Below are 57,671 nucleotides of genomic sequence, written 5' to 3' on the forward strand. Positions count from 1 at the left end.
CGAGCGGACACACTTTTTGCTACTTAACCCAGCCGTGCTGTATCGCAACATCAATCAGCGCTGTATGGCAACACCGAACGCACTAGAATAGATAGTGTTAATAAGAGTCTAAAAGCTTCAGGCGAAGGAGAACCCAGGCACATGGCCGATGAAGAATTCCACATGGTTGATCTGGCCGCTACCGAGGGCTACTTGGTGGACGATTCGGACGAAGACGATCCGGTACTGATCACTCCCGACGGCCACCGGGTAGATACCTGGCGCGACCAGTACCCCTACGACGAGCGCATGAGCCGCGAGGAGTACGAGACCACCAAGCGTGCCCTGCAGATCGAGCTGCTGAAGTTCCAGAACTGGACCAAGGACACTGGCCAGAAGCACATCATCATTTTCGAGGGGCGCGACGCTGCCGGTAAGGGTGGCACCATCAAGCGCTTCAACGAGCACCTGAACCCCCGTGGTGCCCGCACCGTGGCCCTGGAGAAGCCCTCCGAGCGCGAGTCGACCTCCTGGTACTTCCAGCGCTACGTCCAGCACTTCCCGTGCGGCGGCGAGATCGTATTCTTCGACCGCTCCTGGTATAACCGCTCCGGCGTGGAGCGCGTAATGGGCTTCTGCACCAACGACCAGCACGCAGAGTTCCTGCGTGAGGTCCCGATGCTGGAGAACATGATCATGGGCTCCGGCATCTCCCTGACGAAGCTGTGGTTCTCCGTCACCCAGAAGGAGCAGCGCACCCGCTTCGCTATCCGCCAGGTGGATCCGGTCCGCCAGTGGAAGCTTTCTCCGATGGACCTGGCCTCCCTGGACAAGTGGGATGACTACACCCGCGCCAAGGAGGAGCAGTTCCGCTACACGGACACCAACGAGTCCCCGTGGATCACTATCAAGTCCAACGACAAGAAGCGCGCCCGCATCAACGCGATGCGCTATGTCCTGTCGAAGTTCGAGTACGCCGACAAGGACCACGAGGTCGTCGGCGAGCCGGATCCGAAGATCGTTAAGCGCGGCCGCGACCAGATCGGCGACTAATCGACGATCTCGATCGGGTTGCCCTGCCACCGCGTGGCGGCGGGCACGTGGTCGCCACGCATAACTAGGGACGCCGGGCCGACCGTCGCCGCCTGTTCGATCGCTGCGGCGGGCAGAGCCACGCTGTGTGGTCCCATCGTCGCACCGTCACCCAGGGTGACGGTATCCAAACTCATCACACGGTCCTGGAACAAGTGAGTCTGCACCACACAACCCGGGCCCACGCTGGCACCCCGGCCGATGGTGACCAGATCAGCCTCCGGCAGCCAATAAGAATCCAACCAGGCGCCCCGGCCGATCTTCGCACCCAGGGCACGCAGGAACATGTTCAGGCTGCCAGTGCCCATCGTGTGCGCCAGGAACCACGGACCAGCAACAGTTTCCACGAACTGATCCTGCAGCTCGTTCAGCCACACGAATGCTGACCACAGCTCGTGCTCGCCGGCCTTGATGCGCTGCACGCACAGCCACTTCATCAGCACCGTCACCACCGCGGCCACGAAGCCCGCGCCGACCAGTACCAGGCCGGAGACCACAAAGGTCTGCCAGATGCCCTGGTTCAGCAGCACCCACTGCAGCGCCAGAACAACGCCCGCCGCAATCACGGCGGAGGTCATCGGCGCCAGCAGACGCAGGGTCTCCACGAAGCCACGGGCCACCTTCAGGCCGAAGCCCGGGTTGTAGGTGCGGGACTCGCCACTGGCCTCTACGGCCACGCGGCGCAGGCGCTCCGGCGGGGAGCCCAGCCAGTTACTGCCGGACTTCGTCTTCTCCGGGGTAGAGGACAGCACGGCCACCAGAGAGTTCTTCTTCAGCGTGCGATCCGGGCCAGCGATGCCGGAGTTGCCCAGGAAGGAGCGCTTGCCCACCTTCGTATTACCGGTGAGCATCCAGCCGCCACCGCCGAGCTCGTAGCCACCGACCATCGTGTCGTCTGCCAGGAACGCGCCCTCGCGCACCTCGGCGAAGCGCGGCACCATCACGGCCGTCGAGATCTCCGCATCCTTGCCCACCTTGGCGCCCAGGCTGCGGAACCATAGCGGGGTCAGCTGGGCTGCGTACATCGGGAACAGTTGCGTGCGGGCGCTATCCATCAGGCGTTCAATCGCCCACACACGCCAGCCACTGAGGCTGCGCACGGCCACCACGCCCGGCTTCAGGCCTGCCGACAGCAGGCGCACGAACACCCACGTCAGTGCTGTGTACGTGGCGAACGCCACCAGGCCACCGGCTGCGGCGATGGGAAGTGCCAGCAGGGGGGCGTCAGAAGGAACGAGCCACAGGACGAACTCAGCCGCGACGAACAAAGCAACCAGGGGCAGCAACGACATCACGATGGCGCTCAGCGCGTAGAGCCAGAACCACATGGTACGGCGCGGGGCGGCCTGCTCCGGGAAGCGGTTGCGGGCCTTGCCGACCTTCACGGCGGGGGAGCCGGCCCATTGGGAGCCAGCCTTGACCTTCTTGGCTCCCGTGACGGCCGACCCCGGCTCGATGTGAGCGCGTGCGCCGATACGGGCACCCGGGAACAGGGTGGAGCGGGCGCCGACGGAGGCGTCCTTGCCGATCTCGATGCGGCCGACGTGCAGTACGTCGCCCTCCAGCCAGTAGCCAGAAAGATCCACTTCCTGCTCGATGGAGCAGTACTTGCCCAGGGTCAGCAGGCCGGTGACCGGCGGCAGGGTGTGCATCTGCGCGCCCTTGCCGACCTTCGCGCCCAGCCAGCGGGCGTACGTGGTGATCCACGCGGCGCCCGAGACATCGCGTGCGCCGGAGGAATCCGCCACGCGCTCCGCAGCCCAGATGCGTAGGTGAACCGCGCCGCCGCGCCGGTAGTCGCCCTCGCCGATGCCCGCCGTAATCAAGCGGATCAGCAGCGCGGACAGAGGTAGGCGGCCGAGCGGGGTGGCGAAGACAGTCACCGCGGCAATGACCACGGCCCACGGCACGTCAACGACCCACGGCAGGTCGCCCGCCCAGGAGGAACCGTGGTACAGAATCGCGTTGAACACCAGGATCCACGTGACCCACTGCGCCCCCGCGAGAGTGAGCGCCGGAACCTGGATCAGGGCCTGCGCAAGGCGGGTACCGATGCCCACCGGCTTCGCAGGCTTCACGTCCTTGGCCTGCGCGGCCTGGCCCGAGCCGCCGCCCTTGGCGCCGGTCTTGTCGCGCATCGAATCGATGTGCTCGGCCAGAGCGGCCAGACGCGAGTGATCATAAAGATCGCGCACGCTGACGGTCGGGACTTCCTGACGCACGCGGCTAATCAGGGTAGCCGCGCCCAGCGAGGTACCGCCGAGGTTGAAGAAGTCCGCATCCGGGCTGGTCACAGCCGTTCCTAGCGCGTCGGCGAACAGTTCCGCCAGCCACTGCTGGGTCGGGTTATCAAAGTCCGCGGTTTCGCTGGAAGGTAGCGGCCACGGCAGGGCCTTCTTGTCCACCTTGCCGGAGGTCGTTACCGGCAGCTCGTCCAGCGCGCACAGGCGTGGGACCATTGCTGCGGGCATCGAGTCGCGTAGTCGCTGCAGCGCCTCCTGCTGGTCAAACTTGTCGGCGTCGCCCTCCGTAGAGACGTACCCCACCAGCACCTTGTCGCCGCCGCCGGTGGTCTGCACCACGACGGTGGAGCTGCGCACGCCAGGCAGGGCGGACAGCGCCGCGTCTACCTCGCCGAGTTCTATTCGACGCCCACCGATCTTCACCTGGTCGTCGATACGACCGACGAAGTACAGGCCATCTTCCTCCAGGCGTACGTGGTCGCCGGAGCGGTAGGCGCGCTCCCAGCCGAGCTCCGGCATGGGCGCGAACTTTTCTGCGTCCTTTTCCGGATCCAGGTAGCGGGCCAGGCCGACGCCACCGATGATCAGCTCGCCGGTCTCGCCCCAGCCCACCGGCTGGTTGTTCTCATTGACGACTGCCAGATCCCAGCCGCGCAGGGGAGTACCGATGGAAACCGGGCGCACCCCATCCATGGTGGTGCCGCAGGCCACGACGGTGGCCTCGGTCGGACCGTAGGTGTTCCACAGTTCGCGGGAATCGGTGGCCAGACGGGCGGCCAGTTCGGGCGGGCATGCCTCGCCGCCGAAGATCAGCAGGCGCACGGCATCCAAGGCCTCGTCCGGCCACAGTCCGGCCAGGGTAGGCACGGTGGACACGGCGGTCACGCTGCGGGAAACCAGCCAGGGGCCCAGGTCCACGCCGGAGCGCACCAGGGCGCGCGGGGCGGGCACCAGACAGGCGCCGTGGCGCCAGGCCAGCCACATTTCCTCGCAGGAAGCGTCGAAGGCTACGGACAGGCCAGCCAGCACGCGGTCGCCCGGCGCCAGGGGCTCGTCCAGCAGGAACATTTCCGCCTCCGCGTCCACGAAAGCGGCCGCGTTGCGGTGGGTAACGGCCACGCCCTTGGGCTTGCCGGTGGAACCCGAGGTGAAGATGATCCACGCGTCGGTCTCCAGGTCGGGGCCGAAAGGCTTGTCGGAGCTTGCCCCAGCGCCGGCCTGCAGGTTGTCGTCGACTACCCGCAGCCCATCGGCACCGTAAATTGCGGCCACGCCGGCCTCGCCGAAGACAAGGGAGGCGCGTTCTTCTGGATCGTCGGCGTCCACAGGCACATAGGCAGCACCGACGGCGAGGGTGGACAGAATAGCGATGTAGAGCGAACGATCACCGCTGGGCATGCGAATGCCGATGCGGTCGCCGCGCCCGAGGCCGCGCTCGTACAGCCACTGGGCGGTCTCGTTGATCTCATCGAGAAGCTCGGAATAGGTAATAACCCCCTTACCGTCGTCGATGGCGGGGGCTTCAGGGCATGCCGAAGCCGTCGCACGCACAATATCGATGAGCGTGCGAGGCTCCGGTGCCTCACTGGAACGGAGGTACCGGGAAGGGATGCGCACTTTTTGGCTAGGCCTCCTCGCTCGCGATGATGGCCTGGGCCAGCTTGCTCAAGTGCTTCAGCTGCTTGGAGGTGGAATCGTCCAGCGCCTTATCCTCCGCGGCTGCGACTAGCGGGGCAAGGCTACTGTAGGCCTTATTGCCCTTCTTAGTCACCGAGATGATCTGGCGGCGGCGATCCTTTGGATCCTTGACCCTCTTAGCGAGGCTGCGCTTTTCCAGGGAATCAACCAGACGCACCATGTCGGAGCGGTCCACTCCGAGGATTTCGCCTAGCGTGGCCTGGCTTGCTGCGTCGCCGTCGACGAGGCAGGCAAGAACCCAGAATTCGCGCAGGTTGAAGCCCTCTTCCGCGAGCGCGGTCTCCACGAAGTCGCGGGTGCGGCGACGTAGGCGCTCAAGCTGGAATGAGGGCGAAGACAACAAGTCAGCGGGTAGCGGCATAGATTCGGACATGCCACCAATATAACGCCGACTATGGGTGTTGTCTAATTGTGGGGTTGCCCCACGATGGGAAGGCCTGCGTCGCGCCAACCGGAAGTGCCGTTAGCCACATTGATTGCGTCGATACCGTTCTGCTCCAGCCACTGGCAGGCACGCGCAGAGCGGCCGCCGGACAGGCAAATTAGGTAGATGTCTTCGTTCAGATCCAGCTCGCCGTAGCGAGCTTGCAGCTCGGACAGGGGCAGGTTGACGGCGCCTTCGGCGTGCCACTGGTTGTACTCATCCACTTCGCGGATGTCGATCAGCTGCGCGCCAGCAGGAACGTCGGTGGGCTGTACTGTTTCGAATTCACTCATGGTGCCCCATTGTAGGTAAAGGTGGGGGCAACCACAGACGAGGAGTTGAATAACGTGGAGTTAAATAGATAAGCATCCGGCTGTAGCAGCCGGTCGCCCATGAAGGAGGTTGAATTGGCGCACGCCGACCCCACGCGGGGCCTTACAGCCGCCGAGGTGGCGGAACGCAAGAAACTCGGCCAGGTCAACACGCACGGTAAGGGGACCGGCCGGAGTGTGGCGCAGATCTTGCGCGCCAACATCTTCACCCGCGTCAATGCCATCCTCGGCGTGCTGTGCGCGATCGTCCTGTCCACCGGCTCGATCATCAACGCCGCCTTCGGCTTGCTTATCATCGCCAACTCCGCGGTGGGTGTGATCCAGGAGCTGCGCGCCAAGAAAACGCTCGACCAGCTGCGAATTGTCGGCGAATCGGAACCCACCGTCATCCGCGACGGTGAGGAAAAAGCCATTCCGCAGCACGAGGTGGTTCTCGGAGACATCATCAAGCTCCGCTCCGGCGACGAGGTCGTGGTAGACGGCACCGTCGTATCGGGTTCGGTACGCGTCGATGAATCGCAGCTCACCGGCGAGGCCGATGCCATCAGCAAGGGCGAAGGTGATGAGATCCTGTCGGGCTCCATCGTCAACGAGGGCACCGCGATCTTCCGTGCCGACAAAGTCGGTGATGCGGCCTATGCCGCTCGGCTTGCCTCCCAAGCCAGCGAGTTTTCGCTTACCGATTCAGTGCTCATGAATGGCATCAACAGCATCCTCAAGGTCATTACCTGGCTGTTGATCCCCACCGGCATCCTCACGATTTGGACTCAACTGGTTCGCTCCGACACAGGCCTGCGCGAATCCATCCTTTCCATGGCCGCCGCTATCGTTCCGATGGTGCCGGAGGGACTGGTGCTCATGACCTCCATCGCTTTCGCCGCCGGTGTGATCCGCCTCGGCAAGTACAAAGCCCTGGTCAACGAGCTCGTCGCGATCGAGGGGCTGGCCCGCGTCAACACGGTCTGCACGGACAAAACCGGCACCCTCACTACCAACGAGATGGAGCTGGACTCCATTGTCGGGCCCGATGGCAGCGACGCGGAGGAACTCTGGGCCCGCCACCTCGCCTCTATGTTGGAGGCTCAGGACGACCTCAATGACACCGCTCGCTCGATCGTGACCGGGTTGCGAGCGCGGGGCGTCGAACCCGAGAAGTGGCAGGGCCAAGAAATCCCGTTTAACTCGAGGTACAAATTCTCCGGGTTCTCTAGGTCGGACGCCACCGCGTGGATCATGGGCGCGCCCGATGTGCTCTTGCGCGAGGCAGACCCCGTCGCAGATACAGCCAAGAAGTTGGGGGACGAAGGTCTGCGCATTCTCGTGTTCGGCAAGGTCGCCGGCGACAGTGGTGAACGCTGGGCGGACACCGACAGCCTCAGTATGGACTCCGCCCCTCAGCTGGCCGAGACGGTGCTCGTGGTGTTGCGCCAGCAGCTGCGCTCCGATGCTCGCGAGACTCTCGAATTCTTTGACAAGCAGCATGTCGACCTCAAGGTGATCTCCGGCGACAACCCGGATTCCGTGGCAGCCGTCGCACGCAAAGCGACCGACCAGGAGCTCGTGGCGGTAGATGCCCGCACTCTTAAGGATCTGGACGATGACGCTTTCGACGCCGAGATCCAGCGCGCAAACGTCTTCGGTCGGGTAAGTCCGGAGCAAAAACAACAGATGGTGGAATCCCTGCACCGACAACACCGCACGGTAGCTATGACCGGCGACGGGGTGAACGACGTGCTGGCTCTGAAGAAAGCCGACATCGGCGTGGCCATGGGGTCGGGTGCGCCGGCGACGCGCAGCGTGGCGCAGCTGGTGCTGCTGACGAACAAATTCTCCGCCCTGCCGCGAGTGGTGGCCGAGGGGCGCCGGGTAATCGGAAACATCGAGCGCGTGGCACACCTGTTCCTGACGAAGACGGTGTACTCGGTGGTGCTGGCGCTGGTGGTGGCGGTACTGGGTATCGCATTCCCATTCCAGCCGATTCACGTGACGATCACTGGCTGGTTCACCATCGGTATTCCGGCGTTTGTGCTGTCGCTGGCTCCCAATACGGAGCGACCACGCGAAGGATTCGTCAAGCGGGTACTGTCCCTGGCGCTGCCCTCCGGCATGCTCATAGGTGGAATCTGCGTGGCGATGTGGATCATCATCTACCCCGGGGCCGATGTGCCGGAGATGCAAAGGCGCCAGGCAGGCACGGCCGTGCTGCTGGCGCTGATCATTATGGGCCTGTGGGTGCTGGGCATTGTGGCGCGGCCGCTGAACTGGTGGAAGGTACTTCTGCTGGCCTGCTGCGTGGGCGGATATGTGGTGATTTTCCTGGTGCCGCCGCTACGCGAACTGTTGATGTTGTACCCAGGGAACCGCCACCTAATGATCGTGGGGTTGGCGGTGGGCGCGGGCGGGGCGGCGCTTATTGAGATCGTGCACCAGATCGCCGCCCGACGGCAAAGAGCCCTTTGAAGAGCCCTTTAACTAGCCCTGGTAGCGGTCGATGGCTTCCTGCAGGATGCGCTCGGCCTCTGCCTTATTGCCCCAACCGGAGCCGTTAACTTCCTTGCCCGGCTCCAGATCCTTGTAGTGGACGAAGAAGTGCTCGATCTCGTTCTTGGTGAACTGGTCGATGTCCTCGATGTCCTGGAACTGCTCGAAGCGAACGTCATCCAGTACGCACAGCAGCTTGTCGTCGCCGCCGGCCTCGTCGGTCATCTTGAACACACCAACCGGGCGAGCCTTGACGATCACGCCGGGGAATACTGGCTCCGGCAGAATCACCAAGGCGTCCAACGGGTCGCCGTCCTCGCCCAGGGTGTGGTCGATGAAGCCGTAGTCGGCCGGGTAAGCCATCGGGGTGAACAGGTAGCGGTCCAGGTAGACCTTGCCGGACTCGTGGTCTACCTCGTACTTGTTGCGGGAGCCCTTCGGGATTTCAATGGTTACTTCGATGTTTTTACTCATGCGCACCATTCTAACCGAGCGCCGTTTTTCGGCTAGGGTGAAGCAAGTGAGTAAGCAGAAGTCCCTGAAAGTGTGGCTGTGGAGCATCCTGGCCTTCGTGGTCGTGGTCGCCGCCGTGGTGGGGGCTGCCTTGGTGTGGGCGATGAATGGCCGCTACGAGGTGCAGGCCGCAGACCCGCTCGCGCAGCCCGCCCCGGTGATGCACGCGCCTGAGGGGGACGTGCCCGATGTTGAGGCCGCGGTGCGCCGAGCCGCTGCGGATCCGGCGCTCGGCATGCTGTCTGCCTCTGTCACCGACGCGAAGACTGGCGAGGTGCTGTGGGCCAGGGATGAGAACCGGAAGCTTACCCCGGCTTCTGCCACCAAGCTGGCTACTGCTGCTGCCGCGCTGCTGGCGCTAGACGGTGCCGCTACGTGGAAGACCGAGGTCCTGCAGGATCCTTCCGACCCCGGCACGCTGTATCTGCGCAGCGATGGCGATGTCACTCTTTCCCGCGACGGCAATGGCTTTTTTAACGACGCTGCCTCGATCGCCACGCTGGCCGAGGACGTAAAGAAGGAGCTGGGGGGCCAGTCCGTCAACAAGATTGTCGTGGACAACTCCATTCGTTCCGAAGACCTTTTCAACAAGTCGTGGGATCGCGCGGATATCGATGGCGGCAACGTCGCGAACCTCGATGCTGTGATGTTGGACTCTGGCCGGCTCAACTCTGGGGAGTCCTATTCTGCCCGCTCCCACACCCCTGGCGAGGATGTGGGGCGTGCCCTAGCCGATGCGCTCGGCGCTGATGCGGAGGTCGGTGTTTCTTCGGAAATGACGCCAGATCTCAGCAACCAAAGCCCTATTGCACAGGTCGAGTCTGCACCGCTGAAGGTTCGCCTGCGCGACATGCTGGTGCACAGCGACAACATGCTGGCCGAGGCCGTTGGCCGGGAGATTGCTAAGGCGAAAGGCGCACCACAGACTTTTGAGGGCGCCACGAAGGCGACTCTGGACGTGCTGAAGGAACACGGCATCGATACCGAGGACGCGGTGCTTTTCGACAACTCGGGTATGAGCGACAAGAACCGCCTGACCGCCCACGAACTGGATGCCCTGCTGGCCAATGAGCAGCTGCGGCCTTTGCTGGACATGCTGCCGGTCTCCAGCGTGGAGGGAACTCTGGCGGAGCGCTACGGCGCCGGTTCGGGGGCGGAACAATCCGCAGGCTGGGTGCGCGCCAAGACGGGCACCCTGTCCGGGGTTAATACTCTGGCGGGCACCGTCATGACCTCCTCCGGGCGTTCCCTCACTTTCGCCTTCCTGTCCAACGACTCTTCGCCGGACGCCGCCCGCCCGGCGCTGGACCGGCTGGCCGATGCGGTGCGCTCCGCAAAGTAGTAGCCCAGCAGAGTAGTAACCCAACCGAGTATCAGCCGATGAGTGTGCAGTCGCAGATCCGATCCTGGCTGCAGGCGCTGGATAACCGCGAAGCGGACATGGCACGAGCAGGCGGGTCACGAGCGGAGCAGGTTCGCGCCGGGGCAGTAGTGGGGCTGTCTGGTGGCGCCGACTCCTTGGCGCTGGTGCACGGCCTGTTGCGCTGCGGAGTACCCGTGCACGCGGTGGTGGTTGACCACCAGCTGCAGGCGGGCTCGGTGCAGGTGGCGGCGGAAGCTGCGGCCACCGCACGCTCGTTGGGCGCCACAGCGGAGGTTCGTACGGTTGAGGTCGCAGGGGCGGGCGAAGGCCCGGCGCGCGAAGCTCGATACCGCGCCCTGGGCAACGCTGCCACCGGGCGCCCCCTGTTGGTCGCCCACACTGCGGACGACGATGCCGAAGGGCTACTCATCGGACTGACCCGCGGATCTGGGGCGGAGGCCATCGCCGGGATGCGCGGCGTACACACCGACCACGTCGCCGTAGCTGCGGGGGCGGCCTGGCTCGGTCGGCCACTACTGCGCTGCACGCGGGCGGAGACGGAAGCGGAATGCCTCAACGCGGGGCTTTCCTGGTGGGAGGACCCGCACAATTCCAGCGATGCTTACCTCCGCAGCCGCATTCGCACCCAGGTGCTGCCATATCTGCAGGATCAACTCGGGGAACATATCGGCTCTAACATGGCGCGCACCGCGCGGATGCTGCGGGAAGATGCCGAGCTACTGGACGAGCTCGCGGCACGGGGACTGCGGGTGGCGGAGCAGGGGGCGTCATTAAAATGCGCCGAACTACAACAACAACCAGCGGCACTACGGCGCAGAATCGTTAAGCAATGGCTGGCCGAACGCACCGGACCGCTCACCAGCACGCACCTGCACGCCATAGACGCGCTGGTCGTGGCATGGAAAGGACAGGGAGGTGCGGCGGTACCCTGGCCGCAGGGCTCGCCTACAATTGGCGAGGTAACCGCCCAGGCGAACACCGACCTGCGGCGCACGCATCGACTAGTGGTGCAGCGCCGCGACGGGTATCTGCAGCTAGCGACTGTCCCCAGGTAGTAGCTGCGCGCTAGAATGCCAGGCAGGCATAAACGGCGGAGAAAACCGACGGAAACCACAGCGAAACAACACGACGAGACGAGGTCGATGATGCACAGCGAAAAGAACTTCAATGTCCCGGAAAACCCCTACGGCGACGACTTGGAAAGTGTCCTCATCGACGAGGAAACCCTGCACGCCCGTATTAAGGAGCTGGCGCAGGCGACCGCCGATCGTTTCCGTGACGAAGAGGACGACCTCATCCTGATCTGCGTGTTGAAGGGTGCGGTGTTCTTCATCACCGACTTCGCGCGAGCGCTGGACATTCCTACGCAACTCGAGTTCATGGCAGTGAGCTCCTACGGCAACTCCACCAGCTCTTCCGGTGTGGTGCGCATCCTGAAGGACCTGGACCGCGACATCGAGGGGCGCAACGTTGTGATTGTCGAGGACATCATCGACTCTGGCCTGACCCTGTCCTGGCTGCTGAAGAACTTGCGCAACCGCAACCCGAAGTCGCTGTCCGTCGTCACGCTGCTGCGCAAGCCCGACGCACAGAAGGTGCAGATCGACCTGGCCGACGTTGGTTTCGATATTCCCAACGAGTTCGTCGTCGGCTATGGTTTGGACTTTGCGGAGCGCTACCGCGACCTGCCCTACGTCGGCACCCTGCACCCGAGCGTCTACCAGTAAAAACACAGCCCACAAGCCTCTGCCCATAGGTACGAGCCCATAGGCACGAGCCGCTCGGCATTTGAGACCAACAACACTCTAGGAAATATGGACAAGAAGAAGGTACTGAGGATCGCGGGTATTGTCGCCGTGATCCTCATCGCGATCTATGCGTTCGGTGTTTTAACTGATGACGCCCGCGGCTACGACGAGGTCGAGACCTCGGTAGCCATGAAGCAGCTGGACGAAAAGAACGTCAAGGAAGCTCAGATCAACGATCGTGAGCAACAAGTGCAGCTGAAGCTGAAGCGCTCGATCGAGGTCGATGGCAAGAAGGACATCGAGCAGGTCATCGCGAAGTACCCCGGCCGGGCGGCACCCGAGATCTTCGACGCGGTGAAGAAGTCCGAGGCGGAGAAGTTCAACACAAAGGTCACCGAGGATAGCTTCCTGGGCAGCCTGCTGGTGATGCTGCTGCCGATGCTGCTGATCTTCGGCCTGCTGATGTTCATGTTGTCCCGCATGCAGGGTGGCAGTGGCATGGGCGCCTTCGGCTTTGGCAAGTCCACCGCCAAGCAGCTGAACAAGGACAATCCGGATACCACCTTCGACGATGTCGCCGGTGCGGATGAGGCTGTGGAGGAGCTGGATGAGATCCGCGACTTCCTGACCGACCCCACCCGCTACGAGGCCCTGGGTGCGAAAATTCCGCGTGGCGTGCTGCTGTACGGTCCGCCCGGTACCGGTAAGACTCTGCTGGCCCGCGCCGTGGCGGGCGAGGCCGGAGTGCCGTTCTTCACGATCTCCGGTTCCGACTTCGTGGAGATGTTCGTCGGCGTGGGTGCCTCTCGTGTGCGCGACCTGTTCAAGCAGGCGAAGGAGAACTCGCCGTGCATCATCTTCGTTGACGAGATTGACGCGGTCGGTCGCCAGCGTGGCGCCGGCATGGGCGGCGGCCACGACGAGCGCGAGCAGACCCTGAACCAGTTGTTGGTGGAGATGGATGGTTTCGGCGACCGTGACGGTGTGATCCTCATGGCCGCCACCAACCGCCCGGACATTCTGGATCCGGCGCTGCTGCGCCCGGGTCGTTTCGACCGTCAGATCCCGGTGACTAACCCGGATCTGGCAGGCCGCGAGCAGATCCTTAACGTACACGCCAAGAACAAGCCACTGGCCAAGGACGTGGACCTGAAGTCACTGGCCAAGCGCACCGCGGGCATGTCCGGCGCGGACCTGGAGAACGTACTGAACGAGGCCGCACTGCTGACTGCCCGCGTGGAAGGCAACGTGATTACCGCCGACGCGCTGGAAGAGGCTACCGACCGCGTAGTGGGTGGTCCGCGCCGCAGCTCGAAGATCATCTCGGAGCACGAAAAGAAGGTCACCGCCTACCACGAGGGTGGCCACACGCTGGCTGCCTGGGCGATGAAGGACATCGACCGTGTGTACAAGGTGACGATCCTGGCGCGCGGCCGCACCGGCGGCCACGCCATGACCGCGCCCGAGGACGACAAGGGCATGTACAACCGCTCCGAGCTGTTCGCCCGACTGGTGTTCGCCATGGGTGGCCGTGCCGCCGAGGAGCTGGTGTTCGGCAACCCGACCACGGGTGCTTCGGCTGACATCGAGATGGCCACGAACATCGCGCGCGCGATGGTGGTGGAGTACGGCATGAGCCCCGTCGTGGGCGCCGTGAAGTACGGCCAAGACGAAGGTGACCCGTTCGTCGGCCGAGGTGGCCAGGGCGGAAACCAGCCTTCCCAAAACGTTGCGAACCAGATCGATGATCAGGTGCGCATGCTGATGAACAAGGCCCAGCAGGTGGCGTACGAGGTATTGCGCGAGAACCGCGATTACCTGGACACCCTGGCCTCGAAGCTGCTGGAGAAGGAGACTCTGCGGCGCCCGGATCTGGAGGCTATTTTCGAGGGCATCGAGACCCGCGAGGTTTCGGATATCTTCCCGATGCAGGATCTGGATCGCCCGTGCGATCACCGCGAGCCTGTGAAGACTCCCGTGGAGCTGGCCCGCGAGCGCGGCGAGGAGCCGCCGGAGAGGACCAACTTCTTCTCCGCCGCTCGTCGTGCACGCATGGAAAAGCGCAAGGCGCAGAACGAGCAGCGCCAGGCCGAGCGCCTGCAGCAGGGACAGCAGCAGTTCCCGCAGACCGGTCGACACAGCCAGCCGGATCCGCAGGCACAGCCGGGGCACCCGGTGCCTCCGGAGGAGGAGCGTGGCTTCCAGCTGCCCGATCATGAGAAGCCGGATTACCAGCAGGCCAAGCAGCAGGCGCAGGGCCAGCAGAGCCAGCAGGGCCAGCAGGATCAGCAGGCTCCGCAAGAGCAAGCACCGGTCCGCTACGAGCGCGGCGAGATGCCGAAACAGTCCTTCCCCTGGGAGAAGGACTGGCAGCAAGACTGGAAGCAAGACAAGAGCGGTCGTAGCGACAACGAGTCGGGCGGCCAGCACAGGCAGGAAGACTTTTAGTGAACAACCCACAACAGCCGCTCGACTCCGGTTCCTTCGACCAGGAGCGGGCAGAGGCGGCCATTCGTGAACTGCTTCTCGCCATCGGAGAGGACCCCGACCGCGAGGGGCTGAAGGAAACTCCGGCTCGCGTAGCGCGCGCTTACCGCGAAACCTGTTCCGGGCTGTACGAGGACCCCACCGAAGTGCTGAACAAGACGTTTAGCGAGGATCACCGGGAGCTGGTGCTCGTCCGCGACATCACCTTCTACTCCATGTGCGAGCACCACCTGGTGCCCTTCTTCGGCAAAGCGCACATCGGCTATATCCCCGGTGAGTCCGGCAAGGTCACCGGCCTGTCCAAGTTGGCGCGACTGATCGACGGGCTGGCGAAGCGCCCGCAGGTTCAAGAGCGCCTGACCTCCCAGGTCGCCGACGCGCTGGTGGAGAAGCTGGATCCCTCTGCCGTGATTGTCGTGTTGGAAGCCGAGCACCTGTGCATGGCCATGCGGGGCATTCGCAAGCCCGGCGCCAACACGGTGACTTCAGCGGTACGCGGTGGCTTCCAGAAGAACTCGGCCTCTCGTGCAGAAGCGATGGCGCTGATCCGGCCGTGACGGACTCACAGCTCACCGGGCCGCAGTTCACCGGGCCACAGCGGACGCTGGTCATGGGCATCCTCAACGTCACCGAGGATTCCTTCTCTGACGGCGGAGCCTACCCCAGCACCGAAGCCGCGCTGGCCCACGCGGAGGCCATGATCGCCGACGGTGCGGACATCATCGACGTCGGCGGGGAATCCACCCGCCCGGGTGCGACCCGCGTGGATCCGGCCGTTGAAGCCGCCCGCGTCACCCCCGTCATCGAGGAGCTTTCCCGGCGGGGAATCGCCACCAGCATCGACACAATGCGGGCATCAACGGCACGGGCGGCCTGGAAAGCGGGCGTCTCTTATATCAACGACGTCTCCGGCGGCCTGGCGGATCCAGGGATGCTGCCGTTGGCCGCGGAATCCGGTCTGCCGATCATCCTCATGCACTGGAACAAGGGAAACGCAGCCGATTTCGCCGGTGCCGAGGGCTATCACGACCACGGCGAGGATATCGTCGGCCACGTCATCCGCTGGCTAGAGCAGCGGATCGAGGCGGCGGAGGCGGTAGGCGTCCAGAAGAAACAGATCTACCTAGACCCCGGCATCGGTTTTGCGAAGACCCCGCAGGAAAACTGGCAGCTACTTGGTGCGACCGAACGGCTGGTGCAGATGGGGTATCCGGTGCTGATCGGCACGTCGCGCAAACGCTTCCTGACTGCGCTGCGTCCGGCCAGCGACGGCCAGCCCGGAACCCCGGAATCGGCGGACGATGCGACGGCCGCTACCTCCGCGCTGGCAGCGGCAGTTGGCGCCTGGGCGGTGCGGGTGCATAAGGTAGCTCCGACACGGGCTGCCGTCGACGTGGCATACGCAATGGCCACCGGACGCGGCCCCGACATCGACGAGCATTGGAGGGCACGACGTGGCTGACCGCATCGAGCTCATCGGCGTGGAGGCATTCGGCCACCACGGCGTGTTTTCGCAGGAGAAAGACGCAGGCCAGAAGTTCATCGTAGACATGGTGGTGTGGACGGATTTCCGGGCCGCCGCCGATTCCGATGCGCTGGAAGACACGATTAACTACGTGCAGTTGGCCGACATTGCGGTCAACGCCGTCGAAGGCAAGGGTGCACAGGGCACACAGGGTGCGCAGAGCCAGCAGAGCCAGCCACAGAGCCACGACCTGATCGAAACGCTGGCCTCCCGCATCGCCGACGAGATCGCAGAGCTCGGCGGGGTCTACGCCGTTGAGGTGACAGTGCACAAGCCGGAAGCGCCGATCGCCCACCCGTTCGCCGACGTGCGCGTGGTAGCCAGGAGGTCCAAGCGATGATCACCGTATTCCTCGGGATTGGATCGAACATGCCGGGCGACGTCGGCAGCCCCACCGCGCAGATCGAGCGCGCCTACGAGCTGCTGGCCATGCACCCGGCCATCGAGATCGTGGAGAAGTCGCGGATCTTCGCGACCCCGCCGTGGGGTGGGGTGGAGCAGCAGGAGTTCCGCAATTCCGTCGTGGCCGTGCGCACGTCGCTGGATCCACTGGCGCTGCTGCACCACTGCCAATTTGCCGAGGCCGTGGCTGGTCGGGTGCGTGAGGTCCGGTGGGGTCCGCGGACGGTCGATGTCGATATTCTTTTTGGTTTTGACGCCCAGTCCCAGCCCCTCCAATCCCAGGGCAAGTGGGGGTTTGAGCTGGTCATTCCGCACCCCTACGCCCACGAGCGGGCATTTGTGTTGGTGCCCCTGAGCGACCTGGAGTTGGCTCGCGAACCCTGGTGTACCTTGGGCGGGCGAGGCATCATGGAATGGCTGGACGAGGTCGATCCGGCGGAGCGGAAAGCCATCGTCCCGGCTGGCGAAGGATAGGAAGGCAACCAATGGGCCCGCTGAAGCGCACGAAAATTTCGGCGATCGCTGCGGTAGCGGTTGTGTGCGCCCTCATCGGGTGGGTGAGTGTGCTGAGTTTCTACGGCAGCATGCCCCCGATCAAGACCACCGGTTCCGTCCTGCTGTGGCTGTTCGCCATCGTGTGCGCGGTAGCCGGATGGGTGATTCGCAAGCGGATTGGCGACAACGGGGTGGGGATGGATCGCTCGCAGATTCAACCGACGACGATAGCCCAGTGGCTGGCGTTGGGGCAGGCCACTGCGTGGGCTGGTGCGGTGTTCCTCGGGCTGTTCGCCGGGGCGGGGTTGTACATCGTGCCGAACGCGGGGCGCCTTATGGCCGCAGAGGCTGATCTGCCGGGCGTGATCTCTGGCGTTTTGGGGTCTTTGGCTGCCGTGGTGGCGGGAATCTGGCTGGAGCGCAGTTGCGAAGCGCCACCGCCGGATGCGCCATTCACAGCTAATGGCCTTGACGTTGGGTAGTGTGTTGATCATGAGCTTCCAGCAGTCTCCTAAGCCACAGCAGTCTCACCAGCCGCAGTCGCAGCCTTTCGATGGGAATCAGGACATGGATGCCCTGGGGTATGAGGATCGATACGAAGGCCAGGCGGCGGACTTTAACGGCTCGCCGGTTGCTGCGAACGAACCCTCCGGGTTCTCCCGCTTCCTGATGTTTGGCCTGGTGGTGCTGGCCCTTTTGGCTAGCGTGCTGATGCTCTTCATGGATTCCGATGGCTGGCTGAAGGTCGCGCTGATCGCTGCACTGTGGGCGGCGTTCTTCGGCGTAGTGCTGGTTCTGCGTTACTCGGATGCGCTGAAGCTCGCACGCGAGCAGGCGGAGAACCAGGAGAGCTACTACCAGTCCCAACTGGAGCACGAGCGCGCACAGCTGGACAAGCGCGAGGCAGATGCAAAGGCGAAGTACGCTGCCGAGGCGAAGCAGGCGCAGGATCAGCGTGATAAGCACCTGGACGAGCTACGTGCGGAGTTGGCGCACATGCGCCAGCAGCTGGCGGCGCTGACCGGCCAGAGCTTCGACGAAGGCGAGCAGCGCGCCGTGCGCGCAACCGCCGAGCGCGTGCACGAGTTGGGGCAGGGCAGTGGCCACGGTAGCCAGCAGGGTGTGCGCACTCAGGAGGCAGCGCGCGCCGGGCAGAACGCTCGCGCGCAGCAGGCTCAACAGGCTCAGCAGGCGCAGTCGCGCCAGGGGCAGCACCGCAGCAAGCCGAAGTTCAACACCGGCACTTTCGCCGCGGTGAAGTGGGGTGGCCAGGATTCCGAGGAAACCTCCCAGCTGCCGCTGGTTGTGGATACCACGGCCATGAACGAGGCTAAACACTCTGGAACTAAGCACGCCGAAACCAAGGGCGTAGAAGCTCAGAGCCCTCAGCCTGCCCCCGCCCAGAAGCGTCGCGCGCAGATGCCCAGCGCCGAGGCTGTGCGCTCCGGCCGCACCCACACCGCCAACCCGGCTTCCCAGGCAGCGGGTCAGGATCCGCAGGCCGGGGAGCCGGAGGCGCCCCACGGTCGCCGTCGCGCCGATGAAAAGGAAGACGGCCTCACCGTCGCCGAGCTGATGAAGCGTTTCCAGAAGTAACCCCCTTCCTAAAGAGCTCTTTCAAAGCGACTACCCAGAGACACCTACGCATGATGGGAATGGATATCCAACAACCGCGCCTGTCCGTCGGCATTATCTCTGCCGGGGCAGTGGGGGTGGCCCTTGCAGAGGCCTTCGGACGCGCCGGCCATCACGTACATGGCGTGTACGTGCATTCGGCACGTTCGGAAAAGTTGGCGTCAAAAAGAATCCCGAACATCCCACAGACCAGCCTGAGCAGCACCGCACAGGCCGCGCTGGTGGTGCTGGCGGTGCCGGATCCGAAGCTGCCCGATGTGATCGAGAAGGTGGCGCAGCACACGCGCGACGGGCAGATCGTCGCGCACGTATCCGGTGCGTTCGGCTGCGATATCCTGCAGCCGATTACCGATACCGGCGCGCTACCACTGGCGCTGCACCCAGCGATGACCTTCACAGGAACGCCGGCAGACAGCGAACGGCTGGATGGATGCGCATGGGGTGTGACCAGCGATTCCGAGGTCGGTGACGTGGTGGCACAGACGCTGGTGGCCAGCCTGGGCGGAGTGCCCGTAGCCATCCCGGAACACCACCGGGCGGCCTATCACGCAGCCATGGCGCATGCGGCGAACCACCTGGTGACTTTGCTGACAGATGCGCAGGAGATCCTGGACCGCGTGGTCGACGCGCCGGGGGAGAGCCCCGACAGTGCCCTGCTGTTGCGCCGCATCGCCCACGCCGCGGTGGATAATGCGCTGGACAAGCGTATGGATGGGCTCACCGGACCTGTTGCTCGGGACGATGCGGCCGCAGTGATGCGCCACCTGGCCGCGCTGCGGGAGCTAGGAGACTCGGCCGAAGAAGCCACCGGCCACGGCCAGTCCAGCGATGCCGCCTACACGGCGATGGCCCGCCGCACCGCGCTAAAGGCAGGGGCTATTGAGGTCGAAAGACTGCTAGATCTAGAGTAAGAACCATGACGTTCACACCTGGCCAGGCAGAGGTTTTCACCGAAATCAAGGCGATCGGGCAGCTGACCCGCGCGATGCGTAAAGCGGGTCGTCCCGTGGTGCTGGTGCCCACGATGGGCGCGCTGCACGAAGGTCACCTGTCGCTGGTGCAGGCTGCGCAGCAGATCCCGGGCGCGCTGGTCGTGGTCAGTATCTTCGTGAACCCTCTGCAGTTCGCGGAAGGCGAGGATCTGGATGCCTACCCGCGCACTCTGGATGCGGACGTGGAAAAGCTGAAGGCCGCGGGCGTGGACGCCGTCTTCGCCCCCAGCCCGCGCGAGATGTACCCCAACGGTCCGCGCACGACGATCCACCCGGGCGAGGCCGGCCGCGTCCTGGAAGGCGCCCACCGCCCGACCCACTTCGCGGGCGTACTGACGGTCGTGAACAAGCTTTTCACCATCACTCATTGCGACCATGCCTTCTTCGGCGAAAAGGATTACCAGCAGCTGTTGCTGATCCAGCAGATGGTTACGGACTTGAACATGGAGGTGCAGGTCCACGGTGTGCCGATCGTGCGCGAGGCCGACGGCCTGGCGAAGTCCTCCCGCAACGTTTACCTGTCCGAGGAGGAGCGCGAGCTGGCCCTCACCCTGTCCGCCGCCCTGACCGCCGGTGCCTTCGTTGCCGAGCAGGGTCCTGCGGCGGTTCTGCAGACCGCCGGATCTATTCTGGACGCCGCCTCCGGCGTGGACGTCGACTATCTTGAGCTGCGCGGTACGGACCTTTCCGACTGCCCGGAGCACGGCGAGGCGCGTCTGCTGGTGGCGGCGCGCGTGGGGACCACGCGCCTGATCGACAACGTGGGCGTGCCGCTGGGCACCGGCTTCAAGGGGCTGGATGAGGGCAGCGCAGGCGCCAACGGCGGTGAGGGCAGCGCAGCCCCCGAAAACTCAGGTGAGTAGAACAATGAGCGACGAACTAGACACCCTGAAGCGCCACTCCCACCCCTTCGTGGAGCTCTCCGCGGGGGAGTATCGCGCCAGCATCTCCACCTTCGGCGGTGGACTGCGCAGTCTGGAATACTCCGGCAAACCCCTGGCGGTTTCCTACCCAGAGGGTGCCTACCCGCCATTGTCCTCCGGCATCGTCCTGGCGCCGTGGCCGAACCGCACCGCCGACGGGGTCTTCGCCCACGACGGCGTGCTGCACCGGTTGGACATTACGGAGCCGGCCCGTGCTACGGCGATCCACGGATTCGTGGGCCAGATGGCCTGGAACGTCGCCGACCAGGGCGAGGACTTCGTGGCCCTGGAGCTGTCTACTGGCCTGCGCCAGGGGTGGCCGTGGCCGCTGTACATGCGGGTGACGTGGGCTCTCGACGCGAATGAGGGGCTGCGCGCCACCTTCGCCGTCCGCAACACGGGCGATGCTTCCTGCCCCTTCGGACTGGGATGGCACCCATACCTAAGCGCCCTGGGAGCTCCGCTGGACGATTGTGTGCTACACCTTTCCGCCGATGCCAACCTGCCGCTGGACTCGGTGCGTAACCTGCCCGCCGGCCCGGAGATTCCGGCTTGCTGGGTGCTCCCGGATCTGGAAACCGGCCAGCGGATGGCCGGGGTGTGGCTGGACCACTGCTTCGGCCCGATGCCGGAGGACCATAGGTCGTTCGGCTGCCTTGGCTCGGCAATGAAGGCTTTTGACGCTGCCGACGGCTATGCCGACGCACGCTTGCTCAACCCGGACGGGGAGGGCGTGCACCTATGGGTGGGAGAGGGCTTTAAGTGGTTCCAGGTGTTCACCGCCGACCCGGCTCGCCGTGAGGGCTACCCCGGCGTGGGCCGAGCCCTTGCCGTCGAGCCGATGACGTGCCCGCCGGACGCTCTACGCTCCGGTAAAGACCTCATTCGCCTGCAGGCGGGGGAGGAGCGCAGGTTCGAATGTGGGATTTCTTTTGCGCCGCGTGAAAAAGATTTCCTTTAGCACCCCTATCGGCGTTAGAATCGGGAATGTATAAAATATCCAATAGTTCTCGTCGCTGGTAGTTGAGAATAACGACGATTGGTGCCTGGGACGGGGACGCGACGTTCCTGGAGGTTCGCAGCTATGACAGCTGAAGGACTACGTTTGGACGCGAGCTGGGTAGACTACGCGCTGGTCGCGCTATACTTCGCTTTCGTCCTAGGTATCGGTTGGGCAGCTAAGTCCAAGGTGTCCAGCTCAATTGACTTCTTCCTCTCCGGCCGCTCCCTACCCGCGTGGGTGACGGGCCTGGCCTTCATCTCCGCCAACCTGGGCGCCGTAGAAATCGTGGGCCACTCGGCCAACGGCGTGCAGTACGGATTCGAGACCATGCACTACTTCTGGATCGGCGCGATCCCGGCTATGGTCTTCCTCGGCATCGTGATGATGCCCTTCTACTACGGCTCCAAGGTGCGTTCCGTGCCGGAGTTCATGCAGCGCCGCTTCGGCAACGGTGCGCACCTGGTCAACGGCATTTCCTTCGCCGTCGCCCAGCTGCTGATCGCCGGCGTGAACCTGCTGCTGCTGGCCAAGGTCGTTAACTCCCTGCTGGGCTGGCCGCTGTGGGTCACCCTGGTTGTCGCCGCAGCGATCGTGCTGTCCTATATCACCCTCGGTGGCCTGTCCGCCGCCATCTACAACGAGGTGCTGCAGTTCTTCGTGATTATTGCTGCCCTGCTGCCGCTGACCATGATCGGCCTGCACCAGGTCGGCGGTTGGTCTGGCCTACAGGCAAAGGTTGCGGATTCCTCGCACTTCCACACCTGGCCGGGCACCGAGATCTCGGGCTTCGAAAACCCGATCGTCTCGGCGATTGGCTTGGTCTTCGGCCTGGGCTTCGTGCTGTCCTTCGGCTACTGGACCACCAACTTCGTGGAGGTGCAGCGCTCCATGGCAGCCGACTCGCTGTCCGCAGCGCGTAAGACCCCGATCATCGGTGCATTCCCGAAGATGTTCATCCCCTTCCTGGTGGTCATCCCCGGCATGGTCGCCGGTGCGACGGTCACCCCGATCATGGATGGTTCGGCGGAACCGAATGATGCGATCCTGTACCTGATGCGCGATCTGCTGCCGAACGGCCTGCTGGGCGTGGCTATCGCTGGTCTCCTGGCTGCGTTCATGGCCGGTATGGCGGCGAACATCTCGGCGTTCAACACCGTGTTCTCCTTCGACATCTGGCAGTCCTACATCGTTAAGGATCGCGACGACGAGTACTACCTGAAGGTCGGCCGCGTGGCCACCGTCGGCGCCACCGTCATTGCCGTGTTCACCGCCCTGTTGGCCTCCAACTTCGGCAATGTCATGGACTACCTGCAGACGCTGTTCGGCTTCTTCAACGCGCCGCTGTTCGCCACCTTCATCTTGGGTATGTTCTGGAAGCGTATGACGCCCACCGCAGGTTGGGTCGGCCTGGTTTCCGGTACGGGTGTCGCGATTGCCTACTGGGTTGTAGCGACCTTCGGCAGCACCGACGCTGGCTTCTTCAACCTGCCGGGACAGGGCACGGCCTTCGTCGCAGCCTCCCTGGCCTTCGTCACGGACATTGTGGTCTCCGTTCTGGTCTCCTTGGTCACTAAGCCAAAGCCGGACGAGGAGCTGGTGGGCTTCGTCAAGTCCGTCACCCCGAAGGAGAACCTCACGGACGCCGCAGAGGCCACCCTGCCGTGGTACCGCCGCACCGTCCCGCTGGGCATTCTGTGCCTGGTTCTGGTGACTGTCCTCAACATCGTGTTCGCCTAAGCGCAGTTAAGATTCCAGAAAGGAGTGAACGGACACAATGGCTAACAACACCGAAGCAAAGGTCTCTAAGACTTCCAAGCGTTCCCACATGGCCGGCGCTTTCGACATCCGCAACGTCATCGGTTCCCTCATGGGCCTGTACGGACTAGTGCTCTTGATCAGCTACTTCCTGCTTGATCCGGGTATGGATGTGACCACCGGCGAGCCGAAGAATGAAACGTATAACCTGGTGTGCGGGCTTGCCATGATCGCCGTGGCGGCGGTCTTCTTGCTGTGGACCAAACTGGATCCCATCAAGATCGACGAATCTGCCGCACAAGACGTTCAAGCTGAGTAACACACGTTCGAGAACTACATGCTAGAGCCCGCCCCTTTTCCCTAAAGGAGGCGGGCGCTTTACTTCACGCGTCCTTGGGCGCCCTACTTAAGGAAGTGATTTACGCCGTGCAGCACGATGTCAAAGTAACCCGAACCACGCTGGCCGACGGCCGCGAGCTGCTGTACTTCGACGACGAGCCGGCTTATGTCCGTGGCGAGAAGCAGCGCGAGCTGCACGATTCCCGCGACCTGCCGCAGGCTACCACGGAATCCGAGATGCGCCAGGACCCCCTGACCGGCCAGTGGTATGTCTACGCCGCGCACCGCATGAACCGCACGTTCATGCCCCCGGCCAACGAGAACCCGCTGGCTCCCACCAAGCCCGGTGAGCTGCCCACCGAGGTACCCGCCGACGATTACGACGTCGTGGTCTTCGAAAACCGCTTCCCCTCCCTGTCAGTGCACATGGAGGTGCCGGAGGATTTCGCCGCCCACGTCGACGGCCAGGAACTGTTTCCCCGCAGGCCCGCCATCGGCCGCTGCGAGGTTGTCTGCTTCACTCCGGACGTGGACGCCTCGTTTAGGGATCTGCCATACGAGCGCGCCCGCACCGTCGTCGAGGCCTGGGCCCACCGCACCGCTGAACTTTCCGCCATCGAAGGCATCCGCTATGTGTTCCCCTTCGAAAACCGCGGCAAGGAGATCGGCGTGACCTTGCAGCATCCGCACGGCCAGATTTACTCCTATCCTTTCCTCCCGCCGCGCGCCGCCGAGGTAGCTGCACGCGCTCGGGCGTTTAGGGAAAGCACTGGTAAGGATCTTTTTGACGCCACCTTGTCCGCCGAAAAAGAATCCGGCACCCGCATACTCTTGGCCGGCGAGCACTTCACAGCCTATGTGCCGGCTGCAGCCAAGTGGCCGGTGGAGGTCATCCTCATGGCCAACCGGGCGGTGCCGGACTTCGCGGCGCTATCCGACGAAGAGAAGGATGAGCTGACCCGCTTCTACCTGGATCTGCTGGGGCGAATGGACCGCTTTTTCGACGGTGTGGAACGCACCCCCTATATTGCGGCCTGGAACCAGGCGCCGGTGGGGGAGGGGCGCGAGGACGGTCGCTTGTACTTGCAGCTGTATTCGATGATGCGCTCTCCGGGGCGCATGAAGTTCCTGGCCGGTAGCGAGTCGGGCCAGGAGGCCTGGATCTCCGATACCACCCCAGAACGAATCGCCGAGCGCTTCCGGGAGGTCGCCGACAATGCCAACTAGCCAAACCAACGCAGCACAGAACGCTGGTACTCCGCGGTGGCTGCAGACCCGCTCCGAGGAGCAGGGTGCTGCCGATGCGCGCTCCCTATTCCAGCAGGTCTACGGCTATGAACCCGCAGGCGTGTGGTCCGCGCCGGGGCGCGTGAACCTCATCGGCGAGCACGTCGACTATGCCGATGGCATTAGCCTGCCCTTCGCACTGTCCCAGCGCACCTACGTAGCTGCTGCCAAGAACGACGACGGCGTGTACCGCGTGGCCTCCCGCTTCGGCGACCCCGCGGAGATCGTCCACTTCGAGATCCCTGTCGCCGAGGTTGGTCCCGGCAACCCCGCCAACTGGGCGGGCTACGCCGTCGGCGCGATTTGGGCGGCCACCGAGGCCGGGCTGATGCCCGCCGGTGGCCTGAACCTCGCCATCGAATCCGACGTTCCCGTCGGCGCGGGGTTGTCCAGCTCCGCGGCTCTGGAATGCTCGGCGGCTCTGGCGGCCTTCGACCTATACGGCGGCGCGACCCTTGATGATGCGGTCCGCAACGGGCTCATGGGGGCGTCCATAAGAGCAGAGAACGAGGTCGTCGGCGCCTCAACGGGCGGCCTCGACCAGCGTATTTCGCTGTTTGGCCAGGCCAGCCACGCGCTGGCCATCGACTTCGCCGAAGACAGTGCCACCCAAGTGCCCTTCGACATCGCGGCGCGGGGGCTGGCGATCCTCATAATGAACACGAACGCTCCGCACCAGCTGAACGACGGGCAGTATGCTGCGCGACGCGCGGTGATCGACGGAGTGACAGCCGACCTGGGGGTCAGCAGCCTGCGCTTCGCCGAGGAGGCCGAGGATGCCTCCGTGGGATGGGCCAAGGCCAACGACGTGGATCCGGTAGAGGTGGCCGCCCGCGTGCGCCACGTGGTAAGCGAGATCGCCCGCACGGCCGAGGCGATTAAGCAGGTCAGCGCCGGTGACATGGAGGCTTTCGGGCGCTCGATGCAGGGCAGCCACGCCTCCCTGCGCGACGACTACGAGGTCACCGTCCCGGAGCTGGATACCGCGGTGGATGTTGCGATGGCCCAGGGCGCGCTAGGTGCGCGCATGACCGGTGGTGGGTTCGGCGGCTCCGCGATTGCGCTGCTGCGTGAGGATCAGGTGGAGGCGACGGCCACAGCGGTGGCTGAGGCTTTCGCGGAGAAGGGCTTCAACGAGCCCGAGTTCGTGGTGGCACTGCCCAGCGACGGTGCGCACCGGAACGCTTAAAAGTTGCACACCGGAACGCCGAAGAGACGCGCACCGTATCGGTGCGCGGGGACCGGGCGCAAAAGAACAGCTAAATAGCATATTTGGATAGCCCCGAGTAAGGTGTTCACCCGTGTTGCGAACCATGCTGAAATCAAAGATCCACCGTGCGACGGTCACCCAGGCCGACCTGCACTACGTCGGCTCGTGCACCATCGACGCTGATCTGATGGAAGCTGCCGACATCCTCGAGGGCGAGCAGATCGATATCGTCGATATCGATAACGGCAACCGCCTGACGACCTACGCCATCACCGGTGACCGGGGTACCGGAGTGATCGGCATCAACGGCGCTGCCGCGCGCCTGATTAGCCCCGGCGACCTGGTGATCATCATCGGCTACGCCCAGTACAGCGAGGAAGACCTGAAGAACTACGCCTCGCGCGTGGTCTTTGTGGACGAGGACAACAAGCAGGTGGAGCTCGGCGGCGATCCGGCGCACGTGCCGGACGGCTCGGGGCTCAAGAACCCGCGCCACCCGGAAGGCTAGTTGAACTCGAATTCTCCCTCGTCGTTGCGCTTCACGTGGAAGCGCCACAGCGGCATTCCCTCTTCCTCAAGGGACGTTTCCGTTGCCGTGAGTGTGTCCGATCCGATAATCACGAAGTCGCTGTTGCTATAACGCAACCCAACCTCCGAGCAGAAACGCTGGCTGCCCTTGCCATCAGACAAAGGAGTCACCGTATTACCAGCAACCTTCATCAGCTGGTATTCGCCGTCAGGGGACTGTAGACCTATCTCGGTCGGAGGGAACGGTGGCGACTCGTCTTCGTAGGCATACTCCACTTCGGCACAAACCTTGCCGTAGTCCTGCGGATTGTCGGTAAGAATCTCAAGGCTCATCAGCTTCATTTTTGTCTTACCGACGCCCACCTTTTCAGTGACCGACTCTTCCTTAGGCTTGGCCTTGTCGCGGGACTCGAGGTAGCCGCCATCAACGAGGTCGATCTCTACGCGATCGCCGATTTCCAGTGGGCCGTTAGAGCCACCAATGTTCGCTTCCTTGCCCTCGAGTTCCTGATAACGGTTTGCCAAGTTAGTCAGCGAGCGCAACAGCGGCTTGACCGGGTCACAACCGGACATGGAGATAACCTCTGCATATTCCAACGGTGTTCCCTCCGGGCCGGAAAGCATGCACGCATTTACTACCTCGGCAGATTTCCATCCTTGAAGACCATCGTCGGATAGCTCCTTTCGTTCAGCATCCCCATTGGGAAGATCGTCGAGATTGGAGCCATTCTTGGTGGCGGACAGTGCAGTGTAGATCGAAGTTTCTTTGAGCTCATCGGGCTGATCGCCACTGATCTGCGGCTTTACATAGCCGGAGCAGGTTTCTGAATTGACGTACACGTCGGCAGAGTCCAGCGGAATCATCTTCGCGCCATCCACGTACGCGCTGTCAAAGAAAGCTTGGTCGAGTTTGCAGTCGCTGAACTTGCCGTCCGCGAAGATTTCCCGCAGCTTGTCGTCGCTGATCTCTGAGGAGACGTCGGAAAAACTGTTATTGGAGCCGGAGTTTTCCTTCTTGCCCCCGTAGGAAACCTCTTCGCTGGCGCCTTCCGGGCGCTGAAAAGCGGAGCAGCTGGATGCGAAAACCAAAGAGCCCGCTGCCAAGCAGGCAGCTGTGGCGCGGGCGTACTTATGGGTGAAAGTAGCGGGGCGTGAACTAAACATGTTTGAGTGCTTCCGTAGTCTTCGTGTCTTCGTCCGGTGTACTTCGTGCATTGGTCGTCGTGCAACGATCCGTCATATGTTCCCTAAAGCTAACACCCTCGAGCGTCTCGCACGCCTCAATCGATTACCTGTCCGCCCCATGCGCTAGGCTTTGTAAGCGTGACTGACGCAGCAAATACCCCCGCACAAGACCTGCCCGAACAGCTACGCATCCGCCGCGAAAAGCGGCAGCGCATCCTCGAATCCGGCAAGGACGCCTACCCGGTAGAGGTGCCACGCACCCACTCCCTGGCCGAGGTACGCGCACAGTGGGCCGTGAAGAAGGATGACGGTGAAGCTGAGGCGCAGCCGGTTGAAACAGAGGGCGTCACTTACCTCGCCGCAGGCGAAGAAACCCAGGACGTAGTGAGCGTGACCGGTCGCCTGATCTTCATGCGTAACACCGGAAAACTGTGCTTCGCCACGCTGCAGGACGGCGACGGCACGCAGCTGCAGGCCATGCTTTCCCTGGCGGAGGTAGGGGAGGACGCGCTGGCTGCGTGGAAGGCCGACGTGGACCTCGGCGACTTTATCGGCGTGACGGGTCGCGTGATCGCCTCCCGTCGCGGCGAGCTGTCCGTGATGGCCAGCGAGTGGGTCATGGCAGCAAAGTCTCTGCGTCCGCTGCCGGTGGCTTTCGCTGAGATGAACGAAGAGACCCGCGTACGCCAGCGCTACAACGACCTGATCGTGCGCGAGGAAGCCCGCAAGAACGCAATGACCCGCGTGAAGGTCATCCGCGCGCTGCGTGACTACATGGAGGGCGAGGGCTTCGTAGAGATCGAGACCCCGATGCTGCAGACCCTGCACGGTGGCGCGGCGGCCCGTCCGTTCGTGACCCACTCCAACGCCCTGGATATCGACCTGTACCTGCGCATTGCGCCGGAGCTGTTCCTGAAGCGCGCTGTGGTCGGTGGCATCGACCGCGTCTTCGAGATCAACCGCAACTTCCGCAACGAGGGCGTGGACAAGTCCCACTCCCCGGAGTTTGCGATGCTGGAGACCTATGCAGCATGGGGCGACTACGACGACTGCGCGCGTACCACCCGCGAGTCCATCCAGTACATCGTGGACCAGCTGACCAAGGGCACCGACCTGGAGGGTACCGGCAAGGTGCGCCTGGCCGACGGCACCGAGTTCGACTTCGGCGGGGAGTGGAAGGAAATCGAGATGTACCCCTCGCTGAACGAGGCACTTGCGCGCAAGTACCCCGGCCAGCCGGAGGTGACGATCGACTCCACCGTTGAGGAACTGAAGGAGATCGCCAAGGTCATTGGCCTGGACGTTCCCGCCAAGGGGGGCTGGGGCCACGGCAAGCTGGTGGAGGAAATCTGGGAGGTCCTGTGCGAGGACCAGCTGGAAGGCCCCATCTTCGTGCGTAACTTCCCGGTCGAGACCTCCCCGCTGACCCGCCAGCACCGCAGCAAGCCAGGTGTGACGGAGAAGTGGGACCTGTACGTCCGCGGCTTCGAGCTGGCCACCGGCTACTCCGAGCTGGTGGATCCGGTTATTCAGCGCGAGCGTTTCGAGGATCAGGCACGCCTGGCCGCCAATGGTGACGACGAGGCAATGCGTCTGGACGAGGATTTCCTGGCTGCCATGGAGCAGGGCATGCCGCCGACAGCCGGCACTGGCATGGGTATCGACCGACTGCTGATGGCCTTGACCGGCCTGGGCATCCGCGAGACCGTGCTGTTCCCGATTGTGAAGCCGGAGCGCGACAACTAGTCGAGCGTCCTACTTAGTAACTAATACAGTCCCTTGGGATCCCCTCGGGTGGTACCCGTGGCGACCACCCGACTAGCGTTGCCGTTCAGCGCAAAAAGGTGCACAATCGTGCACCTTTTTTCGTATTCGGGTGTAATTCAGGACGCCAATTGCCCCAAAGTGTGACGCGCGCCATTAGAGTGGTTTACGCTACATACATAATTATCCGCACATGCAGATATTTGATTTGCGCTGACAACCAGTGAAAGGTGGCCGCACGAAATGAGCGACCGAAGCAAGCGTGCCGATTCAACTCCTGGCCTGAACAACATCAAGCGAGATGCAATCGGCACGGTTATGGGAGTCCTGACGAAGTTCACAGGCTCCGACCTGGCAGAGAAGTACGGTCTGAGCAAGAAGGTGGACCGCGTTGCCTACCAGTCCACCAAGACCGGCATGCGCACCCTGGGTGCCGTGAACCGCCAGTTCAAGAAGATCAAGGGCTCCGGCAAACCGGTACGTCTGGCAAACCAGACCACCGACGAGAACAACCAGCCGATCCCGACCGAAACCCCGGCACCGGGCAAGGCGCCGTTCGACCTGACCCCGACCGAGGATCAGGAAATGATCGTCGCTGCTGTGCGCGAGTTCGCAGAAGAGCGCCTGCGCCCCACCGGCCACGACCAGAACGAAGCATCCGAGCCGGCCGAAGGCCTGCTGGAGGCTGCCGCTGAGCTGGGCGTTGCCCTGATCAACCTGCCGGAAGAGTACGAAGGCATTGCCTCCGCCTCCGGCGCTACCACCAACGCTCTGATCGCCGAGGCTCTGGCATACGGCGACATGGGCCAGGCCGTCGCCATCCTGGCACCGGCCGGCGTGGCCAACGTCATCACTAACTACGGTGACGACTCCCAGCAGAAGACCTACCTGCCGGAGTTCGCAGGCGAGTCCGTCCCGGCCTCCGCTGTGGTCGTCTCTGAGTCCCGCCCGCTGTTCGACCCCTTCACCCTGCAGACCACCGCCGTCCGCGAGGGAGACGACATCGTGATCAACGGTGTGAAGACCATGGTTCCGAACGCCGGCAAGGCCGAGCTGTTCGTCATCGCCGTGAACCTGGACGGCGAGAACACCTTCGTCATCGTCGAGTCCGACACCGAGGGCCTGGTTGTCGAGGCTGACCCGTCCATGGGTCTGCGCGGCGCAGCCCTGGGTCGAGTCCTGCTGAAGGACGTCCGCGTTCCGGCCAGCCAGCTGCTGGGCGGCAAGGATCTGCCGGCCGACGAGCGCAAGGAAAACTACGCAGAGATCATCCGCCGCTCCCGCCTGGGCTGGGCTGCACTGGCAGCCGGCACCGGCGAGGCCATCCTGGAGTACACCAAGAAGTACGTCAACGAGCGCGAAGCTTTCGGCGAGCCGATCTCCCACCGCCAGGCAGTGGCCTTCATGGTCGCCAACCTGCGCATTGAGCTCGACGGCCTGCGCCTGATCCTGCTGCGCGGTGTTTCCCGCCTGGATCAGGGCCTGTCCTTCAACCGCGAAGCCGGTCTTGCCCGCCGCTACGCATCCGATAAGGGCATGGTCATGGGTCTCGACGGCGTGCAGCTGCTCGGTGGCCACGGCTTCACCAAGGAGCACCCGGTCGAGCGCTGGTACCGCGACATGCGCGCCGTCGGCATCGCCGAAGGCGTAGTCGTCGTCTAACCCCCGCCACACATTCGAATCGATATCGAATAAGCACAAGGAACTTGAAGGAACCACAACATGATTAATCTGGAACTCCCCAAGCGTTTGAAGGCGGGTCAGAACCAAGCGCACCAGGCCGCCGCCGAAATCTTCCGCCCCATCTCCCGCAAGTACGACCTCGCGGAGCACGAGCGCCCCGTTGAACTGGACACCATGGCTAGCCTGGTCGAGGGCATGGCAGACGCCGGCCAGGCAATGGCTGGTGCCTCCGGTGGCCGCGGCGATGAAAAGAAGAAGGCTGAGGGCGTCAAGAATGGCGGCAACATGGCCTCCATCCTCAACGTCATCGAGACCTGCTGGGGCGACGTTGGACTCACCCTGTCCATCCCCTACCAGGGTCTAGGCAACGCAGCCGTAGCTGCCGTCGCCGACGACGAGCAGCTCGAGCGCTTCGGCAAGATCTGGGCCGCCATGGCCATCACCGAGCCGCAGTTCGGCTCTGACTCTGCAGCAGTTGCCGCCACCGCCAAGCTGGATGGCGACGAGTACGTCCTGAACGGTGAGAAGATCTTCGTCACCGCCGGCGAGCGCTGCACCCACGTTGTCGTCTGGGCATCCGTCGACAAGTCCGCAGGCCGCGCGGCCATCAAGTCCTTCGTCGTTCCGCGCGACACCCCGGGCTTCGAGCTGGTCCGCCTGGAGCACAAGCTGGGCATCCGCTCCTCCGACACCGCGCACTTCATCCTGGACAACGTCCGCATCCCGAAGGAGAACCTGCTGGGCTCCCCGGAGGTGGACACCAAGAAGGGCTTCGGCGGCGTGATGGCCACCTTCGACAACACCCGCCCGATGGTTGCCGCCATGGCCGTCGGTGTTGCCCGCGCTTCCCTGGAGAAGCTGCGCGAGATCCTCACCGACGCAGGTGTAGAGATCGATTATGACGCCCCCGCGTGGAACCAGCCCGCAGCCGCCAGCGAGTACATTCGCCTGGAGAGCGACTGGGAAGCTGCATACCTGATGACGATGCGCGCAGGCTGGATGGCTGACAACAAGCAGCCGAACAGCAAGGAAGCCTCCGAGTGCAAGGCGAAGGCAGGCCGCATGGCCACCGACCTGACCCTGCGTGCAGTCGAGATGGCCGGTGCCTACGGCTACTCCGAGCGCGACCTGCTGGAGAAGTGGGCTCGCGACTCCAAGATCCTGGACATCTTCGAGGGCACCCAGCAGATCCAGCAGCTGGTCGTCGCCCGCCGTGAGCTGGGACTTTCCTCCAAGGAACTCAAGTAAGAGCCCACTAGAGCCTGCCTAGAACAGGCGCACCGAGTGATCAACGGGGCCATGGCCTTGACCGACTAGCAACTTGTCGGCATTGGCGATGGCCTCGTTGAGCCATTTTGTGGACCATTCCAACGCATCCTCTAGCGAATCTCCCGCGCCCAGTCTGGTGGCCAGTGCGGAAGACAAAGAACACCCCGTGCCGTGGGTGTTTTTTGTTTCCACGCGCGGGGAGCTGACCTTATGCGTCTGCCCGTTCGGGGACACGGCAATGTTTCCGGCCTCCGGCCCAGCCAGGTGCCCCAGCTTCACGATCACGGTGGTGTCGGTTTCCCGCGCCCACTTCGCGGCGATGTCCACGGCATCTTGCTCGCTGCTGGCAATGTCAGTCTTAGTCAGGAGTGCCAGCTCGGGGAGGTTCGGCGTCACTACCGAAGAAGCGGCAGCGAAGTCCCGCAGTGCGTCCTCGGCGTCCGCGGTGAGCAGCCGATCGCCCGAGGAAGCCACCGCCACCGGGTCCAGCACCGTCGTGACCTGGTGGTTCTGCAGGTAATCGCGGATGGTCTGGATGGTCTGGGTGTCGCCGAGCATGCCGATCTTCACAGCATCAACGGTGACGTCGTCGAAGACGGAATCGAGCTGCGCGCGGAGGAAATCCAGCGGGGGAGTGTGGATCTCGCGCACACCCTGCGTATTCTGCGCGACCAGCGCGGTGATCACGGACATGCCGTAGCCACCCGCCGCCATGATGGACTTCAGGTCCGCCTGCGCGCCCGCCCCGCCCGTCGGATCCGTACCGGCGATGGACAGCACGCGCGGACGGAGGGGTTGGCTGGGGTTGATGTTGGGGTTGGGGTTGATGTTGCTGTTGGTGCTGTTGTTGGTGCTGCTGATCTGGCTCATGCCAATCATTATTGCGCACGCCGTGGGGCACTGGCTGCGGCCAGTCACCCTTGCTGTTGTTTGAGGAAGTTGTTTCGGTTGGTGTTGTTCTGGTGATTCATGTTTTATGACGCCCACAGCCCTTGCCGGCTTTACGTATTGCTAAATGTCGGAAAAGTTGCAAAACTGCAGACTTGCTATTCCTGACCCTTGGTCTGCGATTCGCTGACCAGGGCTTTTGTTTTAGTAACGATCATCCCCAATAACGTTCTGCAACTTTTCCGACATTTACAGTCTTGGGAGAGGGCAAGGTGAAACGGGAGGGGGTGGTGCAGGGCTCAGCCCCTCAGCCCGCCGAAGCGCCAGCCTCATTCACCCCAACTAGGGCTGCGGAAGCTCGCGCGGAACCACCTTGCCCACCGCGTTGCGGGGCAGCTTGTCAAGGTATACGAAGTAACGCGGCACACTGTGGCGAGCCAAGTGAGCCTTGACCTGCAGCTTCGCCTGCTCCTCGAATTCCGCCTTCTCGGCGTCGGTCAGTTCGGCTGCGCTCTTGCCCTCCGGCACGACCCACGCGCACAGTGCCTGGCCGAACTCCGGATCCTCCACGCCTCGCACAGCGGACTCGGCAACGAAGTCCATGGAGTTCACCACGTCCTCGGTCTCCTGCGGGAAGACGTTCTCGCCACCGGAAACGATCATGTCGTCGCTGCGGCCAGAGATGAACAGCAGCCCGTCCTCGTTGTAGTATCCCAGGTCGCCGGTAGCGACCATGCCATCGATGATTTCCTTGTCAGAGCCGGGGCGCGTGTAGCCCTCGAACAGCATGTCGTTCTTCACGAAGATGCGTCCAATCTCGCCGTCCGGCAGCTCCTTGCCATCCTCGTCCAGAATCTTCAGCGTTGTCGCCATTGGCGGCTTACCTGCCGTGTTGATGTGCTTGCGCAGCTCCTCTGGGGTGGCAATGGAAGCCCAGCTGACCTCCGTCGACCCGTACAGGTTGTATAGCACGTCGCCGAACTTCTCCTGGGTCTCGCGCACAACCTTCGGCGGCAGTGCCTCGCCGGAGGTGGCAATGATCTTCGTGCCCGAGTTGAAGTTCTCTGGCACAACTTCCAGCATGCGGCGCAGCATCGTCGGCACCATGGCGATGGTGTACGGGCGGTTCTTCTCGATCAGCTTCACGGCCCCTTCGGGGGAGAATCGCCGCTGCATAATCATGGTGTTGCGCAGCGCGAGCGCCAGCTGAATCTGCGCGAATCCCCAGGTGTGGAACATCGGCGCGGAGAGGAAGGAGGGGCGGTGGTGGCGCATCGGGATGCGGCTCATGATTGACGACGCCGGCATGTACGTCTTCGGTTCCGGTCGGCGCGCGCCCTTCGGTGTGCCGGTGGTGCCGGAGGTGAGGATGATGGTGCGGCCTTGGCGTGGGCGGCTGGGAATGGACAGGTTCTCCGGGGTAGTCCGCACTACCTCGTGCAGGGTGCTCCAGTCTTCGTTGCGGGTGGCGTAGTCGCCGCTATCGATCGCGTCCTGAATATTGGAAGGCTTCTTCAGCGCAGCCTCGGCCTCGCGGGAAAGCCCCAGCGTGTCGCCGTCTTCCCAGGCGATGATCACGGGGCAGGCGTCGAAGTCCTTCGGTAGTAGCGGGAGGAACTCTTCGTCGATAAACAGGATGTCGATCTTTTGTTCCTGTAGCACGGCTTGGGTCTGTTTTGCGGACGCCCCAGTGTTCAGCAGCACAATGTCTGTACCCAACCGACCGTGTGCGCAGAGGGTAAGGATGAAGCCGCGGTGGTTGCGGCACAGCACGCCAATACGATCGCGTTCACGGACGCCGGTGCGGAACAGGGCTTGCGCCAGGGTGGAGGATTGTTCGTGCAGCTCTTGGTAGGTCATCGACCCAGCGTCATCGATGATGGCGGTGTGGTAGGGGTCGCGTGCAGCGCCGATGGCCAGCAGGCCAGCAGGGAGGAAGCTCCACTGGATAACGCCCTTCAATGCCTTGGACGCGGCGATCGGACTCATTGAACCCAGAACGCCGGACTTGAACAGCGGCAGAGTGCCCTTTAGGAGCGTGCCCGCGGTTCCGATCTGTTCAGTGAGGGAGGGCTTCGTTAGCTGGGCGGCTGCAGCTGCGTTCATTTCTGGGTAACTCTCCTTGGGTTGGCGTTTGGGTCTGCGCCTATTGGTAGTGCCCCGGGGAACTAACCCGGAGTGGCGCCTCGACTTGAGCGGTTTATATCTTCTTAGTGGTGTACATCACTGTAATGTTCGCAAAGCAAAAAGTTCTCGGTTTGAAAAAATAACTATGCAAAGATGGCCGGTCTATAGGCATGCCAGGAAGGGCGTTCGCTGACGGCGTACAGCGTCGAAAATTCCGCCATGAATAGTTGTTGACCTGCTGATATGGGGGTATTTGGCGTCGAAGGGGCGTCGGAATAAGGCGGCGATAACGCAGTGTTGTGTGGAAGGCGATATGAGTTGCCCGCACTCACGGCTAAGGTGGGCAGCATTGGCGAATACACAAGCTAAGTCTTTGGAAACTAGCCACATCTTTTGTAAAGGGAGCACACCATGTTCGAGAGGTTCACGGATCGCGCGCGTCGCGTCGTTGTGTTGGCGCAGGAAGAAGCCCGCGCGCTGAATCACAACTACATCGGCACAGAGCACATCCTGCTCGGCCTGATTCAGGAGGGCGAAGGCGTAGCAGCGAAGGCCCTGGAATCCATGGGTATCTCCCTGGACGCCGTGCGCACCGAAGTCAAGGACATCATCGGCACCGGCGGTCACCCGCCGAGCGGCTACATTCCCTTCACCCCGCGGGCTAAGAAGGTCCTGGAGCTCGCACTGCGCGAGGCGCTGCAGCTGGGCCACAAGTACATCGGCACCGAACACATCCTGCTGGGCCTCATCCGCGAGGGTGAGGGCGTGGCAGCGCAGGTGCTGGTCAAGCTCGGCGCTGACCTGTCCCGCGTGCGCCAGCAGGTGATCCAGCTGCTCAGCGGCTACGAGGGTAACGAGGAAGAAGGCGGCGGCGAGCCCGCTGCTGCTGGCGTGGGCAGCACCGGTGAGGGCGCACCGAGCCGCCCTGGCCAGAAGTCCAACTCCCTGGTGCTGGACCAGTTCGGCCGTAACCTCACCCAGGCCGCTAAGGATGGCAAGCTGGATCCGGTTGTGGGGCGCGAGAATGAAATCGAGCGCGTCATGCAGGTCCTGTCCCGCCGCACTAAGAACAACCCGGTGCTTATCGGCGAGCCCGGTGTGGGTAAGACCGCTGTGGTGGAAGGCCTGGCGCTGGACATTGTCAACGGCAAGGTGCCGGAGACGCTGAAGGGTAAGCAGCTGTACTCCCTGGACCTGGGTTCCCTGGTGGCGGGCTCCCGCTACCGCGGTGACTTCGAGGAGCGCCTGAAGAAGGTGCTGAAGGAGATCAACCAGCGCGGTGACATCATCCTGTTCATCGACGAGATCCACACCCTGGTCGGTGCGGGTGCCGCCGAGGGTGCAATCGACGCCGCCAGCATCCTGAAGCCGAAGCTGGCTCGTGGCGAGCTGCAGACCATCGGTGCGACCACCCTAGACGAGTACCGCAAGCACATCGAGAAGGACGCGGCTCTGGAGCGCCGCTTCCAGCCGGTACAGGTGCCGGAGCCTTCCGTCGAGCTGACCGTGGAAATCCTGAAGGGATTGCGTGACCGCTACGAGGCGCACCACCGCGTATCCATTACCGACGGTGCCCTGAAGGCCGCCGCCCAGTTGGCTGATCGCTACATCAACGACCGCTTCCTGCCGGATAAGGCCGTGGACCTGATCGACGAGGCCGGCGCCCGCATGCGTATCAAGCGCATGACCGCCCCGAAGTCCATCCAGGATGTCGACGACAAGATCGCCGAGGTGCGCCGCAAGAAGGAAGCCGCCATCGACGACCAGGACTTCGAGAAGGCAGCAGCTCTGCGCGACGACGAGCGCAAGCTGGGCGAAGAGCGCGCGGAGAAGGAAAAGGCCTGGCGCGCAGGCGAGCTGGACGAGGTCGCCGAGGTGGGCGAGGAGCAGATCGCCGAGGTCATGGGCACCTGGACCGGCATTCCCGTGTTCAAGCTCACCGAGGAAGAGTCCACCCGCCTGCTGCACATGGAAGACGAGCTGCACAAGCGCATCATCGGCCAGGACGATGCCGTCAAGGCTGTCTCCCGCGCCATCCGCCGCACCCGCGCTGGGCTGAAGGACCCGAAGCGCCCGTCCGGTTCGTTCATCTTTGCCGGCCCGTCCGGTGTGGGTAAGACCGAGCTGTCGAAGGCGCTGGCCGAGTTCCTGTTCGGCGACGACGATGCGCTGATCCAGATCGACATGGGCGAGTTCCACGACAAGTTCACGGCATCCCGCCTGTTCGGTGCCCCTCCGGGATACGTCGGCTACGACGAGGGCGGCCAGCTGACCGAGAAGGTCCGCCGCAAGCCGTTCTCTGTGGTGCTGTTCGACGAGATCGAGAAGGCTCACACCGAGATCTACAACACCCTGCTGCAGGTGCTGGAAGACGGTCGCCTGACCGACGGCCAGGGCCGCATGGTGGACTTTAAGAACACCGTCCTGATCTTCACCTCGAACCTGGGAACCAGGGACATCTCGAAGGCTGTGGGCATGGGCTTCAGCAGCTCCGGCGAGGCCGACGAGGAAACCCAGTACGAGCGGATGAAGCAGAAGGTCGACGACGAGCTGAAGAAGCACTTCCGCCCGGAGTTCCTGAACCGCATCGACGACATCGTGGTCTTCCACCAGCTGACCCGCGAGCAGATCGTCCAGATGGTGGACCTGCTGCTGGGCCGCGTGCGTACCGCGCTGCAGGCGAAGGACATGGATCTGGAGCTGACCGAGCAGGCGAAGTCCCTGCTGGCCAAGCGCGGATTCGACCCAGTGCTGGGTGCCCGTCCGCTGCGCCGCACCATCCAGCGGGAGATCGAGGATCACCTGTCCGAGAAGATCCTGTTCGGCGAGATCGGCGCTGGCGAGATCGTCACCGTCGACGTCGAGAACTGGGACGGCGAGTCCAAGGGCGAGGATGCGAAGTTCGTCTTCGGCACCAGGCCCAAGCCACTGCCGGAGGTCGGCATTGACGACGCGGCCGCCGACGAGGCCCAGGAGGCTGTGTCTGTCGCCGCCGAATCCTCCGTTCCGGAGGATAAGGATTTTGACGCCGCAGACTCTAGCGACGATTGGAACCAGAAAGGCTAACTAAGCCTTGTTGAACGGCACTGGGCGGCCGTGGAGCACACTATCCAGCCAGTCCAGCGCCGGCAGCAGGTGCGTAAACATCGGCAGCATGTGATCGCCCAGCGGAACGGTGTGGGGGATGTTGTGCTCCACGTAGTGCACCTTCGTGCCACCCTCGGCCCACTGGCGGGCCATGCGACGGCTCTGCTCCACGGGGATCGTGTCATCATTCGTGCCATGCCCCACGTACACAGGGACCTGGGGTGGGCGGTTGCCGATGCGTTGGGCGTCAACAAGCTTCTTAAAAGGCTCCTGCCGCAACAGTTCCGTGAGCGATTCGCCGGACTTTGTCAGGGTGCGCGTATCGGTGTAGGCGTGACGCGCCAGTGATTCGGGGAGGCACTCGCTGGCGGTCTTGCGCAAGTATTCCTTGCCCTTGGCATTCATGCGCGACTCGACGGCACCGCGGATCTCTGGGTTAGAGATCAGGAAGCCATTCAGCGTGTAGCCCAAAGCAGCGGCCAACGGGCCGTTGTCGATGGCGGTGGAAGTCATGGCCAGATCGGCCGGCACGCCGCCGGCGTAGCCCGCCTTCAGGTTGATCTCGGGGGCGTAGGTCGAGGCCAGCTCGAGTGCTGCGGCGGAAGATCCACCACCCTGCGAGTAACCCCACAGCGCTACCGGTGCGGACTTCGGCACCCGCTGCATGTTCTTGGCCGCGCGAGCCATGTCCAGGGTGGCGTTGCCCTGATCTACGCGATTCATGTAGGTGTGCTGGGCCGGGGTGCCCAAACCATTCAGGTCCGTCAGCGCCACCGCCCAACCGCGGGAGAGCGCGGCGGCGACAGGGGCGGCCTCGTATTCCAGCCCCAGTGGCAGCAGCTTGCCCGGGGCGCACGCATCACCGCTGCCCTGGGTGCCCGGCGCAACGACCAGCAAAGGACGCTCGCCGCCGCCGGTGTAGGGGGCTCGGGGCACCAGGACGGTGCCGGTGACGGGGACGGTTTCACCGCGAGAGTTGGTGGAAACATAAGCCACGCGCTGGGCTTCGCTGTTGGTCCAGTCGACGAAGGGGATGCCAAGTGCGAAGTTGCTGCGGGCGGTCTTCAAGATTTCCCCTGGCCTGCCCTTCACCTGCAGCGGCAGGGAGGAGTAGAACCCGTCCGGATCGTGGTTAGGCAGGGAGCCGACGGCGGACTTGCCGCTGCCCGTGGCTGCGGCTCTGGATAGCGAACCTTCCACGGAACCATAAAAGCCACCCTGGGATGGGGTGGCTACAGCCACAGGCGTGGCGGATACGGCGGCCGCGGGCAGAAGAACTGCACAGGTCGCGGCTAGGGAACGGGTGAAACGGGTAAAGCGAAAGCGGTGGAAACTCTTACGGGGAAACGTCATAGGAAAATCCTAAACGGATTCCCCGGGAAAAGTGTTAGATATCGCTAGTTAGGACTGAGAAACAGGGGCCTCTTCGTCCACATTGGCTGTGAACGGATCCAGAGCTTCGAGGTCCACTTCCTCGTCCTCGTCATTGGGCACCTTGCGGCTCAGGTCGATGGCTAGGCCAATGATGGTAAAGACAGCGGTCGGTAGCAGCCATCCCATGCCGGCGTCCATCAGCGGAATCCAGCTCAGCGCATTCTGTAGTGCGTCGACCGGAACGTTCAGCGAAGCCAGGAAGTCGACGAAGGAGAACACGAAGGCTACGGCCACGCCGATGCGGTACGAGAACACGAGCTTGTGCTGGCGGAACAGCAGGTGCACGTAGGACAGCGTGATCAGTACGATCGCCGGCGGGTAGATCAGGCCGATCACGGGGCCGGATACGCTCAGGATTTTCTCCAGCCCCAGGTTGGCGATCGCCAGGCCGACGAGCGTCAGGATCGTCGCCCACCAGCGGTAGCTGATCTGCGGAACCAGCTCGTGGAAGAACGTGGACGTCGCCGCGGTGAGACCAACGACGGTGGTGATACAGGCCAGCAGCACGATCAGCGAGAACACGATCTCACCGGTGTTGCCCATGGTCAGGTGTGCAGCGGAGCTCAGGAGTGCAGCGCCGTCGCTGTAGCTTTCCTTGTCCGGCATGCGGGCGCCGACCAGGCCCAGGCCCAAGTAAACCAGCATCAGGAAGAAGCCGGCGGTGAAGGCCGCAATGCCGGAGAGCTTGACGATCCGCTTGTGATCGGTTTCGCCCTTCTGGCTAAAGGCGCTCACGACGATCAGCGCGAACGCCAGCGCGCCGATGGAGTCCATCGTAAAGTAGCCCTGAGAGATGCCGCTGACCAGCGGGTTAGAGGAGTACTCCTCCGTCGCCGGGATGCTGGGATCGTTCAGCTTCTGCAGGCCGACGATGGCCAGCACGGCCAGCAAGATCAGCAGTACTGGGGTGAGAGCCTTGCCCAGGGTGTCCACGACCTTGCCGGGCCAGAGTGTGAGCAGGTAACACACCAGGAAGAAAGCGAACGTGCCTGCCAGGCGCCACCAGCCGCCGGTCAGGTTGAAGGTGGACTCGATGCCCAGTTCGTAGCCGATGGCTGCGGCGCGGGGCACGGCGTACAGTGCACCGATGGACAGGTAGGCGACGATGGCGAAGATGAGACCGAAAAGCGCACCAGCGCGGGAAGCTAGGTCGCGCACGCCGGTACCGGAGATTGCGATGGCGATGACCGTCATTACCGGCATGAGCACTCCGGTCAGGAGGAAGCCGATCATGGCGGGGGAGAAGTTGTCACCGGATTCCACACCGAGCATGGGCGGGAAGATGAGGTTGCCGGCGCCGAAGAACATGGAGAAGAGCATCAGGCCTACGGCCGCCACGGTGGTTGTCGTGTTCGGACGCTTGCCAGTCGAGGAGGTAGGAGTCGACATAAAACATTCCTATTGTGATTTGGGTAACTCACATCACTCTAATGCACATCTACCCGTGAAACCTAAGCCGCACAAAACCGCTTGCGTAATGCTGCCTAGTGTGGCAGGGGGTATTTCCCCTCGTCACGGGCCACAAGCCCGTCGTTAAGTAGCGATTGCAGGGCTCGCTCGCGCTGTTCCTGCCCGGGCCACAGCAGGTCTATTTCTTTCTTTGTGACGCCACCGTCCCCCGTTTTTCGCAATAGTTCCATAATCTTTCCGCGTACCTGGCGATCGGTTCCCTCGAATTTCTGCACGCGCCGGGCAGCGGCTGCCGCTTCCTCCTCGGTGGGCTGCGGCTTGCCTGCTTTCACCCACGCGCAGTCGTCCACCACGGGGCAGTGGTCGCACGCCGGGCTCTTCGCGGTGCACACCAGGGCGCCGAGTTCCATCAGCGCCGCGCACATCAGATTCGCGGCATCAGCGGCATCTGCGGCATCTGCGGTGGCTGTCGAGTCGGTGGGCTGGCCGGTGGGCTGAGAGTGCGGCGGGCGGGGGAGGTGGCGTCGAACCAAACGAGGGTCCGGATCCACGTGGGGCAGCAACGATGCCACATCCGCCAGGTCGCGCGCACGGGCGGGACCTTGCAGGTAGCGGCCGTCAACAAGGCGCCGGTAGACGCGGCGGACGTTCGTATCCACGACCGGCACGGCCTGGCCGAATGCGAAAGCGGCGACGGCGCGGGCGGTGTAGTGGCCGATCCCTGGCAGGGCTTCGAGGTCGGTGATGTCGCTGGGAACCTGACCTCCGTGGCGCTCCACACAGGCGATTGCGCACTCCTTGAGTCGCAGAGCGCGCCGGGGATAGCCCAGGTTGGCCCACATTCTTAGGATCTCGGATTTCGGGGCCTGCGCCAGGTCTGCCGGGGTGGGCCAGCGTTCCAGCCAGGCCGTCCAGAGAGGGATCACGCGGGCGACTGGGGTCTGCTGGCTCATCACTTCGCTGAGCAGGATCGCCCACGGGCTCGTTTTCGGGTGGCGCCACGGCAGGTCGCGGGCGTGCCGGGCGTACCAGTTGTTCAGCTTGGCGGGCAGCTCGGCTGCCGAGTCCGAGGAGTCAGCGTGTGGGGAGTTCATTGCACAAATCACTGTAGCGCGGTGCACAATGGATGCATGACTTCGAGCCATCACAAAACTCCGCAGGAGGCATGGGACAGCCTGCGCGAGGGCAACGCCAGATTCATGCGCGGTGAATCTGACCACCCACACCAGGACCTCAGCCGTCGCATCACCCTGCAGGAAGGGCAGAAGCCACAAGCAGTGGTGCTGGCGTGCTCCGATTCTCGGGCGCCGGTGGAGATCCTCTTCGACCAGGGGTTGGGCGATGTGTTTGTGATCCGCACTGCCGGGGAGATCACCGACCTGTCCGTGCTGGCCTCCCTGGAGTTCGCGGTGGATTCCCTGGAGGTGCCGCTAGTGGTTGTGCTGGGGCACGAGAAGTGCGGCGCGGTCGCTGCGGCCTCCCGGGCGCTGCACGGCGGGGACATGCCGTCCGGCTTCCAGCGCGTGTTGGTGGAGAAGGTTACGCCCTCGTTGCTGTCGGCGAAGAAGCGCGGGATGGAAAGTAGTGACGCCTTCGAACGCAACCACGTTGCAGAGATCGCCGACCACATCGTGGATCGTTCGCCGGAGATCCAGGCGCGCCTGGCGGACAAGCGTTGCGCCGTGGTTGGACTGCGCTACCGCCTGTCCGATGGGCTGGCCGAGCCACTGGTCAGTTACGGGCTAGATATTGAGGGTGCGCAGCGCATCTACTAGCCATTTCGTGGGCTATTTTAGGCGGTCAACCCGTGTCTATCCGCCGTGTGCGGGTGGGCAGCATTTAGCATTGGTTGTGTGACTGAGGAAGACAACAGGCGCCCGTTGCCACGCGAAGTGTATATCCGCCGCCGCATTGCCGCGGTGGTGATTCTGGTCGCTGTGATCGGCGTGATCTGGGGTTTGATCAGCCTGGTCAGCGGGGGAGGGGAATCCGAGAACACGGCCGCTACCGAATCTGCCACGACTACTTCCGAACAGCAGGACATGTCTAGCCCGCCGGAGCCGCCAAAGGGTGCGGATCCTAGTGAATCGGAGGCGAAGGCGTCCGAAAGTAAGGAGTCGGAGGCGAAGGCGTCAGAGGACAAGAAGAAGGATTCTTGCTCCCTGGCCGACTTGAAGGTCACCGCTCGGCCAGGGGCGACGACGTTCAACGCGGATCAGCAGCCGAACTTCTACGCCAGGATTGAGAACCCGACTGGCGCGGATTGCGACATCAACCTTGATGATGCTCCGCTGAAGTTCGAAGTGTTCACGATGGGCAACTACCAGCGCGTGTGGGGCGATATCGACTGCAATGCGCCGGAGGTGACCGGGGACGTAAAGATCAAGGCTGGCGAGGCAGTGATCTACGAACTGGCCGGTTGGTCCCGCACGACCTCCGCGCCGGGCCAGTGTGAGGCTCGCCAGCCCGTCGATCCGGGCAGCTACCTGCTGTACACCCACGTGGGCGACAATACGTCCCAGCCGGCCTCGTTCAACTTGCAGTAGCTCTCGTTTAACCCGCAGTAGCTCTCGCTCAACCCGCAGTGGCTAGGCGGAGGCCAGGCAGTAATTGACAGCCTGGCAGAGCGTGGAGACCTCCTTCACCTTCATTCCCTTCGGCGTCTCGTAGTGACAGTTCTTCGGCACCAGCGCGGTGTGGAAGCCCAGACGGCTGGCCTCTGCCAGCCTTTGGGTGAGCTGCGGGATGCGGCGCACCTCGCCACCCAAACCGACTTCACCCAAAGCCACCAGCCCGAGGGGGAGCGGCGTGCGCTTAGCAGTGGAAGCTAGAGCGAGCCCCGTGGCTAGATCCGCCGAGGGCTCCAGGATCTTCATCCCACCCACCGTCGCAGCGTAGACCTCCTTATCCGCTAGGGGGAGGCCGCAGCGTTCCGAAAGCACCGCCAGCACCATCGATACGCGCGAGGCATCCATGCCCGTCATGTATCGCTTCGGGTTCTTAAATTCGCTGTTGAGAGCCAGGGTTTGTAGCTCTCCAACCATCGCGCGACGGCCGTCCATCACCACAGTCACCGCGGTACCAGTTACGGATTCGGTCCGGTGGTGCAGGAAGAGCCCGCTAGGATCAGCAACCTCCTGGATTCCGTGGGCGGTTTGTTCGAAGCAGCCGACCTCATCCGTCGCGCCGAAGCGATTCTTGATGCCCCGCAGGAAACGCATGGAGGAGTGCTTGTCGCCCTCGAAGTTCAGAACCACATCCACCAGGTGTTCGATGGTGCGAGGGCCTGCGACCGTACCCTCCTTTGTCACGTGGCCCACGGCGATGACGGGCGTGCCAGACATCTTGGCCAGGGTTGTTAGCGTGCTGGTGACCGCACGAGTTTGGGCCACGCCGCCGGCCACGCCCTCCACCCCGGTGGCCTGCATGGTCTGCAGAGAGTCCACAATGATCAGCTCCGGGTTGAGGGCATCCACCTGTGCCAGGCCGTTTTCCAGGTCGTTTTCGCTGGCCAGGTAGAGGTTGTCGTGCAGCGCGCCGGTGCGTTCCGCGCGATGGCGTACCTGTCCGACGGATTCCTCCGCCGTGAGGATCAGTACTGTGTGGCCTTTCTTTGCCCACGCGGCGGCGACCTCCAGCAGCAGGGTGGATTTACCCACACCCGGTTCGCCCGCAAGCAGCACAGCGCTGCCTGGCACGATGCCGCCGCCCAGCACCCGATCCAGTTCTCCGATACCTGTCGGTCGGTGCTTGGCGATGGTCGGGTCCACCTTGGTCACCGGCTGGGCGCTGGCCCCCGGCACCAATCCTCCGCCCCTGCGCCCGCGGCGCCCAGAACCACCCGTTCCACCAGCTACACCTGCGATCCCCAGCGCCCCGAGAGCGCGGGTGTCTCGTTCCTCCAGAGATCCCCACTCGCCACATTGTGGGCAGCGCCCCATCCACTTGGACAGCTGGTGATCGCAGGAGGCGCATACGAAAACCCGGCTTGCTTTGCTCGACTTACTTGCCATGTGCACAACAATAAACGCCGCCCCGGACGACCAATGTCCGGCGACGGCGTTTGTTCGATTTTGTGGCGGGTTCTGGCTTGGGCGACCCGCCTAGGTGACCTACTTGGTGGTCAGGTTGCCATCCTCGTCGCGGTGCAGCTGGCCAGATTCCGGAACGTACGCGGTTACCGGAGCGTTTAGCTCAACGGTGCCGACGTTCAGCTTGAAGGTGACCTTCTTGCGGCCGCCAACGTACACGTCCTTCAGACCCTTGACGGAGGTTTCAGCGTACTGCAGCTGGCTCTGGCCCTTGGTCTCTACGTCCTTCAGAGCAAACTTGCCGTCAGCAACCAGGGAGCCACCCGCCGGGATCTCCTTCTTATCCAGGCCGGAGACCTCCTTGCCATCAACCTTCACGGACTCAACCTTGACGGCCTTGCCCTTTTCGTCCTCGTTGGTGACAGTGAACTTCAGTGCCAGGGTGTTATCCGGGCCAACGACCACGGACACGTCCTGGACGTCAGCGTGGCCAGCGTTGCCGTGCGCACCGTTGACGGCGGCCACCTGGCTGGAAGTCTGGGAAATCTGACCTGCGCCACACGCGGACAGTGCGAGCGCGGAACCTGCGGCGACCAGCGCCAGCGCACCACGGGCAAAGGTCGTCTTCAGCGGCTGGGCCTTGAGGGTCTTCACGATGCGTTCCTCCATCTGAGGCATGTCTTAAAGCAGTTGAATAAAAACGTCTGTGTCCAGCCTAGCCTGTAGCCCCCTAGTACACCTAGCCAAGGAGGCCTTTAGTAGTAATTAGTGCCCCCTAGTGCGTGCTTGCTGGGGATTTTATGCCCCAAATGCGGGTAGTGCGGGCGATTGCGGTAGAATCTATCGGGTATTTGCGCACTTGTTTTTCCCAGTGCCTATCACATCCCGCCCCAGCCTTTCGGAAGGACGTTAGAGGAACACTTATGGAGTTCGCAGTCGGAGATACGGTCGTTTACCCGCACCACGGCGCCGCTGTCATCGAGGGCATCGAGCAACGGGAATTCAAGGGGGAAACCGTCGATTACCTGGTGCTGCGCATCAACCAGGGCGACCTTTCTGTCCGTGTGCCGGCCGCAAACGCCGAGAAGGTCGGCGTGCGTGACGTGGTGGGTGAAGAAGGCCTGCGCAAGGTTTTCTCCGTGCTGCGGGAGACCGATGTGGAAGAGGCTGGCAACTGGTCCCGCCGCTACAAGGCGAACCAGGAGCGCCTGACCAGTGGCGACGTGAATAAGGTAGCCGAGGTTGTGCGCGACCTGTGGCGCCGCGACCAGGACCGTGGCCTGTCCGCGGGTGAGAAGCGCATGCTGGCCAAGGCTCGCCAGATCCTCGTGGGCGAGCTCGCCCTGGCCGAAGGCGTGGACGACAAGAAGACCGACGCGCTGCTGGCCGACATGCAGGCCGCCATCGAGCGCCACCGCGAGGCTGCCGCAGCGGCCCGTGCGGCAGGCGTGGACGAGGATTCCAAGTCCGGTGGCTCCATCGATCTGGACGACGAGCTGGACGGCGAAGACTAAGCCGAGCTAACGCCGTGACAGCGAACGTCTATGCACTCGTCGCCGCTGCCGGTAGCGGCACCCGCCTGGGGTTTGACACCCCGAAAGCTTTCGTAGAACTCCACGGTCGGTCGTTGCTGGAACGATCGTTGGACGGCCTCGCGGCGTCCCAAAGCATCGATCAAGCGATTGTGCTGGTCAGCGAGAACATGCGCGACCATGCCGAGCGCATCGTCGGCGATCCCATGAACGCCGCGGAATGGGCCCCCATGACTGTCAGCGTGGAGCTCGGCGGCGGCGAGCGATTCGACTCCGTGTACGCAGGCCTGGTTGCGATCCAGCGACGGCTAAGCGCTGTGGGCGAGGCCACCGAGGGGCGCTTCGTTGCCGTCCACGACGCCGCCCGCTGCCTTACCCCACCCGCCATGATCGCCGAGGTTGTCGACCGCGCGCGCCGTGGCGTCGCAGAAGGTTCCTGGTATGGGGCGATCCCGGTGTTGCCGGTGGTAGACACTATTAAGGTTATTGACGCCCCCACCTCCGGCTCGCGCGCAGGGCAGACGGTCGTGGAGCAAACCCCCGACCGTGCCAGCCTGCGGGCAGCTGCCACGCCGCAGGTATTTGACCTGGAGAAGCTGATCGAGGCCAACGAGCAGTACCTGCGCACCACGGAGATCAGTTCCGCGCACGCGGTGGATCGGGTGGGTGCCTCGCCGCTGCCACTGGTAACGGACGATGCTTCGCTGATGGAGATGGCAGGATTCCCGGTGGTGGCGGTGGATGCGGATCCGCTGGCTATGAAGATCACCACGCCCCAGGACTACCGCGTGGCACAGATGATTCTGAATGGCAGCGAAAGTTAGAAAGTCCGCAGCAGACAAGTAGAACGCAAGCAGAGGCGAGAGGCAGAACGCAATTGAACACCCCACACATCATTCCCCGCGTAGGTATTGCGACGGACGCCCACCAGGTACAACCAGGTAAAGACTGCTGGATGGCTTGCCTGCTGTGGGAGGGGCAGGACGGCTGCGAAGGGCACTCCGACGGCGACGTGGTGGCGCACGCGGTAGTGGATGCGCTTCTCTCCGCCGCCGGGCTCGGTGACCTGGGCAGTTTTGTCGGGGTGGGGCGTAAGGAATACGACAACGTCTCCGGCGAACGCCTACTGCGCGAGTGCCGCGAGCTGCTGGAATCTAAGGGCTTCGTGATCGGCAACGCGGCGGTGCAGATGGTGGGGAACCGCCCGAAGATGGGCACCCGGCGTGAGGAGGCCGAGAAGGTGATGGGAGAGCTGATCGGCGCGCCGGTCTCCGTCTCTGCGACCACGACCGATCACATGGGCTTCACCGGCCGCGGCGAGGGTGTGGCGGCCGTGGCGACGGCGGTTGTGTGGCAGGCGCAGAACTAGTTATTGACAATCCTTTCGCACCCTCGTAGGTTTGTTCCATCAAACAGAACCCCTGCGCATTAAAGGTTTGGAACTTTCTTGTCGAATAGCTACTCGTTTTCTTTTAGCTACCCGCGCTCTGATGAAGGGGTCGAGGTCCACTCGCTTGAGGTTCCTGCTAGCCCGACGGTGATTTTGGGTGTCAACGGTGCCGGTAAGACCACGCTTATGAAGTTGCTCGTCGGCCAGCTAAAACCGTCTGAAGGCGCTGTACCGAAGTTGGGCAGAGCGGTGTACGTCCCGCAGCATTTCGAAAACATCAATGGTGCGCGCGTTGTCGACTATGTTTCCTACGTCGCCTGGCTTAATGGTGCCGGTTGGGCGGAGAGCAAGAGGACCGCGGCCTATTGGATTGAATTCGTCGGTTTGAAGGAACACGCACATAAGCAATGCAGCAAGCTGTCCGGTGGGCAGCAGGCTCGCGTGCAAATAGCAACAGCCCTGAACTCTAACGCGGAGCACATACTGCTGGACGAACCCAGCGCCGCACTCGACCCACTGGCGAAGCGGGATCTGCAAGGACTCTATCGATCCATTGCGGAAGCGGGCGTTGGCCTTTGGGTTTCTAGTCATCAGCCCTTGGAAGTGGAGAAGCCGTTCGAGCATGTACTCGTGCTGCATGAAGGAAAGGTTGAGTTCCAGGGGCCAATGAGCGATTTTCTGCGAGTTGGGCGCGGTTCGCTAGAGCCGGGGGAGTCACATCGCTATTCCGACACTGTGAGAAACCTTGCGGAGGCATTTTCCAGGACCGGTGGCCATGTCGAGGATTAATGCGATCAACGTTGCTTTGGTGCTCGCAGCTGCAGCGCTTGGTTTGCTGAGCATTGCACTCAACGCCAACCCGGTGCCTACGCAGGACAACGCAGTCTCCAACAGCTTGGCCATCTACTATTCGCTGGGGCCAATCCTGGGCTTTATCGGTGCTAAAGAGATGGCACGCTTCCGTTCCTTTTTTAAGTCCCGCGGCTCTGTGCAGGATGTTTTTAAAGTCTGGCTCAGATCCTTGGCGCTTCCGCTATTGCTCGCGGTGGCAGTGGTGTTGGCGTACCTCGCAGTGCAGCTGGCGGATATCGGCTACGTAGAGTCCGCACAGTCCCTTGCAACGGGGTTGGTCTTTATTGTTCTTCACGGCGTGGCATGGCTGAGCTTGGGGGCAACTTTAGGGCTGTACCTACCAGCAATTGTGGCGATCGCTGTCGGCTTGCTTCTTCCTTATATCCTGGTCGCTTACCCGGTGTCGCTCTCAAACGTGGCGTGGCGACAAATGTTCGGGCAACCGTTCAGTTCTTGTTGTCAAGTATCACAGAGCGTGGATCCGATTCTGTGGAAGGCTTCGGCGCTGGTGCTGGGGGCCATATGCGTTTGCTCGTTGCTGTTGACCGCGGCTTTTCATGGAAATTGGCTTCCGGGGCTGTCCGCGTGGCCACTTCGCGTGGCCGCCATTGTTCTACTCGGCGTGAGCTGTGGATTAGGCTACGGAATCGCCCAAGACGGAAACTATGGTTCCGCGGTGCCCCGCCCCCAAGAGCATATGATCTGCGAGGGAGCATTGTGTTACTGGCGCGAAACCCCATCTGAACAGGTAGATGCTAACCGCAAGGTGTGGGAATCTTTGGGCGTCACTACCTATAGGCTGATAGACGCCGAACCGCAACGGGACGGCGACATCTGGCTCGCCCACTCGAATCAGCAACAGGAAGTAAAACACGCGCTCCTGGTCGAACTCCTCAGCAACGAACCTGCACTTAAGGGGGCTCCATCGTGTTGGGGAACTCCGCAGGAACCCGTATCCGTAGCGGAGTCTCTTCCCGATCTGACGGAAGAAGAACTGGAACGAGCGACCCTGACGCCTTCCGGACAATGGCGCGGGGTGCATGGCACGAATGAGGGAGTGGACGTGAAATTCATCCTGGATCGGGCGAACTCCGAGTGCTGGGAGGGATAGTGTCTGCCCAGCATCGAGCACAAATCTATTGGCGCGGTCATTCCGCGACCTACGCGGTGATACTTCAGGTGTTCGCCCTCGTGGGCGCCGTCCTGTTCGGCACGACCACGATCCCCATTCCCTGGGCTTCGTGGAGTTCGTCCGGAGTCGTTCCGTTTAACTTCGTGTTCTCCATCGCTATCGTTAGCTCTGCGGTGATGTTCTGGGATAACCGGCTTTCCCAGCTGGAAGAACTAACTGGTCGCACGTGGGCGGCCTGCGACTGGCTTTTCCTTGGGATCTGCTTGGGTGAGTGCGGCGTTGTCGCGGTCCTGGGCAACCCAGGCATGTTGCAGTACACGCTTATTGCATTGTCGGTGATTTTCGGCGCATGCCTTGTAGTGGACCTGCGAAAGAGCTTCTATGGACTGCTGCTACTAACCGCCGCCCAGTGCCTGCTCATATCGGTATTGCCTAGTAGATACCTGCCATTGTTCTGGTCGCCCAGGATCAGTGTGATTGTGATTGCGCTTCCCATCTGCCTGTTACTTTTCGCGGCAGTGCGGAGCGCCATCAAGAAGGCCGAGCCGCGTTTGGCTCAGCTCAGCAGTTAATGCGGTTGCAGATTTCCCCGATGCCGTCGATAGCGATGCGCACCTCGTCGCCATCGGCCAGGTACTGCGGTGGGGTCATGCCATGGCCGACGCCCTCTGGTGTGCCCGTCACGATGACGTCACCAGGTGCCAACGAGGCGAAATTGCTGATGTAATCCACCAGATCCTGTGGCTTAAACACCAAGTCGGCAACGCTGTGTTCCTGGCGGAGTTCGCCGTTGACCCAGGTGCGTAAGACAGCCCCTTCCGCAATCGGATCGAAGTGTTCGGCGGGAACCATCCATGGGCCGAATCCGCTGGAGCGGTCCAGGTTCTTGCCCTGCAGCCACTGCTGGGTGCGGTACTGCCAGTCGCGCTGAGAGAAATCATTCATCACGGCGTAGCCCGCGATCTGGCCGGACTCGCCCATAATGACAGCAAGCTCGCCCTCGTAGTCCGCCTGCGCGGAGAGCTCTGGGGGAACAACGACTTCGTCGAACGGGCCCGCCAAGGCGGAGGCGTACTTCACGAACAGGGTGGGGTGGTCCGGGATCGGGTGAGCCATCTCTGCGATGTGTTCCCGGTAATTGAGGCCTACACAGAAAATCTTTCCGGGGTTCGGCACGACCGGCCCCAGCTGGTCGGCGGTGAAGGTAACGGTGGGGAGGGAATCCAGCTCCGTGCTGCTGATCGGCGCCTTGTAAGGGAATTCGGCAAGGAGTTTGCCCTCGCCGCCTTCGGCGGAAAAGGAGGTGACGGCGATGGGCTGCCACGCATCCCGGTTGTTGAGGCGGATGGTGGCGAATCTCGTGGTGCTTTGAGTGTGCATGCCTTCCACGATACTGACACGCAGGGGAAAGAGGCCGGATGCGCATGCCTATACTGTGTGGTGTGACTTTGCGAATCTACGACACTGCCGCCCGCCAGCTCCGCGACTTTGAGCCTATCCGTGAAGGCCATGCCTCGATCTATCTGTGTGGAGCGACCGTGCAGTCGATCCCGCACATCGGACATGTGCGTAGCGGAGTTGCTTTTGACATTCTGCGCAACTGGCTAGAGGCCAAGGGGTTGGACGTCGCTTTCGTAAGGAACGTCACCGACATTGACGACAAGATCTTGACCAAGGCCGCGGAGAACAACCGCCCGTGGTGGGAGTGGGCCGCCACGCACGAGCGCGCGTTTAACTGGGCTTATGACCAGTTGGGCGTCACCCCACCTTCCATCGAGCCCCGCGCCACAGGGCACGTACCGCAGATGATCGAGTACATGCAGCGCATCATCGACAACGGCCACGGCTACGCCGCAGACGGCAACGTGTACGCGCAACCCGCGACGATCGATAACTACGGCTTCCTTTCCGGCCAGAAGCTGGACGAGATGGATCAGGGTGAATCTGCGGGTACCGGTAAGCGCGACCCGCGCGACTTCACCATGTGGAAGGCAGCCAAGCCGGGCGAGCCGGCCTGGGACACTCCGTGGGGCCGTGGCCGCCCGGGTTGGCACATCGAGTGCTCCGCGATGGCCACGACCTACCTGGGCAGTGAGTTCGACATTCACTGCGGTGGGTTGGACCTGCAGTTCCCGCACCACGAGAACGAGGCCGCGCAGGCGACGGCAGCGGGGGATGGGTTCGCGCGCTACTGGATGCACAACGGCTGGGTGACGATGTCCGGTGAGAAGATGTCGAAGTCCCTGGGCAACGTGCTTTCTATCCCGAATGTGCTGAAGCTGGTGCGTCCGGTTGAGCTGCGCTACTACCTGGGCAGCGCGCACTACCGTTCGATGCTGGAGTACTCCGAGGCTGCGCTGGGCGAGGCCGCTGCGGGCTACCGCCGCATCGAGAAGTTCCTGGTGCGCGCCATCGAGTTCGTCACCGGAGAGACCGCCGTGGACCCGCAGGCGCTGCCGGTCGGCGAAGTGCCGGCGCGGTTCGCGGAGAAGATGGATGACGACCTGGCCGTACCGCAGTCGTTGGCCGTGATCCACGATATTGTTCGCGAGGGCAACAAGCTACTGGAGGCTAAGCCCACGGACGAGGTAAAGCAGCAGGTCAAGCAGATCGCCGGACAGGTTCGCGCGATGGCTGCCGTGCTGGGCGTGGATCCGCTGAGCGATACCTGGCTCGAATCCACCAAGGCCGCCGCCGGTGGCTCCGATGTGGCGATGGGAGCCCTGGATGTGCTGGTCAAGGCCGAGCTGGAGCGCCGCGCCGAAGCCCGCGCGGCCAAGGACTGGGCCACCGCCGACGAGGTACGCGACCGCCTGGCCGAGGCCGGCATTGAGGTTACGGATACAGCCGATGGCGCGAAGTGGTCGCTGAAGGGGTAGTTCCATAGACGTACTCGTCGGGCTGTAACTCTGATCCTGGAAGCTCGACCTCGTCGTCATATATTTCTTCGGGTACGAAGTATTCTTCGTCTTTCGACCACATGGGGTTCAGGCCTGGCAAGAACCAAATGGTGGCGGCAGAAACGATGGCAATGATGATGCCGCCCAGTGTTGCGTGCTCCGGCGGGATGTACCAAAAACCGGCCACGATCAGGGCGCCGATGGAGCCGATACATAGGGGGAGGAAGAGGTTCAGATTCAACCTGTTTGCGGTTCTGTATTCGACCCAGTCCTCGCTGGGGAAGCGGCCGCGGGCTTGGGAGCGGATTCGGCGCTGCGTTTTCTGAGAACATACGACGCATGCGATGGCGACTAGTGCCAGCCCGACTCCGGCGATAATAAAGTCGCCGACTACTGCGCCGTATGCCATCACGCCGATCGATACGGTTAGGGCAAAGCGTTCGGTCGCGGAAAGCGGAATTGCCTGGTGGGGGTCTACTTCAGGGTAGAGGTTGGCCAGAGGGGCCGGGGTGTATGCGGTCATCCTTCGTGTCCTTTCTCGGGGGTGAGAGGTGGGGGTGGGAGACGAAGCTAAACACAAGATGCTTCTGTCTCTTAGGCTGACGTCATGATACTTTCAGTTAAGTTGCGCCTTACCTAATTAAGGTAACACTATCCTAAGTTAGTGGTAAATCCTGGGTAGAAGGTAAGGCTGCGTAAGTCTTTTGATGTTTCAGTTCTGAGTAGGATCAGCATGCACCTTTCACTGTTTGGATCACGTCGAGGCTCGGTGCGACGGTCGTTCGGTCGTACATCCACGGCCGTGGCCGCCACCTCCGTACTTGCCTTCGCTCCCGTAGCATTTACCACGGTCGCTACTCCCGTTGCCTCAGCGGCGGGAACCTGTGAATTTAATTGGGGTATCAAGCAGAGCTACCGTGCCTATATCCAAGGCCCTGTCGCTAAAGGCGGATGGGGTGGCGACGGTATCGGCTTTACCGGCGATAAGACCGGCCCGAATGGCACCTTCCAGTTCAGTCCCCAAAAGCCCCAGGTAAACGGCGATACGGTGACCGTTCCGCTAAACGGAGTTCTCCGTTTCAACGGTCACAACTATGGCGGCGATGACCTGCTAGATATGACGCTCTCCGATTGGAAGGTGCGCGCAAAAGGAAAAACCGCCGAGATCCTGGTGGACTATGTCTCCTATGAGTCGGACATGGTCGATAAGAGCAAACGGGGAGCCAAAATCACTGGCGACGATGAAGTCATCGCCAAGGTGAACCTGTCTACCCCGGTGAACCCCGGCTCAGGGAGCGTAAACCTTTCTGGTTCTACGACGCTTACTCAAGGTGGCAGTCGGCTGTTTCTCGCTTACAAGGCGGGAACCTCGATGGATCCAACCAGTGGCTCAGTTGCTTTGGACGGCAGCTGTGGATCAGATTCGGGCAGTGGCTCGGGATCGGGCGAAAAGCGCACGCTGACCACGATCGATGGCAACTTCACCGGCTTTAACAAGGAAGCTATGGGAATTCTGTCTGAGACGAACGACACGATGAACGCCCTGACCACTTTCATGGGTAACTCCCAAGCCTTCTTGGACGAGTATGAATCTTTCGTCAATCGCGGGCGCGGTAAGAACGGATCTTCTAGCGGAAGCGACTCCGGAACTAGCTCCACCTCCGGAACGAGCTCCAACTCCAACTCCGGTTCTGGTGGCGGATCGGCCTCTGGTGGAGCATCGCTTGGATCCGGAAACAGTGGTGCGCGAAACGGCGGAACAGGCGGCGGGTCGGCCTCCAGCGGAGGCGGAACAACCCGTGGCGGTGTCGCTGCAGGCGGAGCAGCTGGTGGCGGTGGAGATCTGCACTGCGCGTCGGTCAAGGCAGTCGAAAGCGCCAAGGCATCGTGGGCTCTGAAAGAATCCTTCCAGTCGTACATCACCGGCTCTATCGCTAAGGGCAAGTGGGATTTGAGCGGGGTCGGATACAGCGGTGGCAAGTATCAGTTCACCGGCAACGGTGGCAACGTCGATACATCTTCGCAGCAGGGAACGATTTCCTATGGTGGCGCGATGCAATTCACCGGTCACAACGGAATTCTCGACCTGAACATTGCTAATCCGGAGATCCAGTTCAACGGTGGAACAGGAAGGCTTGTTGCCGATGTTCGTTCTTCAAACATGGAAGGCGAGAAACGAGACTTCGGGCGCACAGTGCTGGGAGACCTGAGCTTTAGTTCCCTTGATGTCTCGGAAAACTCAGTAAGCGGAGAGGCGAGTGTATCGCTGACCCAGGATGGTTCCGTAGCTTTCGCTGAATTCTACGATCCGGGAACTCAACTAGCGCCCATATCTTTCAGCGCCCAGCTAGGTGGCCAGGGTGACTGCGACGCAGTGGGCGGTACGACAGCATCTGGATCGAGTACGGGTGGATCGGGCGGTGGTTCTTCTGCTGCGCACAATGCTGCCGCCGCGAAGCTCGCCGGCAATAAGGACGGTTCCGGCAATGGCGTCGACGGCGATTCTTCATCGGCGGGGTACGAAAACGGATCGAGCAAATTCAAGGTTAAGCCTGCTGCGGCTGAGGGTCAGGATGAGAACCCGGCTACTTACCTTCTCGGATTGATCGTAGGAGTCATCGTCGCAGGTGGAAGCATCGGTCGACTGGTTGTAAGTAATCCGTCTTAATCCGCCTACTAGGTGGCAAGACACTGCTCAGTTAGAAAGCACGTTTTAATGTCCATTGTTCTTAATCGAACTGTGCGGTTAGCGTTCCGCACCTGTGTGTTGTTTATCTGCACGGCTAGCATCGCTGCGTGTGGCGTTAAGGGCGCCTATGAATCCGAAGCTGATGCTGCTCTGCGAAACGACATCAAGAATGCTGCTGATCTGCAGGATCCTCGTAGCTTTGAGGGCGTTTCGGAGGTCAAGGACTTCACGGATGTGGAGCCTGTGACCAAGAATCCATCCCCGAAGCTGCCGGTGGAGCTGACCGACGCAGACGGCCACGATGTCAAGGTTAATAAGCTCGATCGGATTCTGGCTCTTGACCTGTACGGTACTTACACTAAAACCCTTACTGGCCTGGGTCTTGCCGATCGGATTGTAGGCCGCACGGTCTCTTCTACTGAAAACATCTTGGCCGACAGGCCAGTGGTCACTCAAGGTGGGCACAACATCAACGTGGAAGCCGTGTTGTCGTTGGAGCCGGATATCGTCATCGTGGACCACTCCATCGGGCCACGGGACGCTATCGATCAGATTCGTCAGGCGGGCGTGACCACCGTGGTCATGGAACCGACCCGCACGATCGATTCGGTAGCCGAGGACATCACCACGCTCGGTGCTGTCGTGGGCCTCCCGGAGGATGCGGAAAAGCTTGCGGATCGCACAGTCGAGGAAATAAATCTGGATAAAGAGACCATCAAGAAGATGGTGCCCTCTACACCGATGCGGGTGGCATTCCTTTATGCCCGTGGAAATGGTGGAGTGTTCTTCATCATGGGCGAAGGGACCGGAGCAAAAGACCTGATCGAGGGCGTTGGTGCGGTTGACGTGGGGACGGAGAACAACCTTTCCTACATCGAACCAGCCAATGCGGAGTCGCTAGCTAGGTTAAACCCAGATGCGTTCATCATGATGACCGGCGGGTTGGAATCCACCGGAGGGATCGAAGGCCTGCTCAAACGCCCCGGCATAGCTCAAACCACGGCAGGACAGAAGCGGCGCGTAATCACGATTCCAGATGGTCAATCGTTGGCGTTCGGCCCCATGACTGGGCAAACACTTTTGCGGACAGCGAAGGCGTTATATGACCCACACGGTTAATACGAACGAGTTTCTCCGGGCGCGAACGCGCCGATGGGTAGGGATTTTCGGTGCACTGGTGGTGCTAATGCTTGTTGCTGCGGTGCTATCGATCGTGCTTGGACAGTACTACGTGCCACTGCAGGATTTAGGTTCAATCTTGCTGGGGAAAGACCATCATTCAGGTCTGGCCTCCAGCGTAGTGTGGGATATTCGCTTGCCGCGCATCCTGCTGGGGTTCCTAGTCGGCGCATGCTTGGGTGTGGCTGGAACATTGATGCAGGCGGTGTTTGCCAACCCTCTGGCCGAGCCATCGATTATCGGCGTGACCTCGGGAGCCGGGGTTGGTGCGGCGTTGGCAATCGTCTTTAACCTTGCTTTCTTCGGCACGTTCACCGTTCCATTCTTCGCCTTTCTTTCCGCATTGGTTGCCGCTGGCCTGATTTACCAGCTAGCTCGAAGCCAAGGCCGAGTTGTGGTTATCAATCTGGTTCTCACAGGTATCGCGGTTAATGCCGTGTGTGGAGCAATTATCTCCTTCATGGTCTATTTGGCTCCGACCGCCAGTCGGGAAGAGATCATCTTTTGGCAGATGGGATCCCTAAATGGTGCCCAGTGGAAGCACGTTTGGGTGGTTTTGCCGATCACGATGGTTGGAATTGCCGTAGCCCTACGGATGGGTGGGGCACTAGACGTACTTGCTTTGGGTGAGAAAGCCGCTGGTC

The 57,671-nt window shown here is 62.6% G+C and carries 50 protein-coding genes (1 of these 50 running past the window's edge); 36 read left to right on the forward strand and 14 right to left on the reverse strand.

What is annotated here, in order from left to right:
- The first annotated feature begins 141 nt into the window (after positions 1 to 141).
- On the forward strand, positions 142 to 1,032 hold the full coding sequence (gene ppk2 / locus HMPREF2678_RS01950) for a polyphosphate kinase 2 (RefSeq protein ID WP_034969158.1): 891 nt from the start codon (positions 142 to 144) through the stop codon (positions 1,030 to 1,032).
- Here ppk2 and HMPREF2678_RS01955 read toward each other — a convergent pair.
- Genes HMPREF2678_RS01955 through HMPREF2678_RS01965 form a run of 3 tightly spaced genes read right to left on the reverse strand, consistent with a single transcriptional unit; the run spans position 1,029 to position 5,729 of the window.
- The gene (locus HMPREF2678_RS01955) at positions 1,029 to 4,931 is read right to left on the reverse strand and encodes a Pls/PosA family non-ribosomal peptide synthetase (protein ID WP_070550632.1); all 3,903 of its coding nucleotides are present in this window, start codon (positions 4,929 to 4,931) and stop codon (positions 1,029 to 1,031) included. The two genes, ppk2 and HMPREF2678_RS01955, sit on opposite strands and share 4 nt — an antisense overlap.
- Positions 4,932 to 4,938: 7 nt before the next feature.
- Complete coding sequence (locus HMPREF2678_RS01960; protein ID WP_034971747.1) at positions 4,939 to 5,385, reverse strand: MarR family winged helix-turn-helix transcriptional regulator; 447 nt, start codon at positions 5,383 to 5,385, stop codon at positions 4,939 to 4,941.
- A 32-nt stretch (positions 5,386 to 5,417) separates the two neighbouring features.
- Positions 5,418 to 5,729 carry a rhodanese-like domain-containing protein gene (locus HMPREF2678_RS01965; RefSeq protein WP_034969468.1) on the reverse strand — a complete coding sequence of 104 codons (312 nt, stop codon included), beginning with the start codon at positions 5,727 to 5,729 and terminating at the stop codon, positions 5,418 to 5,420.
- A gap of 99 nt (positions 5,730 to 5,828) precedes the next feature.
- Between HMPREF2678_RS01965 and HMPREF2678_RS01970 the strand changes: the two genes are divergently transcribed.
- On the forward strand, positions 5,829 to 8,228 hold the full coding sequence (locus HMPREF2678_RS01970; protein ID WP_070550633.1) for an HAD-IC family P-type ATPase: 2,400 nt from the start codon (positions 5,829 to 5,831) through the stop codon (positions 8,226 to 8,228).
- 12 nt (positions 8,229 to 8,240) lie between these two features.
- On the opposite strand, the gene HMPREF2678_RS01975 is transcribed toward HMPREF2678_RS01970, so the two are convergent.
- A complete protein-coding gene (locus HMPREF2678_RS01975; protein ID WP_034969150.1) occupies positions 8,241 to 8,723 on the reverse strand; it encodes an inorganic diphosphatase in 483 nt (160 codons plus the stop codon).
- Between the two features lie 46 nt (positions 8,724 to 8,769).
- Between HMPREF2678_RS01975 and dacB the strand changes: the two genes are divergently transcribed.
- From dacB to panD, 18 genes are all read left to right on the forward strand, one after another.
- Positions 8,770 to 10,104 (forward strand): D-alanyl-D-alanine carboxypeptidase/D-alanyl-D-alanine endopeptidase, encoded by a 1,335-nt coding sequence (dacB, locus tag HMPREF2678_RS01980; RefSeq protein WP_083303391.1) that lies wholly within the window; start codon positions 8,770 to 8,772, stop codon positions 10,102 to 10,104.
- A 38-nt stretch (positions 10,105 to 10,142) separates the two neighbouring features.
- Entirely contained in the window at positions 10,143 to 11,201 is a 1,059-nt protein-coding gene (tilS, locus tag HMPREF2678_RS01985) for a tRNA lysidine(34) synthetase TilS (protein WP_070550635.1), read from the forward strand.
- Positions 11,202 to 11,291: 90 nt separating this feature from the next.
- Positions 11,292 to 11,873 carry a hypoxanthine phosphoribosyltransferase gene (gene hpt, locus HMPREF2678_RS01990; protein WP_034969460.1) on the forward strand — a complete coding sequence of 194 codons (582 nt, stop codon included), beginning with the start codon at positions 11,292 to 11,294 and terminating at the stop codon, positions 11,871 to 11,873.
- Positions 11,874 to 11,960: 87 nt separating this feature from the next.
- On the forward strand, positions 11,961 to 14,342 hold the full coding sequence (ftsH, locus tag HMPREF2678_RS01995) for an ATP-dependent zinc metalloprotease FtsH (RefSeq protein WP_070550636.1): 2,382 nt from the start codon (positions 11,961 to 11,963) through the stop codon (positions 14,340 to 14,342).
- Positions 14,342 to 14,938 carry a GTP cyclohydrolase I FolE gene (folE, locus tag HMPREF2678_RS02000; protein ID WP_034969142.1) on the forward strand — a complete coding sequence of 199 codons (597 nt, stop codon included), beginning with the start codon at positions 14,342 to 14,344 and terminating at the stop codon, positions 14,936 to 14,938. Before ftsH ends, folE begins: the two co-directional genes overlap by 1 nt.
- 53 nt (positions 14,939 to 14,991) lie before the next feature.
- Positions 14,992 to 15,843 (forward strand): dihydropteroate synthase, encoded by an 852-nt coding sequence (gene folP, locus HMPREF2678_RS02005; RefSeq protein WP_034971882.1) that lies wholly within the window; start codon positions 14,992 to 14,994, stop codon positions 15,841 to 15,843.
- The gene (locus HMPREF2678_RS02010; RefSeq protein WP_034971758.1) at positions 15,836 to 16,246 is read left to right on the forward strand and encodes a dihydroneopterin aldolase; all 411 of its coding nucleotides are present in this window, start codon (positions 15,836 to 15,838) and stop codon (positions 16,244 to 16,246) included. The genes folP and HMPREF2678_RS02010 overlap by 8 nt, the downstream gene beginning before the upstream one ends.
- Complete coding sequence (gene folK / locus HMPREF2678_RS02015) at positions 16,243 to 16,782, forward strand: 2-amino-4-hydroxy-6-hydroxymethyldihydropteridine diphosphokinase (RefSeq protein WP_035002681.1); 540 nt, start codon at positions 16,243 to 16,245, stop codon at positions 16,780 to 16,782. Before HMPREF2678_RS02010 ends, folK begins: the two co-directional genes overlap by 4 nt.
- 11 nt (positions 16,783 to 16,793) lie before the next feature.
- Positions 16,794 to 17,285 (forward strand): DUF3180 domain-containing protein, encoded by a 492-nt coding sequence (locus HMPREF2678_RS02020; RefSeq protein ID WP_070550637.1) that lies wholly within the window; start codon positions 16,794 to 16,796, stop codon positions 17,283 to 17,285.
- Between the two features lie 10 nt (positions 17,286 to 17,295).
- On the forward strand, positions 17,296 to 18,399 hold the full coding sequence (locus HMPREF2678_RS02025) for an MrpF/PhaF family protein (RefSeq protein ID WP_070550664.1): 1,104 nt from the start codon (positions 17,296 to 17,298) through the stop codon (positions 18,397 to 18,399).
- A gap of 53 nt (positions 18,400 to 18,452) precedes the next feature.
- Complete coding sequence (locus HMPREF2678_RS02030; protein WP_141746999.1) at positions 18,453 to 19,349, forward strand: Rossmann-like and DUF2520 domain-containing protein; 897 nt, start codon at positions 18,453 to 18,455, stop codon at positions 19,347 to 19,349.
- 5 nt (positions 19,350 to 19,354) lie between these two features.
- Positions 19,355 to 20,293, forward strand: a complete 939-nt coding sequence (gene panC / locus HMPREF2678_RS02035; protein WP_070550638.1) for a pantoate--beta-alanine ligase — start codon at positions 19,355 to 19,357, stop codon at positions 20,291 to 20,293.
- A 4-nt stretch (positions 20,294 to 20,297) separates the two neighbouring features.
- Positions 20,298 to 21,314, forward strand: a complete 1,017-nt coding sequence (locus HMPREF2678_RS02040) for an aldose 1-epimerase family protein (RefSeq protein WP_070550639.1) — start codon at positions 20,298 to 20,300, stop codon at positions 21,312 to 21,314.
- A 123-nt stretch (positions 21,315 to 21,437) separates the two neighbouring features.
- The gene (locus HMPREF2678_RS02045) at positions 21,438 to 23,093 is read left to right on the forward strand and encodes a sodium:solute symporter family protein (protein ID WP_070550640.1); all 1,656 of its coding nucleotides are present in this window, start codon (positions 21,438 to 21,440) and stop codon (positions 23,091 to 23,093) included.
- Positions 23,094 to 23,130: 37 nt separating this feature from the next.
- Positions 23,131 to 23,430, forward strand: a complete 300-nt coding sequence (locus tag HMPREF2678_RS02050) for a hypothetical protein (RefSeq protein ID WP_034969127.1) — start codon at positions 23,131 to 23,133, stop codon at positions 23,428 to 23,430.
- A gap of 95 nt (positions 23,431 to 23,525) precedes the next feature.
- Positions 23,526 to 24,677 carry a galactose-1-phosphate uridylyltransferase gene (gene galT, locus HMPREF2678_RS02055; protein ID WP_070550665.1) on the forward strand — a complete coding sequence of 384 codons (1,152 nt, stop codon included), beginning with the start codon at positions 23,526 to 23,528 and terminating at the stop codon, positions 24,675 to 24,677.
- On the forward strand, positions 24,667 to 25,926 hold the full coding sequence (gene galK / locus HMPREF2678_RS02060) for a galactokinase (protein ID WP_070550641.1): 1,260 nt from the start codon (positions 24,667 to 24,669) through the stop codon (positions 25,924 to 25,926). The genes galT and galK overlap by 11 nt, the downstream gene beginning before the upstream one ends.
- A gap of 112 nt (positions 25,927 to 26,038) precedes the next feature.
- Complete coding sequence (panD, locus tag HMPREF2678_RS02065; protein WP_035007523.1) at positions 26,039 to 26,455, forward strand: aspartate 1-decarboxylase; 417 nt, start codon at positions 26,039 to 26,041, stop codon at positions 26,453 to 26,455.
- Here panD and HMPREF2678_RS02070 read toward each other — a convergent pair.
- The gene (locus HMPREF2678_RS02070) at positions 26,452 to 27,639 is read right to left on the reverse strand and encodes a hypothetical protein (RefSeq protein WP_035007522.1); all 1,188 of its coding nucleotides are present in this window, start codon (positions 27,637 to 27,639) and stop codon (positions 26,452 to 26,454) included. The genes panD and HMPREF2678_RS02070 overlap by 4 nt on opposite strands.
- 159 nt (positions 27,640 to 27,798) lie before the next feature.
- Here HMPREF2678_RS02070 and lysS point away from each other — a divergent pair, with 159 nt between their 5' ends.
- From lysS to HMPREF2678_RS02085, 3 genes are all read left to right on the forward strand, one after another.
- The gene (gene lysS, locus HMPREF2678_RS02075; RefSeq protein WP_043014567.1) at positions 27,799 to 29,406 is read left to right on the forward strand and encodes a lysine--tRNA ligase; all 1,608 of its coding nucleotides are present in this window, start codon (positions 27,799 to 27,801) and stop codon (positions 29,404 to 29,406) included.
- A 261-nt stretch (positions 29,407 to 29,667) separates the two neighbouring features.
- Positions 29,668 to 31,086 (forward strand): acyl-CoA dehydrogenase family protein, encoded by a 1,419-nt coding sequence (locus HMPREF2678_RS02080; protein ID WP_070550642.1) that lies wholly within the window; start codon positions 29,668 to 29,670, stop codon positions 31,084 to 31,086.
- 60 nt (positions 31,087 to 31,146) lie between these two features.
- Positions 31,147 to 32,355, forward strand: coding sequence for an acyl-CoA dehydrogenase family protein (locus HMPREF2678_RS02085; protein ID WP_043012600.1), 1,209 nt, complete (start codon positions 31,147 to 31,149; stop codon positions 32,353 to 32,355).
- 18 nt (positions 32,356 to 32,373) lie between these two features.
- Here HMPREF2678_RS02085 and thiD read toward each other — a convergent pair whose 3' ends face one another.
- Positions 32,374 to 33,246, reverse strand: coding sequence for a bifunctional hydroxymethylpyrimidine kinase/phosphomethylpyrimidine kinase (gene thiD, locus HMPREF2678_RS02090; protein WP_246817860.1), 873 nt, complete (start codon positions 33,244 to 33,246; stop codon positions 32,374 to 32,376).
- Between the two features lie 360 nt (positions 33,247 to 33,606).
- Positions 33,607 to 35,370, reverse strand: a complete 1,764-nt coding sequence (locus tag HMPREF2678_RS02095) for an AMP-binding protein (RefSeq protein WP_070550643.1) — start codon at positions 35,368 to 35,370, stop codon at positions 33,607 to 33,609.
- 432 nt (positions 35,371 to 35,802) lie between these two features.
- On the opposite strand from HMPREF2678_RS02095, the gene HMPREF2678_RS02100 reads away from it, so the two are divergent.
- On the forward strand, positions 35,803 to 38,457 hold the full coding sequence (locus HMPREF2678_RS02100; protein WP_070550644.1) for an ATP-dependent Clp protease ATP-binding subunit: 2,655 nt from the start codon (positions 35,803 to 35,805) through the stop codon (positions 38,455 to 38,457).
- On the opposite strand, the gene HMPREF2678_RS02105 is transcribed toward HMPREF2678_RS02100, so the two are convergent.
- From HMPREF2678_RS02105 to HMPREF2678_RS02115, 3 genes are all read right to left on the reverse strand, one after another.
- Positions 38,458 to 39,831: a lipase family protein gene (locus tag HMPREF2678_RS02105; RefSeq protein ID WP_034992443.1), complete on the reverse strand. Its 1,374-nt coding sequence runs from the start codon at positions 39,829 to 39,831 to the stop codon at positions 38,458 to 38,460.
- Between the two features lie 48 nt (positions 39,832 to 39,879).
- The gene (brnQ, locus tag HMPREF2678_RS02110; protein ID WP_070550645.1) at positions 39,880 to 41,301 is read right to left on the reverse strand and encodes a branched-chain amino acid transport system II carrier protein; all 1,422 of its coding nucleotides are present in this window, start codon (positions 41,299 to 41,301) and stop codon (positions 39,880 to 39,882) included.
- A gap of 95 nt (positions 41,302 to 41,396) precedes the next feature.
- A complete protein-coding gene (locus tag HMPREF2678_RS02115) occupies positions 41,397 to 42,416 on the reverse strand; it encodes an HhH-GPD family protein (protein ID WP_070550646.1) in 1,020 nt (339 codons plus the stop codon).
- Positions 42,417 to 42,452: 36 nt separating this feature from the next.
- Between HMPREF2678_RS02115 and HMPREF2678_RS02120 the strand changes: the two genes are divergently transcribed.
- Complete coding sequence (locus HMPREF2678_RS02120; RefSeq protein ID WP_034971787.1) at positions 42,453 to 43,097, forward strand: carbonic anhydrase; 645 nt, start codon at positions 42,453 to 42,455, stop codon at positions 43,095 to 43,097.
- Positions 43,098 to 43,175: 78 nt separating this feature from the next.
- Entirely contained in the window at positions 43,176 to 43,868 is a 693-nt protein-coding gene (locus HMPREF2678_RS02125) for a hypothetical protein (protein ID WP_034969794.1), read from the forward strand.
- A gap of 42 nt (positions 43,869 to 43,910) precedes the next feature.
- On the opposite strand, the gene radA is transcribed toward HMPREF2678_RS02125, so the two are convergent.
- Together radA and HMPREF2678_RS02135 are read right to left on the reverse strand one after the other, a co-directional pair.
- Positions 43,911 to 45,335 carry a DNA repair protein RadA gene (gene radA / locus HMPREF2678_RS02130; protein WP_035002664.1) on the reverse strand — a complete coding sequence of 475 codons (1,425 nt, stop codon included), beginning with the start codon at positions 45,333 to 45,335 and terminating at the stop codon, positions 43,911 to 43,913.
- A 99-nt stretch (positions 45,336 to 45,434) separates the two neighbouring features.
- On the reverse strand, positions 45,435 to 46,022 hold the full coding sequence (locus tag HMPREF2678_RS02135) for a hypothetical protein (protein ID WP_237745428.1): 588 nt from the start codon (positions 46,020 to 46,022) through the stop codon (positions 45,435 to 45,437).
- A 254-nt stretch (positions 46,023 to 46,276) separates the two neighbouring features.
- Here HMPREF2678_RS02135 and HMPREF2678_RS02140 point away from each other — a divergent pair, with 254 nt between their 5' ends.
- From HMPREF2678_RS02140 to HMPREF2678_RS02165, 6 genes are all read left to right on the forward strand, one after another.
- Positions 46,277 to 46,867 carry a CarD family transcriptional regulator gene (locus HMPREF2678_RS02140; RefSeq protein WP_034969805.1) on the forward strand — a complete coding sequence of 197 codons (591 nt, stop codon included), beginning with the start codon at positions 46,277 to 46,279 and terminating at the stop codon, positions 46,865 to 46,867.
- 14 nt (positions 46,868 to 46,881) lie between these two features.
- Entirely contained in the window at positions 46,882 to 47,709 is an 828-nt protein-coding gene (locus HMPREF2678_RS02145) for an IspD/TarI family cytidylyltransferase (RefSeq protein WP_070550648.1), read from the forward strand.
- Between the two features lie 53 nt (positions 47,710 to 47,762).
- Positions 47,763 to 48,254 (forward strand): 2-C-methyl-D-erythritol 2,4-cyclodiphosphate synthase, encoded by a 492-nt coding sequence (gene ispF, locus HMPREF2678_RS02150; protein WP_034965389.1) that lies wholly within the window; start codon positions 47,763 to 47,765, stop codon positions 48,252 to 48,254.
- Positions 48,255 to 48,332: 78 nt separating this feature from the next.
- On the forward strand, positions 48,333 to 49,064 hold the full coding sequence (locus HMPREF2678_RS02155) for an ATP-binding cassette domain-containing protein (RefSeq protein ID WP_034969812.1): 732 nt from the start codon (positions 48,333 to 48,335) through the stop codon (positions 49,062 to 49,064).
- Entirely contained in the window at positions 49,051 to 50,238 is a 1,188-nt protein-coding gene (locus HMPREF2678_RS02160) for an ABC transporter permease (RefSeq protein ID WP_070550667.1), read from the forward strand. The genes HMPREF2678_RS02155 and HMPREF2678_RS02160 overlap by 14 nt, the downstream gene beginning before the upstream one ends.
- The gene (locus HMPREF2678_RS02165; protein ID WP_070550650.1) at positions 50,238 to 50,831 is read left to right on the forward strand and encodes a hypothetical protein; all 594 of its coding nucleotides are present in this window, start codon (positions 50,238 to 50,240) and stop codon (positions 50,829 to 50,831) included. Before HMPREF2678_RS02160 ends, HMPREF2678_RS02165 begins: the two co-directional genes overlap by 1 nt.
- Here the strand turns inward: HMPREF2678_RS02165 and HMPREF2678_RS02170 are convergent.
- Positions 50,821 to 51,639, reverse strand: coding sequence for a fumarylacetoacetate hydrolase family protein (locus HMPREF2678_RS02170; protein WP_070550651.1), 819 nt, complete (start codon positions 51,637 to 51,639; stop codon positions 50,821 to 50,823). The genes HMPREF2678_RS02165 and HMPREF2678_RS02170 overlap by 11 nt on opposite strands.
- Positions 51,640 to 51,701: 62 nt before the next feature.
- Between HMPREF2678_RS02170 and cysS the strand changes: the two genes are divergently transcribed.
- A complete protein-coding gene (cysS, locus tag HMPREF2678_RS02175) occupies positions 51,702 to 53,138 on the forward strand; it encodes a cysteine--tRNA ligase (RefSeq protein WP_210382690.1) in 1,437 nt (478 codons plus the stop codon).
- On the opposite strand, the gene HMPREF2678_RS02180 is transcribed toward cysS, so the two are convergent.
- The gene (locus HMPREF2678_RS02180) at positions 53,095 to 53,682 is read right to left on the reverse strand and encodes a hypothetical protein (protein WP_034969824.1); all 588 of its coding nucleotides are present in this window, start codon (positions 53,680 to 53,682) and stop codon (positions 53,095 to 53,097) included. The genes cysS and HMPREF2678_RS02180 overlap by 44 nt on opposite strands.
- A 210-nt stretch (positions 53,683 to 53,892) precedes the next feature.
- Here HMPREF2678_RS02180 and HMPREF2678_RS02185 point away from each other — a divergent pair, with 210 nt between their 5' ends.
- The 3 genes in view from HMPREF2678_RS02185 to HMPREF2678_RS02195 are tightly spaced (at most 48 nt apart) and all read left to right on the forward strand, a layout consistent with a single transcriptional unit that may run on beyond the window.
- Positions 53,893 to 55,827 carry an HtaA domain-containing protein gene (locus HMPREF2678_RS02185; protein ID WP_080716823.1) on the forward strand — a complete coding sequence of 645 codons (1,935 nt, stop codon included), beginning with the start codon at positions 53,893 to 53,895 and terminating at the stop codon, positions 55,825 to 55,827.
- Between the two features lie 48 nt (positions 55,828 to 55,875).
- Entirely contained in the window at positions 55,876 to 56,967 is a 1,092-nt protein-coding gene (locus HMPREF2678_RS02190; RefSeq protein WP_005296744.1) for a heme/hemin ABC transporter substrate-binding protein, read from the forward strand.
- A protein-coding gene (locus tag HMPREF2678_RS02195) for a FecCD family ABC transporter permease (RefSeq protein ID WP_035002658.1) crosses the window boundary here: on the forward strand, positions 56,951 to 57,671 show its 5' portion. Its footprint extends 329 nt past the window's final position; 721 of the gene's 1,050 nt are visible here — the first part of the coding sequence; the start codon lies at positions 56,951 to 56,953; its stop codon lies off the right edge, out of view. The genes HMPREF2678_RS02190 and HMPREF2678_RS02195 overlap by 17 nt, the downstream gene beginning before the upstream one ends.

Source organism: Corynebacterium sp. HMSC058E07, assembly GCF_001809885.1.
Taxonomy (GTDB): Bacteria; Actinomycetota; Actinomycetes; order Mycobacteriales; family Mycobacteriaceae; genus Corynebacterium; species Corynebacterium macclintockiae.

Bases quoted from the DNA above. Each gene is read 5' to 3' on its own strand.
- ppk2 (WP_034969158.1), top strand. From the start codon at position 142: ATGGCCGATGAAGAATTCCACATGGTTGATCTGGCCGCTACCGAGGGC.
- HMPREF2678_RS01960 (WP_034971747.1), bottom strand. From the start codon at position 5,385: ATGTCCGAATCTATGCCGCTACCCGCTGACTTGTTGTCTTCGCCCTCA.
- HMPREF2678_RS01965 (WP_034969468.1), bottom strand. From the start codon at position 5,729: ATGAGTGAATTCGAAACAGTACAGCCCACCGACGTTCCTGCTGGCGCG.
- HMPREF2678_RS01970 (WP_070550633.1), top strand. From the start codon at position 5,829: ATGAAGGAGGTTGAATTGGCGCACGCCGACCCCACGCGGGGCCTTACA.
- HMPREF2678_RS01975 (WP_034969150.1), bottom strand. From the start codon at position 8,723: ATGAGTAAAAACATCGAAGTAACCATTGAAATCCCGAAGGGCTCCCGC.
- tilS (WP_070550635.1), top strand. From the start codon at position 10,143: ATGAGTGTGCAGTCGCAGATCCGATCCTGGCTGCAGGCGCTGGATAAC.
- hpt (WP_034969460.1), top strand. From the start codon at position 11,292: ATGCACAGCGAAAAGAACTTCAATGTCCCGGAAAACCCCTACGGCGAC.
- ftsH (WP_070550636.1), top strand. From the start codon at position 11,961: ATGGACAAGAAGAAGGTACTGAGGATCGCGGGTATTGTCGCCGTGATC.
- folP (WP_034971882.1), top strand. From the start codon at position 14,992: ATGGGCATCCTCAACGTCACCGAGGATTCCTTCTCTGACGGCGGAGCC.
- folK (WP_035002681.1), top strand. From the start codon at position 16,243: ATGATCACCGTATTCCTCGGGATTGGATCGAACATGCCGGGCGACGTC.
- HMPREF2678_RS02020 (WP_070550637.1), top strand. From the start codon at position 16,794: ATGGGCCCGCTGAAGCGCACGAAAATTTCGGCGATCGCTGCGGTAGCG.
- HMPREF2678_RS02025 (WP_070550664.1), top strand. From the start codon at position 17,296: ATGAGCTTCCAGCAGTCTCCTAAGCCACAGCAGTCTCACCAGCCGCAG.
- HMPREF2678_RS02030 (WP_141746999.1), top strand. From the start codon at position 18,453: ATGGGAATGGATATCCAACAACCGCGCCTGTCCGTCGGCATTATCTCT.
- panC (WP_070550638.1), top strand. From the start codon at position 19,355: ATGACGTTCACACCTGGCCAGGCAGAGGTTTTCACCGAAATCAAGGCG.
- HMPREF2678_RS02040 (WP_070550639.1), top strand. From the start codon at position 20,298: ATGAGCGACGAACTAGACACCCTGAAGCGCCACTCCCACCCCTTCGTG.
- HMPREF2678_RS02045 (WP_070550640.1), top strand. From the start codon at position 21,438: ATGACAGCTGAAGGACTACGTTTGGACGCGAGCTGGGTAGACTACGCG.
- HMPREF2678_RS02050 (WP_034969127.1), top strand. From the start codon at position 23,131: ATGGCTAACAACACCGAAGCAAAGGTCTCTAAGACTTCCAAGCGTTCC.
- galK (WP_070550641.1), top strand. From the start codon at position 24,667: ATGCCAACTAGCCAAACCAACGCAGCACAGAACGCTGGTACTCCGCGG.
- HMPREF2678_RS02070 (WP_035007522.1), bottom strand. From the start codon at position 27,639: ATGTTTAGTTCACGCCCCGCTACTTTCACCCATAAGTACGCCCGCGCC.
- HMPREF2678_RS02080 (WP_070550642.1), top strand. From the start codon at position 29,668: ATGAGCGACCGAAGCAAGCGTGCCGATTCAACTCCTGGCCTGAACAAC.
- HMPREF2678_RS02085 (WP_043012600.1), top strand. From the start codon at position 31,147: ATGATTAATCTGGAACTCCCCAAGCGTTTGAAGGCGGGTCAGAACCAA.
- thiD (WP_246817860.1), bottom strand. From the start codon at position 33,246: ATGAGCCAGATCAGCAGCACCAACAACAGCACCAACAGCAACATCAAC.
- HMPREF2678_RS02095 (WP_070550643.1), bottom strand. From the start codon at position 35,370: ATGAACGCAGCTGCAGCCGCCCAGCTAACGAAGCCCTCCCTCACTGAA.
- HMPREF2678_RS02100 (WP_070550644.1), top strand. From the start codon at position 35,803: ATGTTCGAGAGGTTCACGGATCGCGCGCGTCGCGTCGTTGTGTTGGCG.
- HMPREF2678_RS02105 (WP_034992443.1), bottom strand. From the start codon at position 39,831: ATGACGTTTCCCCGTAAGAGTTTCCACCGCTTTCGCTTTACCCGTTTC.
- brnQ (WP_070550645.1), bottom strand. From the start codon at position 41,301: ATGTCGACTCCTACCTCCTCGACTGGCAAGCGTCCGAACACGACAACC.
- HMPREF2678_RS02115 (WP_070550646.1), bottom strand. From the start codon at position 42,416: ATGAACTCCCCACACGCTGACTCCTCGGACTCGGCAGCCGAGCTGCCC.
- HMPREF2678_RS02120 (WP_034971787.1), top strand. From the start codon at position 42,453: ATGACTTCGAGCCATCACAAAACTCCGCAGGAGGCATGGGACAGCCTG.
- radA (WP_035002664.1), bottom strand. From the start codon at position 45,335: ATGGCAAGTAAGTCGAGCAAAGCAAGCCGGGTTTTCGTATGCGCCTCC.
- HMPREF2678_RS02135 (WP_237745428.1), bottom strand. From the start codon at position 46,022: ATGGAGGAACGCATCGTGAAGACCCTCAAGGCCCAGCCGCTGAAGACG.
- HMPREF2678_RS02140 (WP_034969805.1), top strand. From the start codon at position 46,277: ATGGAGTTCGCAGTCGGAGATACGGTCGTTTACCCGCACCACGGCGCC.
- HMPREF2678_RS02160 (WP_070550667.1), top strand. From the start codon at position 49,051: ATGTCGAGGATTAATGCGATCAACGTTGCTTTGGTGCTCGCAGCTGCA.
- HMPREF2678_RS02170 (WP_070550651.1), bottom strand. From the start codon at position 51,639: ATGCACACTCAAAGCACCACGAGATTCGCCACCATCCGCCTCAACAAC.
- HMPREF2678_RS02180 (WP_034969824.1), bottom strand. From the start codon at position 53,682: ATGACCGCATACACCCCGGCCCCTCTGGCCAACCTCTACCCTGAAGTA.
- HMPREF2678_RS02185 (WP_080716823.1), top strand. From the start codon at position 53,893: ATGCACCTTTCACTGTTTGGATCACGTCGAGGCTCGGTGCGACGGTCG.
- HMPREF2678_RS02190 (WP_005296744.1), top strand. From the start codon at position 55,876: ATGTCCATTGTTCTTAATCGAACTGTGCGGTTAGCGTTCCGCACCTGT.